The sequence below is a fragment of the Nonomuraea sp. NPDC050404 genome, assembly GCF_040655495.1.
In the GTDB taxonomy this organism is placed as follows: Bacteria; Actinomycetota; Actinomycetes; order Streptosporangiales; family Streptosporangiaceae; genus Nonomuraea.
The window spans coordinates 332904-389479 of the sequence record NZ_JBFAKB010000011.1 but is presented as its reverse complement, the minus strand read 5'-3'; the positions used below and the strand labels follow the sequence as shown (position 1 = coordinate 389479).

The 56576-nt window shown below is 72.3% G+C and carries 50 protein-coding genes and 1 riboswitch (2 of these 51 cut by a window edge); of the genes, 30 read left to right on the top strand and 20 right to left on the bottom strand.

Annotated features, from left to right (window positions below; translation table 11 throughout):
• Both AB0I81_RS30985 and AB0I81_RS30980 read left to right on the top strand, forming a co-directional pair.
• Positions 1-844, top strand: partial view of a LacI family DNA-binding transcriptional regulator gene (locus tag AB0I81_RS30985; RefSeq protein ID WP_360663563.1) — the 3' portion only. 191 nt of this gene lie to the left of the window's left edge; 844 of the gene's 1035 nt are visible here — the last part of the coding sequence; its start codon lies off the left edge, out of view; the stop codon is at positions 842-844.
• A 23-nt stretch (positions 845-867) separates the two neighbouring features.
• Positions 868-1860: a hydroxyacid dehydrogenase gene (locus AB0I81_RS30980; RefSeq protein WP_360663596.1), complete on the top strand. Its 993-nt coding sequence runs from the start codon at positions 868-870 to the stop codon at positions 1858-1860.
• 64 nt (positions 1861-1924) lie between these two features.
• On the opposite strand, the gene AB0I81_RS30975 is transcribed toward AB0I81_RS30980, so the two are convergent.
• Positions 1925-3364 (bottom strand): MFS transporter, encoded by a 1440-nt coding sequence (locus tag AB0I81_RS30975; protein WP_360663561.1) that lies wholly within the window; start codon positions 3362-3364, stop codon positions 1925-1927.
• Between the two features lie 122 nt (positions 3365-3486).
• Between AB0I81_RS30975 and AB0I81_RS30970 the strand changes: the two genes are divergently transcribed.
• Both AB0I81_RS30970 and AB0I81_RS30965 read left to right on the top strand, forming a co-directional pair.
• Positions 3487-3942: a MarR family transcriptional regulator gene (locus AB0I81_RS30970; protein WP_360663559.1), complete on the top strand. Its 456-nt coding sequence runs from the start codon at positions 3487-3489 to the stop codon at positions 3940-3942.
• 54 nt (positions 3943-3996) lie between these two features.
• On the top strand, positions 3997-4416 hold the full coding sequence (locus tag AB0I81_RS30965; RefSeq protein WP_360663557.1) for a hypothetical protein: 420 nt from the start codon (positions 3997-3999) through the stop codon (positions 4414-4416).
• Between the two features lie 95 nt (positions 4417-4511).
• Here AB0I81_RS30965 and AB0I81_RS30960 read toward each other — a convergent pair whose 3' ends face one another.
• The gene (locus tag AB0I81_RS30960; RefSeq protein WP_360663555.1) at positions 4512-5237 is read right to left on the bottom strand and encodes a hypothetical protein; all 726 of its coding nucleotides are present in this window, start codon (positions 5235-5237) and stop codon (positions 4512-4514) included.
• A 138-nt stretch (positions 5238-5375) separates the two neighbouring features.
• Here AB0I81_RS30960 and bla point away from each other — a divergent pair, with 138 nt between their 5' ends.
• Positions 5376-6359, top strand: a complete 984-nt coding sequence (gene bla, locus AB0I81_RS30955; RefSeq protein WP_360663553.1) for a class A beta-lactamase — start codon at positions 5376-5378, stop codon at positions 6357-6359.
• 107 nt (positions 6360-6466) lie between these two features.
• Here bla and AB0I81_RS30950 read toward each other — a convergent pair whose 3' ends face one another.
• Positions 6467-7183 carry a VOC family protein gene (locus AB0I81_RS30950; RefSeq protein ID WP_360663551.1) on the bottom strand — a complete coding sequence of 239 codons (717 nt, stop codon included), beginning with the start codon at positions 7181-7183 and terminating at the stop codon, positions 6467-6469.
• 48 nt (positions 7184-7231) lie between these two features.
• Here AB0I81_RS30950 and AB0I81_RS30945 point away from each other — a divergent pair, with 48 nt between their 5' ends.
• The 3 genes from AB0I81_RS30945 (at position 7232) to AB0I81_RS30935 (ending at position 9574) form a co-directional block, all read left to right on the top strand.
• On the top strand, positions 7232-7996 hold the full coding sequence (locus AB0I81_RS30945; RefSeq protein WP_360663549.1) for a TetR/AcrR family transcriptional regulator: 765 nt from the start codon (positions 7232-7234) through the stop codon (positions 7994-7996).
• Between the two features lie 67 nt (positions 7997-8063).
• Positions 8064-9335, top strand: coding sequence for a cytochrome P450 (locus AB0I81_RS30940; RefSeq protein WP_360663547.1), 1272 nt, complete (start codon positions 8064-8066; stop codon positions 9333-9335).
• 47 nt (positions 9336-9382) lie between these two features.
• Positions 9383-9574, top strand: coding sequence for a ferredoxin (locus AB0I81_RS30935; RefSeq protein WP_360663545.1), 192 nt, complete (start codon positions 9383-9385; stop codon positions 9572-9574).
• A 5-nt stretch (positions 9575-9579) separates the two neighbouring features.
• Here AB0I81_RS30935 and AB0I81_RS30930 read toward each other — a convergent pair whose 3' ends face one another.
• Positions 9580-11319 carry a peroxidase family protein gene (locus tag AB0I81_RS30930; protein ID WP_360663543.1) on the bottom strand — a complete coding sequence of 580 codons (1740 nt, stop codon included), beginning with the start codon at positions 11317-11319 and terminating at the stop codon, positions 9580-9582.
• Between the two features lie 94 nt (positions 11320-11413).
• Between AB0I81_RS30930 and AB0I81_RS30925 the strand changes: the two genes are divergently transcribed.
• Together AB0I81_RS30925 and AB0I81_RS30920 are read left to right on the top strand one after the other, a co-directional pair.
• Positions 11414-11596, top strand: a complete 183-nt coding sequence (locus AB0I81_RS30925; RefSeq protein ID WP_360663594.1) for an FAD-linked oxidase C-terminal domain-containing protein — start codon at positions 11414-11416, stop codon at positions 11594-11596.
• Positions 11597-11616: 20 nt separating this feature from the next.
• Positions 11617-12969 (top strand): cytochrome P450, encoded by a 1353-nt coding sequence (locus AB0I81_RS30920; protein WP_360663541.1) that lies wholly within the window; start codon positions 11617-11619, stop codon positions 12967-12969.
• Here AB0I81_RS30920 and AB0I81_RS30915 read toward each other — a convergent pair whose 3' ends face one another.
• Positions 12970-13890: an aminoglycoside phosphotransferase family protein gene (locus AB0I81_RS30915; protein WP_360663539.1), complete on the bottom strand. Its 921-nt coding sequence runs from the start codon at positions 13888-13890 to the stop codon at positions 12970-12972.
• A 112-nt stretch (positions 13891-14002) separates the two neighbouring features.
• On the opposite strand from AB0I81_RS30915, the gene AB0I81_RS30910 reads away from it, so the two are divergent.
• Genes AB0I81_RS30910 through AB0I81_RS30900 form a run of 3 tightly spaced genes read left to right on the top strand, consistent with a single transcriptional unit; the run spans position 14003 to position 15940 of the window.
• Positions 14003-14683: a hypothetical protein gene (locus AB0I81_RS30910; RefSeq protein ID WP_360663537.1), complete on the top strand. Its 681-nt coding sequence runs from the start codon at positions 14003-14005 to the stop codon at positions 14681-14683.
• Between the two features lie 31 nt (positions 14684-14714).
• Complete coding sequence (locus AB0I81_RS30905; RefSeq protein WP_360663535.1) at positions 14715-15506, top strand: alpha/beta hydrolase; 792 nt, start codon at positions 14715-14717, stop codon at positions 15504-15506.
• Positions 15503-15940 (top strand): MarR family transcriptional regulator, encoded by a 438-nt coding sequence (locus AB0I81_RS30900; RefSeq protein ID WP_360663533.1) that lies wholly within the window; start codon positions 15503-15505, stop codon positions 15938-15940. The genes AB0I81_RS30905 and AB0I81_RS30900 overlap by 4 nt, the downstream gene beginning before the upstream one ends.
• An 89-nt stretch (positions 15941-16029) precedes the next feature.
• Here the strand turns inward: AB0I81_RS30900 and AB0I81_RS30895 are convergent, their stop codons facing one another.
• The 10 genes from AB0I81_RS30895 to AB0I81_RS30850 all read right to left on the bottom strand — a co-directional run bounded on the left by AB0I81_RS30895 (position 16030) and on the right by AB0I81_RS30850 (position 28623).
• Positions 16030-16476, bottom strand: coding sequence for a MarR family transcriptional regulator (locus AB0I81_RS30895; RefSeq protein ID WP_360663531.1), 447 nt, complete (start codon positions 16474-16476; stop codon positions 16030-16032).
• Positions 16473-17945: an MFS transporter gene (locus AB0I81_RS30890; protein ID WP_360663529.1), complete on the bottom strand. Its 1473-nt coding sequence runs from the start codon at positions 17943-17945 to the stop codon at positions 16473-16475. The genes AB0I81_RS30895 and AB0I81_RS30890 overlap by 4 nt, the downstream gene beginning before the upstream one ends.
• Positions 17946-17978: 33 nt before the next feature.
• Positions 17979-19151 carry an acetamidase/formamidase family protein gene (locus AB0I81_RS30885; protein ID WP_360663527.1) on the bottom strand — a complete coding sequence of 391 codons (1173 nt, stop codon included), beginning with the start codon at positions 19149-19151 and terminating at the stop codon, positions 17979-17981.
• A 122-nt stretch (positions 19152-19273) separates the two neighbouring features.
• Entirely contained in the window at positions 19274-20542 is a 1269-nt protein-coding gene (locus tag AB0I81_RS30880) for an amidohydrolase (protein WP_360663525.1), read from the bottom strand.
• Positions 20539-22536 carry a hydantoinase B/oxoprolinase family protein gene (locus AB0I81_RS30875; protein ID WP_360663523.1) on the bottom strand — a complete coding sequence of 666 codons (1998 nt, stop codon included), beginning with the start codon at positions 22534-22536 and terminating at the stop codon, positions 20539-20541. The genes AB0I81_RS30880 and AB0I81_RS30875 overlap by 4 nt, the downstream gene beginning before the upstream one ends.
• 2 nt (positions 22537-22538) lie before the next feature.
• On the bottom strand, positions 22539-24698 hold the full coding sequence (locus tag AB0I81_RS30870; protein WP_360663521.1) for a hydantoinase/oxoprolinase family protein: 2160 nt from the start codon (positions 24696-24698) through the stop codon (positions 22539-22541).
• Positions 24695-25495 (bottom strand): ABC transporter permease, encoded by an 801-nt coding sequence (locus AB0I81_RS30865; protein WP_360663519.1) that lies wholly within the window; start codon positions 25493-25495, stop codon positions 24695-24697. The genes AB0I81_RS30870 and AB0I81_RS30865 overlap by 4 nt, the downstream gene beginning before the upstream one ends.
• Entirely contained in the window at positions 25488-26381 is an 894-nt protein-coding gene (locus tag AB0I81_RS30860; RefSeq protein WP_360663517.1) for an ABC transporter permease, read from the bottom strand. The genes AB0I81_RS30865 and AB0I81_RS30860 overlap by 8 nt, the downstream gene beginning before the upstream one ends.
• Positions 26378-27535 (bottom strand): ABC transporter ATP-binding protein, encoded by a 1158-nt coding sequence (locus AB0I81_RS30855; RefSeq protein WP_360663516.1) that lies wholly within the window; start codon positions 27533-27535, stop codon positions 26378-26380. Before AB0I81_RS30855 ends, AB0I81_RS30860 begins: the two co-directional genes overlap by 4 nt.
• Positions 27514-28623, bottom strand: coding sequence for an ABC transporter substrate-binding protein (locus AB0I81_RS30850; protein WP_360663514.1), 1110 nt, complete (start codon positions 28621-28623; stop codon positions 27514-27516). The genes AB0I81_RS30855 and AB0I81_RS30850 overlap by 22 nt, the downstream gene beginning before the upstream one ends.
• 48 nt (positions 28624-28671) lie before the next feature.
• Positions 28672-28793: riboswitch (SAM riboswitch) on the bottom strand.
• A gap of 135 nt (positions 28794-28928) precedes the next feature.
• On the opposite strand from AB0I81_RS30850, the gene AB0I81_RS30845 reads away from it, so the two are divergent.
• Positions 28929-29840 carry an aminoglycoside phosphotransferase family protein gene (locus tag AB0I81_RS30845; protein WP_360663512.1) on the top strand — a complete coding sequence of 304 codons (912 nt, stop codon included), beginning with the start codon at positions 28929-28931 and terminating at the stop codon, positions 29838-29840.
• A 35-nt stretch (positions 29841-29875) separates the two neighbouring features.
• On the opposite strand, the gene AB0I81_RS30840 is transcribed toward AB0I81_RS30845, so the two are convergent.
• Together AB0I81_RS30840 and AB0I81_RS30835 are read right to left on the bottom strand one after the other, a co-directional pair.
• Entirely contained in the window at positions 29876-31303 is a 1428-nt protein-coding gene (locus AB0I81_RS30840; RefSeq protein ID WP_360663511.1) for an RICIN domain-containing protein, read from the bottom strand.
• 12 nt (positions 31304-31315) lie between these two features.
• Positions 31316-32713, bottom strand: a complete 1398-nt coding sequence (locus AB0I81_RS30835; protein WP_360663510.1) for a pectinesterase family protein — start codon at positions 32711-32713, stop codon at positions 31316-31318.
• Between the two features lie 778 nt (positions 32714-33491).
• Between AB0I81_RS30835 and AB0I81_RS30830 the strand changes: the two genes are divergently transcribed.
• Positions 33492-36200 carry an AAA family ATPase gene (locus tag AB0I81_RS30830; RefSeq protein ID WP_360663508.1) on the top strand — a complete coding sequence of 903 codons (2709 nt, stop codon included), beginning with the start codon at positions 33492-33494 and terminating at the stop codon, positions 36198-36200.
• 81 nt (positions 36201-36281) lie between these two features.
• Positions 36282-39557: a hypothetical protein gene (locus AB0I81_RS30825; RefSeq protein ID WP_360663506.1), complete on the top strand. Its 3276-nt coding sequence runs from the start codon at positions 36282-36284 to the stop codon at positions 39555-39557.
• On the opposite strand, the gene AB0I81_RS30820 is transcribed toward AB0I81_RS30825, so the two are convergent.
• Positions 39539-40471 (bottom strand): hypothetical protein, encoded by a 933-nt coding sequence (locus AB0I81_RS30820; RefSeq protein ID WP_360663504.1) that lies wholly within the window; start codon positions 40469-40471, stop codon positions 39539-39541. The genes AB0I81_RS30825 and AB0I81_RS30820 overlap by 19 nt on opposite strands.
• Before the next feature lie 306 nt (positions 40472-40777).
• Here AB0I81_RS30820 and AB0I81_RS30815 point away from each other — a divergent pair, with 306 nt between their 5' ends.
• The 5 genes from AB0I81_RS30815 to AB0I81_RS30795 all read left to right on the top strand — a co-directional run bounded on the left by AB0I81_RS30815 (position 40778) and on the right by AB0I81_RS30795 (position 45571).
• Entirely contained in the window at positions 40778-40984 is a 207-nt protein-coding gene (locus AB0I81_RS30815) for a ferredoxin (protein WP_360663502.1), read from the top strand.
• The gene (locus AB0I81_RS30810) at positions 40981-42252 is read left to right on the top strand and encodes a cytochrome P450 (RefSeq protein ID WP_360663500.1); all 1272 of its coding nucleotides are present in this window, start codon (positions 40981-40983) and stop codon (positions 42250-42252) included. The genes AB0I81_RS30815 and AB0I81_RS30810 overlap by 4 nt, the downstream gene beginning before the upstream one ends.
• 132 nt (positions 42253-42384) lie before the next feature.
• Complete coding sequence (locus tag AB0I81_RS30805) at positions 42385-43806, top strand: aldehyde dehydrogenase family protein (protein ID WP_360663498.1); 1422 nt, start codon at positions 42385-42387, stop codon at positions 43804-43806.
• A gap of 15 nt (positions 43807-43821) precedes the next feature.
• A complete protein-coding gene (locus AB0I81_RS30800; protein ID WP_360663496.1) occupies positions 43822-44895 on the top strand; it encodes a Zn-dependent alcohol dehydrogenase in 1074 nt (357 codons plus the stop codon).
• 4 nt (positions 44896-44899) lie between these two features.
• The gene (locus AB0I81_RS30795; RefSeq protein ID WP_360663494.1) at positions 44900-45571 is read left to right on the top strand and encodes a PHP domain-containing protein; all 672 of its coding nucleotides are present in this window, start codon (positions 44900-44902) and stop codon (positions 45569-45571) included.
• Here AB0I81_RS30795 and AB0I81_RS30790 read toward each other — a convergent pair.
• Complete coding sequence (locus AB0I81_RS30790) at positions 45558-45737, bottom strand: hypothetical protein (RefSeq protein WP_360663492.1); 180 nt, start codon at positions 45735-45737, stop codon at positions 45558-45560. The genes AB0I81_RS30795 and AB0I81_RS30790 overlap by 14 nt on opposite strands.
• 124 nt (positions 45738-45861) lie before the next feature.
• On the opposite strand from AB0I81_RS30790, the gene AB0I81_RS30785 reads away from it, so the two are divergent.
• From AB0I81_RS30785 to AB0I81_RS30770, 4 genes are read left to right on the top strand one after another with little or no spacing between them, the layout of a single operon-like run.
• Positions 45862-47619 (top strand): ATP-binding protein, encoded by a 1758-nt coding sequence (locus AB0I81_RS30785; RefSeq protein WP_360663490.1) that lies wholly within the window; start codon positions 45862-45864, stop codon positions 47617-47619.
• A gap of 9 nt (positions 47620-47628) precedes the next feature.
• Positions 47629-48780, top strand: coding sequence for an exonuclease SbcCD subunit D (locus AB0I81_RS30780; protein ID WP_360663488.1), 1152 nt, complete (start codon positions 47629-47631; stop codon positions 48778-48780).
• Positions 48780-51374, top strand: coding sequence for an SMC family ATPase (locus tag AB0I81_RS30775; protein WP_360663486.1), 2595 nt, complete (start codon positions 48780-48782; stop codon positions 51372-51374). Before AB0I81_RS30780 ends, AB0I81_RS30775 begins: the two co-directional genes overlap by 1 nt.
• On the top strand, positions 51356-52369 hold the full coding sequence (locus AB0I81_RS30770) for a hypothetical protein (protein ID WP_360663484.1): 1014 nt from the start codon (positions 51356-51358) through the stop codon (positions 52367-52369). The genes AB0I81_RS30775 and AB0I81_RS30770 overlap by 19 nt, the downstream gene beginning before the upstream one ends.
• Here AB0I81_RS30770 and AB0I81_RS30765 read toward each other — a convergent pair.
• The gene (locus AB0I81_RS30765) at positions 52355-52759 is read right to left on the bottom strand and encodes an STAS domain-containing protein (protein ID WP_360663482.1); all 405 of its coding nucleotides are present in this window, start codon (positions 52757-52759) and stop codon (positions 52355-52357) included. The genes AB0I81_RS30770 and AB0I81_RS30765 overlap by 15 nt on opposite strands.
• 88 nt (positions 52760-52847) lie before the next feature.
• On the opposite strand from AB0I81_RS30765, the gene AB0I81_RS30760 reads away from it, so the two are divergent.
• The 5 genes from AB0I81_RS30760 to AB0I81_RS30740 all read left to right on the top strand — a co-directional run.
• Positions 52848-53732 carry an SseB family protein gene (locus AB0I81_RS30760; protein WP_360663480.1) on the top strand — a complete coding sequence of 295 codons (885 nt, stop codon included), beginning with the start codon at positions 52848-52850 and terminating at the stop codon, positions 53730-53732.
• A complete protein-coding gene (locus AB0I81_RS30755) occupies positions 53729-54118 on the top strand; it encodes a hypothetical protein (protein ID WP_360663479.1) in 390 nt (129 codons plus the stop codon). Before AB0I81_RS30760 ends, AB0I81_RS30755 begins: the two co-directional genes overlap by 4 nt.
• Before the next feature lie 108 nt (positions 54119-54226).
• Entirely contained in the window at positions 54227-54631 is a 405-nt protein-coding gene (locus tag AB0I81_RS30750) for a YbaB/EbfC family nucleoid-associated protein (RefSeq protein WP_360663477.1), read from the top strand.
• Complete coding sequence (locus AB0I81_RS30745; RefSeq protein WP_360663475.1) at positions 54628-54978, top strand: hypothetical protein; 351 nt, start codon at positions 54628-54630, stop codon at positions 54976-54978. The genes AB0I81_RS30750 and AB0I81_RS30745 overlap by 4 nt, the downstream gene beginning before the upstream one ends.
• Positions 54979-54988: 10 nt before the next feature.
• Positions 54989-56576, top strand: partial view of a hypothetical protein gene (locus AB0I81_RS30740; RefSeq protein ID WP_360663474.1) — the beginning only. The gene runs 8882 nt beyond the window's last position; only the first 1588 of its 10470 coding nucleotides appear in the window; its start codon is at positions 54989-54991; its stop codon lies off the right edge, out of view.

The following is a 56576-nucleotide window of genomic DNA, read 5'->3' as shown; positions in this document are numbered from 1 at the left end:
CGGCGCGATCGCGATCGTGGTCAACAGCGTCGCCGTCCCGTACTACGCGCTGATCGCCCAGGGCGTGGAGGAGCAGGCCGCCCAGGAGGGCAGGCTGTCGCTGATCTGCACCACCGGCGGCGACACCGGCCGCGAACTGTCGATCGTGCAACTCCTGCGCGAGCAGCGGGCCGAGGCCGTCATCCTGGTCGGCAGCGTGATCGTGGACGAGGAGTACCGCAAGCGGATGACCGAGTACGCGCACGCCCTGGCCGCCGCCGGCTCCCGCCTGGTCCTGTGCGGGCGGCCACCGCTGGGGGAGGGGGTGCCCGCCCTGGTGGTCGGCTTCGACAACACCGGCGGCGCGCACGCCGTGACCGCGCACCTGCTGTCGGCGGGCCACCGCAGGATCCTCTACCTGGGCCTGCGCCCCGGCCACACCACCTCCGACAGCCGCGTGGCCGGCTACCGCAGCGCGCTGGCCGAGCACGGCGTGCCCGCGGACGCGTCGCTGGAGGTCGAGGCCGAGTTCGACCGGCAGTCCGGCTACGACGCGATGAACCGCCGCCTGGCCGCGGGGCCGCCCGACTTCACCGCGATCTTCGCCGGCAACGACCTGCTCGCCTCGGGGGCGATCCAGGCGCTGGGCGAGCACGGGCTGCGCGTGCCCGCCGAGATGTCGATCGTCGGCTACGACGACGTGCCGCCCGCCCAGGACCTGCGCCTGACCACCGTGCACCTGCCGCACGACGAGCTCGGCAGGACCGCCGTGCGCCTGGCGCTCGGCCGGCTCACCACCAGCCCCATGACGCTGGGCACCCACATCGTGGTGCGCGATTCGGTACGGTCCCTCGGCCCCCGCTGATGTGCCCGGTGATGTGCCCGGTGATGCCACTTGTGGCGTTCGCCATGCGGCCGCCGCTGCTGCCCGAGTTGTTCCCCCTCGATCTGCGCGCCCGCCTGTCCCTGGTCACGCGGGTGCACGAGCGGGTGATCGACGCCTTCGACGGGCCCCTCGACGCGGAGATCCTGATCACCGGATGGGGCTGCCCGCGCATCGACGCCGGCGTGCTGGCGGCCGCGCCCCGGCTGCGGGCCGTCGTGCACGCGGCCGGCAGCGTCAAGGGGCACCTGACGGAGGCGGTGTTCGACCGGGGCATCGCGGTGTCGTCGGCGGCGCGGGCCAACGCGGTGCCGGTGGCCGAGTTCACGCTGGCCATGCTGGTGCTGGCGGCCAAGCAGGCCTATCCCAGGGCGCGCGCGTACGCGGCGGGCTCCTGGTCGGGCGACGCGCTGCCCGGCGTGGCCACCCCCGGCGACCGGGGCGGGCTGGCGGGCACGGCCGTCGGGGTCATCGGCGCCTCGCGGGTGGGCCGGCTGGTGATCGGCGGCCTGCGCGGGCACGGGGCGGAGATCCTGCTCAGCGACCCGTACGCGACGCCGGCGCAGGCGGCGCGGCTGGGCGCGCGGGTGGTCCCGCTGGACGCGCTGTGCCGGGAGGCGGAGCTGGTCACGGTGCACGCGCCGGAACTGCCCGAGACGCGCGGCCTGCTGGACGAGCGCCGCCTGTCGCTGCTGCGCGACGGCGCCGTGGTGATCAACACCGCGCGTGGCGCGCTGATCGACACCGACGCCCTCGTACGGCACTGCTCCGGCGGCCGGATCGGCGCCGTGCTCGACGTGACGGATCCCGAGCCGCTGCCGCCCGGTCATCCGCTGCTCGGCCTGCCGAACGTGCTCATCACCCCGCACATCAGCGGGGCCAGGGGGCGGGAGCTGCGGCGGCTGGGGGAGTTCGCGGTGGGGGAGGTGGAACGGCTGGCCCGCGGCCGCCCGCTGCGCGGCGCGGTACGCGTCGCGGACCTGCACAGGATCGCCTGAAGTTTGTGGCGGCCCGTTCGGCAGATCGCCTGAAGGTTGGCGGCGGACCTGCTCGGCGGATCGCCTATAGCTTGGCGGCGGGCTGCGCCGGCTCGGCATGGGTGGCCGCGTGCCGGGCCTCGCGGCGGTGGCCCGGCAGGGTGAGCGTGATCGCCGCCGCCACCAGCGCGGCGCCGCAGCCGATGAGCATGCCGGTACGGAACCCGCCCTCCGACGGCACCGGATGCCCGCCGAAGTCGATGGTGAGCTGCGACAGGACGAGCCCGACCACCGCGGCCGACACGGTGGTGCCGATGGAGCGCATCAGCGTGTTGAAGCTGTTGGCGGCGCCGGTCTCCGAGCGCGGCACGGCGCCCATGATGAGGGCGGGCATCGCGCCGTAGGCGAACCCGACGCCGATGCTGCAGACGCAGGTGACGATCAGCAGGCCACAGGCGGAGCCGAGCAGCAACATGGAGGAGCCGTACCCGAACGCCATGACGAGGCTGCCGACGATCAGCGTGACCTTGGGGCCGCGGGCGGCCGACAGGCGCGCGCCGATGGGAGAGACGATCATCATCATCAGTCCGGCGGGCGCCATCCACAGGCCGGCGGCCAGCATCGACTGGCCCAGTCCGTAACCGGTGGCCGTGGGGAGCTGCAGGATCTGCATGACGATCAGCGACTGGGCGTACATGGAGAAGCCGACCACGATCGAGGCCAGGTTGGTCAGCAGCACCTGCGGGCGGGCGGTGACGCGCAGGTCCACCAGCGGGTCGCGGACGCGCAGCTCCCACCAGCCCCACACGAGCAGCAGCACGACCGCGGCGGCCAGCAGGCCGAGCGTGATGCCGCTGCCCCAGCCCCAGTCGGCGCCCTTGGAGACGCCCAGCAGCAGGCACACCAGGCCCGCGCCCAGGCCGAGCGCGCCGAGCAGGTCGATGCGCCCCTTCGCGGCCGCCGGCGTGACCGGCACCAGCAGCCAGATGAGCGCGGCCACCCCCAGGCTCAGCGCGGCCGTGGCCCAGAACAGCACCCGCCAGCTCGCGTACTCGGCCACTGCGGCGGCGATCGGCAGGCCCAGCGCGCCGCCGATGCCCATGGAGGAGCTCATCAGCGCGATGGAGGGGCCGAGCCGGTGGGGCGGCAGCACGTCGCGCAGGGCGCTGATGCCCAGCGGGATCATGCCCATGCCCATGCCCTGCAGGCCCCGCCCGATCAGCATCGGGGTCAGTGAACCGGCCAGCGCGCAGATGACACAGCCCGCGATCAGGGGGATCGAGCAGATGAGCATCATGCGGCGCTTGCCGTACAGGTCGCCCAGCCGGCCCATCACCGGGGTCGTGACCGCGCCGGCCAGCAGGGTCGCCGTGATCACCCAGGAGGCGTTCGACGCGCTGGTGCCCAGCAGCTTCGGCAGCTCGCCGATCAGCGGCACGACCAGGGTCTGGGTGAGCGAGGCGACGATGCCGGCCACGGCCATCACGGTGACGATGCCGTTGGATCTGGAACTGGGCTCTTCCACGCGAATCCCCCTGTTTGCGTACGAAGTTGGAAGCGATGTGCACTCTACACATAGTGTGTTACATGCACACGTTGTGGGGGTTACGCGTTAGGGTGGCCCGCACCGGATGAAGAAGGATCGGCATGGACAAGCCCACGCACCTGATCGAGTACGAGACCATGCTGCTCGGGCAGCATCGCCACCTCGACCGCAGCGCGTACATCCTGCTCAGCCGCATCCGGATGGAGGGCATGATGTCCATCGGCCAGCTCAGCGAGGCGTTCGGGCTGGACGTCTCCACTCTCAACCGGCACACCTCGGCGCTGCTGCGCGACGGGCTGGCCGAGCGCATCGCCGATCCCGGGGGCGGGATCGCCCGCAAGTTCCGCCTCACCGAGGAGGGGGAGCGCTTCCTGGAGGCCGAGCGCGCCAGGAACCTCTACGGGCTGGACAAGGTGCTCGCCGGGTGGACGGCCGACGAGGTCGCCGCCTTCGCCGCCTACCTCAAGCGCTTCAACACCGACATCGAACGCCTCGGCGGCCGGCCCTGGCCCCGCCACGGGCGCGGCTCCCCGCAGGACAGCGCCGCCGGAGTGTAGCGCTGACCAGGCGTGTCGTGGTGTGCGGGGCGGGTTGCGGGGTAGCCGGACGGCGTGAGTCAAGACGGGGAACTCGAATTCGGCTTCGCCTTCGAGCAGCGGTACCGGCCGTTGCTCGCCCTGCTCGGCATCAACCCCGGCACCTGCCGGCTGACGCTGACCGATGAACTGCTGCGGGTGCGGTTCGGGCCGTGGCTGGTGTTGTCGCCCCGGGCCAACGTGGCCGGGGCCGAGCTGTCCGGCCCCTTCTCGCCGGTCAAGGCGCTGGGGGTGCGCATGTCGCTGAAGGACGGCGGGCTCACCTTCGGCAGCAGCACGCGGCGCGGGGTCTGTATCCGGTTCCACCGCTCGGTGTCCGGCAGCGAACCGCTCGGCGTGCTGCGCCATCCCGCGCTGACCGTCACCGTCGAGGACCCCGACCGGCTGGCCGGCCTGCTCGCCGAACGGATGCCGTCGCGCGTCCCGCCCGCCTGAGCGGGTGAGCGCTCGCTTGAGCGGGCGGGAGCATGCCTGAGCGGGGGTGCATGCCTGAAGCGGGTGGGCGCATGCCTGAAGCGGGCGTCCGCCGTTTATACGTCTGATGGGCGGGCGGTGGCGGGTGGGGGAGTGGTGGACTGGCCGTTCGGGTGGGCTTCCAAGGGCGGCAGGTAGGGGCCGAAGTGGTCGGCCAGGAGGTCGGCGACGGCCTCGGCGTCGTGAGTTCCATCGACCTCGACCACCCGGATGCCGAGGCGGCGCGCGGATCGTACGGCGTCGCCGGCGACGAGACGGTCCCGTTCGAGCCGGTTGCGCTGCGCCCGCTCGGGGTCGCTGACGTTCTGGTCGAGGGCGCCGGCGCGGGGGAGCACCCTGACCTGGTTCTCGCGGAACGCGTCGGTCGGCACCATCACGACCATCTGCCGGAGCGAGCCGACGATCGGGGCGACCAGCTCGGGACGCAGACCCCAGCCCTCGGCCAGTACGGGACGTCCGGAGGTCAGCCCGCGCAGGTCGTCCAGGGCCCACTCGAAACGGGCCGGGAAGCCGGACAGCGTGTCGGCGGCCATCTCGTCAGGAGTGCTGTTCACCCAGACCGCGTCGGGGTCGGGACCGGTCAGGGGTTCGCCGAGCGAGACCCGCCGGGCGATGCGGCGGGCGTCGTGGCCCCGGGAGTCGTGGTAGTCGTAGTGGTAGGCGGTCAGTCCGTACCGGTGGGCCAGCAGCCGGGCCACGGTGGACTTGCCGGCCCACTGCCCGCCGCCGATCCACAGAGCCCGGCCGAGCGTGCCGAACGGATCCCACACCTCGTTGCTCATGAACACCTTTCCATTGACCTGCGGTCATATCTGGATGGGTATCGACCAAAGCCCAATATCACTATTAGACGCCGCGTGATCATATCTGCTTTGCTCGTGAGCTCCGCCATGAACCGTAATGACGAGCAAGGAACTGACATGCGACACCCCCGCGCCGCCGCCGCGCTGCCCGCGACCGCCCTGGCGATCTCCCTCCTGACGGGCGGCGCCCTCGGCGCAGGCACGGCCTCTGCCGAGACCCCGGCCGCCGTCACGATCCCGGCCGTCGCGACCTCTGCCGTCGCGACCCCTGCCATCGTGACCCCGGCCGCCGTCGAGGCGCAGGTCGGCAAGGAGTTGCGCGCCCTGGAGAAGTCCTTCAAGGGCCGCATCGGCGCGTACGCCCTCGACACGGCCACCGGCAAGACGGTGTCCTACCGCTCCGGCGAGCGTTTCCCCATGTTGTCGACCTTCAAGGCGCCCCTCTGCGCCGCCGTGCTGAAGAAGGCGCGCACCGGCAGCCCCGGCCTGATGGACCGGCTCATCAAGTGGACGAAGGAGGACATGACGCCCAACTCACCGGTCACCGAGAAGCACATCGAGGACGGCCTGACCGTCTCGCAACTGTGCCACGCGGCCATCACCCAGAGCGACGGCACCGCCTCCAACCTGCTACTCAAGCAGATCGGCGGGCCGGCGGGGCTGACCAAGTACTTCCGCACCCTGGGCGACCGCGTCTCCCGCTGGGACCGCTGGCACCCCGAGCTCAACGACTGGACGCCCAAGGAGAAGCGCGACACCACCACGCCCGCCGCCATCGCCCGGGACCTGCGCCTGCTGGCGACCGGGGACGCGCTGCACGCCGATGACCGCAAGCAGTTGCTCGACTGGATGCGCGAGGCCAAGCTCGGCCCCGACCGCATCCCCGCCGGGCTGCCCAAGACCTGGACGATCGCCCACAAGACCGGCACCAACTCCGACGGCTTCGGTGGCGGGAACGACCTGGCCGTCGTCTGGCCGGGCAAGTCCGGCGCGCCCATCATCATGGCGGTCTACACCAACCGCACCCCGGGCCTTCCCACCGACAACAAGACCATCGCCAAGACCGCGACCATCCTGGCCGAAGGACTCGGCAAGCTCTGAGCCCACCCTTGGGCCGGGGCATGCACGCAGGCCCCGGCCCTCAGAGCCCCTCAGCCTTGAAGGCCCCCCAGCCATCTGGGCTGCGGGCCTGGCGGGTGCCCCGGTGGTCAGGGTTGCTGGCCGGCGGTCAGGTCGGCCTCCAGTTCGGCGGCGGTGGCGAGGTCGCCGGCGGCGGCCTCGCGCTCGTCCGGGGTCAGTTCCAGGTCGCCCAGCTCGGCCAGCGCCGCCGCCGCCCCGTCCCGGTCGCCGGTGCGCAGCCGAAGCTCGGCCAGGTACACCAGCGCCGGCAGCCGCTGGGCCGGCGAGGCGTCGGAGTGGCGGGCCAGGCCGATCTCCAGCACGCGGATGCCCGCCGCCTCGTCACCGTGGGAGTCCCCCTGACGGGCGGCGGTGGCCACCACCCGCGCCAGCCGGCCCTCCGACGGGTCCTCCTCCTCGGCCTTGCGCCGGCTGATCCGCAGCCAGTTCCCGCCGGGGTCCACCACCATGAACCCGCCCGTCGTCCCCTGCATGCGCCGTGGCCGGGTCATCCGCGGGATCCCGGAGACCGGCACCTTCCCGAACGCGGCCCGCAAACCGGCCGCGAACGCCTTGTACAACGGTTCGGTGTCGTCCACCACCACGACGATGCTCCCCATCGACTCGGCCGGATCGAACTCGGGCACGCCGAACAGGCCCACCTGGATCCCGCCCCGGCGGACGTCGGCGTAGGGGTTGGGGCGCTCCTGGCGGTAGGTCACCTCGAACCCGAGCGCCTCGTAGAAGGGCAGGACGTCGTCGAGGTGGCGGCAGGGCAGCAGGGGGATGACGGTTTCCGCTCGCATGCAAAACATCGTACAGTGTTCGGAGTATTGATGCGGGAGAATATTCCGATGGAATATGCGGGAAGCGGCGATCCGGCACGCACGATGGCCCTGCTCTGGGACGGGCTGCCGGCTCCGCGGCGCGGCCCCCGGCAGCGGCTGGAGCTGCCGCGCATCGTGGACGCCGCCATCGCCGAGGCCGACAGCGCCGGTCCGGCCGCGCTGTCGATGCGCACGCTCGCCAGGACGCTCGGCGTCGGCACCGCGTCGCTGTACACGTACGTGCCCGGCAAGGCCGAACTGCTGGAGCTGATGGTCGACCGGGTGGTGGGCAGGCAGCCCCTGCCCGGCGCGGACGCCGGGTGGCGGGCGGGGCTGCGCGAGATCGCCTGCTCCGACCTGGCCGCCTACCGGGCCCATCCGTGGCTGCTGCAGGTGGCCACGTCGCGGACCGTGTTCGGGCCGAACGTCCTGCGCCGGTACGAGGCCACGCTGACCCTGCTCGACGGGCACGGCCTGGCCCCCGGCGACCTGGTGAAGTGCGCGGCGGCCGTGGAGTCGTACACCCGGGGCGCGGCCTCGGCCGTCGTGGAGGCGGAGCAGGCGCCCGCGCAGACCGGCACCAGCGACGACGAGTGGTGGGAGCGGCGGGTCCCGTTCCTGGAGGAGCGCATGGACGGGCGGTTCCCGCTGCTTGGGGCCCTGGGCGGCGCGGGGGCGTTCGCGGTGTCGGACATGGCGGCGCCGTACCTTCCGCGGCGGGCCCTCGATCGTTTCCTCTTCGGCCTTGACCTGTTGCTGGACTCCATCGGCCAGCGCATCGCCGGCACGTAATCCGGCGGCGGTCCTCCGGCGAATCACCTGAACGGCGACAGAGCCGGCCGGGGGATGGAGTGCGACGATGACCGTGGACGACCGCTTCGGGCACGATCTCGGGGAGGAACGCAGGAATCGGGTGGCCGGCACCTTCAGCGAGGCCGTGACCGATCCGGTCTCGGACTGGGCGACCGATTTCTCCCACGTCGATCCGGCGTGGGCGGCGGATCCGTACCCGATCCAGGATGATCTGCGGCGGCGCTGCCCGATCGCGCACACCGAGCGGTTCGGCGGCGTGTGGTTGCCGACGCGGTACGAGGACGTGGCGGCGGTCGCCTACGACACCGAGCGTTTCTCCTCCCGGGCGATCATCGTCAGCAACAACAAGCCGCCGCTCGACCTGGCCCCGGCGGGCGACGCCCCGCCCATCACCTCCGACCCGCCGTTCCACCACGACGCCCGCAGGCTGCTGCTGCCGGCGTTCACCAAGAGCGCGGTGGCCAAACGGGAGGAGGCGACGCGGGCGTTCTGTCATGAGCTGATCGACTCTTTCGAGGGGCGGGACGTCGTGGACGCGGCGTCCGAGTACGCCCAGCACATTCCGACGCGGGTGATCGCCGATATGCTCGGCCTGCCGCCCGGCGACGGCCCCCGCTTCCGGGTGTTCGTGGAGAACGTCCTCGAAAGCGCCGGACGGCCGCCCGAGGAACGCATCGCACACTTCGACGAACTGTCCGACTACCTCGTCGCGCAGATCCACGACCACCTCGCCAGGCCGCGCGACGACCTGACCACGTACCTCATCAACGCCGAACTCCACGGCGCGAAGCTGGACCCCGTGCACCTGGTGGGCACGATGATGTTGCTGCTCATCGCGGGCATCGACACCTCGTGGAGCGCGATCGGGGCGTCGTTGTGGCATCTGGCCAGGACTCCGGCCGACCGGGAGCGGCTGGTGGCCGAGCCGGAGCTGCTGCCGACCGCGATGGAGGAACTCCTGCGCGCCTACGCGCCGGTCACCATGGCCCGGCTGGTCAAGGAGGACATGCGCTGGAACGGCGTGGACATGAGGGCCGACGACTGGATCCTGCTGTCCTTCCCCGCCGCCAACCGCGACCCGGCCCAGTTCGACCGCGCGGACGAGGTGATCATCGACCGCGAGGTCAACCGGCACGCCGCCTTCGGTCTCGGCGTCCACCGCTGCGTCGGCTCGCACCTGGCCCGCATGGAGCTCCGGGTCGCCCTGGAGGTCTGGCTGGCCCGCGTCCCCGCCTTCGCCCTGGCGGACCCGGCGGCGGTGACGTGGGCCGCCGGCCAGGTACGCGGCCCCCGTACCCTCCCCTTGCGGATCCTCTGAGCGATCCGCGGGTATGGCAGTCCCCAACCGACCGGAGGGAGTCTCCGATGAAGTTGCGCATCGACCCGGAACGCTGCCAGGGCCACGGCCGCTGCTACGACCTGGCCCCCGGCGTCTTCACCGCCGACGACGAAGGCTACGGGCAGGTGATCGGCGACGGCACGGTGCCCCAGGACCAGGAACACCCCGCCCGCCTGGCGGTGTCCAACTGCCCGGAACGCGCCATCGACCCCCTCTAAATCCCTCATGCCGGCGGCCACGGCGCGAAGGCGTTGGTCACGCCGCCGAGCGCCGGCGCCAGCTCGGGATGGTGGCGCACCAGCACCTCGACCATGCCGGTCCGGTCGATCCAGTCCAGCCCTTCCGGACTGTAGATCTCCGGCGTGTACAGATCGGTGAAGAACGGGTCGCTCTTGAGCCGGCGGGAGGCCATCAGCACGAAGAGGCGGAAGGCGCTGTCGGACATCCCGAAACCCCGCGGCTTGGGCTCGGCCAGCAGCCCGACGGTGACGTCCACCCGTTCGGGATCGCCGTCGTAGACCTCCTCCAGCTCGCGCGCCGTCCCGGAATCGCCGGCCATCCCCGTGAACCCGGTCACCGGCCGCATGCCGAGCGCGCGGCGGAAGTCGTTGTAGCGGGGGACGCCGCGCTCGCGGTCGCGCAGGATGTCCAGGGTGCCGACGTCGATGCGCTCGCCGTTGACGCGGACCAGGTCACGCATGGCGTTGGGGTGGTTGTGCAGGGTCAGCGCCCCGGGATTCATGACGCCGAAGGAGTAGAGCCAGTCGGGCATGGCGTGCCGCCGGGTGGCGTCACGGGTGTGCCGCCCCTGGATGGTCATCAGCTCCTCGGTGGCGATCAGCGACCCGTCCCGGTACGAGCGGACCGGGTAGTCGTCGCGGATCAGCGGATGCATCCGGTAGGAGGTGACGAACTCCTCCGTCATCGAGAACTGGGCGCCGTGGTGGTCCATCGGCGAGCCCAGGATGCCCGACAACACCTCGCCGTCCCCGATCCGGCCACGCCGGCGGCGGAATCCGGGGCCGAGCAGCCCGGCCCAGTTGACGTTCATGCCCACGCGCACGGCCGTGTTGTCCAGGATGCCCGGGGTCCACTCCACGGTGTGGATCTTGGCCATGACGGCGGCGTTGACCAGGCGGGCGGTCTGGAAGAGCCGCTCGTCGTCCCAGGAGGGGTAGGCCGCGCGCAACATGTCGCAGATCGCGTTGTGCTCCTTGACGAACAGGGTGTGCATGAGCGCCAGGCCCACCCAGTAGTTGTCGTTGAACCCGGTCAGGTCGATCCCGGCCAGGCTCGGGTCGTTCTCCTGCGGCAGCAGCCCGTCCCGGAGGATCATCCGGCCGTCCTCGCCGGTCCGCAACGACCGGCAGCGCCGCTCGGAGCTGCCGTAGAGCTGCGAGCCGTCCCACCAGTGCGTGACGATGTTCTCGTACGTCGGCGGGGCGCCCGGCGCGGTCGCGGGCGTGGGGTCGAGCCGGCTGCGGCGCACCCGCATCATCGGCTCGTGCCACGGGTCGCCGTCGGCGATCGGCACCTTGATGGGCCCGGCCCGGTGGTTGTCGCCGTGGCTGAACCAGTCGTGGTTCTGGAACTGCACCCACGCGGCGGCCAGCATGTTGAGCGACTCCGCCGGCACGAACTCGCGCCTGACCAGCAGCCGGTTGGCCACCTCGCGGGGGTTGGGCGACAGCAGGCCCTCCGGGTCGGGGTGGGCCATCTCCAGCGGGGCGTTGCGGTCGAAGCGCGTGCCCGCCCGGCCCATGGCGACGTCGCCCGGGTCGTAGCCGGACCCGTCGTAGCTGCGGTGACACGGCCTGCCGGGTGACGGGGTGCGTCCCGGCTCGCCGCCCGCCGCGTAGGTGTCGTGGAGGTTGCGCCGGCGCATCCGCCGGCGGATCCCGGCCAGCGCCAGCATCTGGAGCAGGGTCGGGAGCTCGTACCATTCCCTCTTCGCCCAGGTCATGACCTTCCGTTCTTCACAACGAGTAATCTGTTGACTACTCTTGGTCGTACCCTTGAACGGAGATGGGCATGCCGGGAGGCACTTCTTGACCCTCGTGCGCGAAGCCGTCCGGGACGTGGCCCGCTCCCACGGCGTGACCTCGGTCTTCGGCAATCCGGGCTCGGCCGAGTTGCCGATGCTCGACCGGTTCCCGGCGGACCTGCGCGTCCACCAGGGCATCAAGAAGCTGCTGGACCCGCTGGGCATCCTCAATCCCGGCAAGGTCCTGCCGGGATGACACCGAATCCGAGGGAATCCATGTCACCCCAGATCCCGCATGCGACCCCGATCCCGCACGCGACCCTGCCGGAGAGCCTGCGCTTCTCCCTGCTCTACTCACTTCCCATGATCGTCCGCGGCGCCTTCATCAGCCGGCCCGCGATGGCGCGATGGCTGGCCGCCCTCGACACGCAGGCCAGGGCGCAGCGCTTCTGCATGCGGCTGCGGGTCCGCTACGGCGGCCGGTCCGTCTACTTGCGGGGCCCGACGGGCAAGGCGCTCCTGGTCCTGGCCCAGGACGATGTCAAGCGGGTGCTGACCGCGCCGGAAGCGGAGTTCATGGTCGCCACGAAGGAGAAGCGCAAGGGTCTGGCGACCGTCCAGCCCGACAGCCTGCTGCTCTCGCGCGGAGAGCTGCGCGAGGACCGGCGCCGCTTCAACGAGGCAATCCTCCAGCCGGGAAAGGTGCCGCACGACCTGGGGGCGCGCGTGCGGCAGGTGGTGACGGAGGAACTGCGGGACGTCCTCGGGAACGGCCCCGACATCGTGAACTGGGAACGGCTGAGCGTCCCCTACGACCGGGCGGTCCTGCGGCTGCTGTTCGGTGACGCGGCCCGCGACGACCTGCGGATCCTGGCCACCATCCGCGCGCTGCTCGGCGAGGCCAACTGGCTGGGGCTGCGCCCGTGGCGCAACGGGATCGTCCGCTCGCGCCGCCGCGTCCTGACGGCCGAGATCGATCGGTACGTGGCGGCGGCGGCCGAGGGCAGCCTGATGGGGCTGTTCGCCGGGGCGTACCAGAGCGAGCGGACCTGCCCGGCGGGGCAGGTCCCGCACTGGCTGCTGGCCCTGGGCGGGATCGGCGCCGTGCTGGTCACGCCCGCCCTGGCGCTGCTCGCCGGGCATCCGGAACACGCGGCCAGGGCACGCGCGGAGGCGGACGCCGACGGGGACGGCCTGGAGTTCCTGAGCGCCTGCGTGAGCGAGACCGCGCGGTTGTGGCCGCTCGTCCCCACCCTGCTCCGGCACGTGCCCTCAGACACCCCCTGGCACGGGACCCGGCTCCCCGCCGGGACCAGCGTCATGATCCCGCTGTCCCTGCACCAGCGCAATCCGCAGATCGACCACGCCGACGCCTTCACCCCCGACGCGTGGCTGGACGGGCGGGCGGCGGCGGACTGGTGGATCGCCCCGTTCTCGCTGGGTCCCGGCCGCTGCCCCGGAGCCGAGCTGGGCACCCAGGTCCTGGCCACGGTCCTGGCCACGCTGCTGCGCCAGTACGACTTCACGCCGGCCAGCCCGAAACTCCACCCGGGTGCCCCGCTGCCCAAGACCCTGGACTCCTTCTCCCTGCGGCTGCGCGTCCGGCCCCGCGCGGAGCCGGCGACGTGATCAGGCCGCCAGCTCGTTCCATGGGTACGGCGGGGCCGAGGCGAAGAAGCGCAGCAGCCCCAGCAGCCGGCCGGCCGGCGGGGCGCTCCAGTGGCGTTCACCCGGTCGCGGGGCCGGGTCCGGCAGACGTCCGAGTGCCCAGATGAGATGGAACCACAACACGCGGGCCTCCCACGCCGGCGCGTCCGCGGCGATGCCTTCCCGGCGGTAGCCGTCGAGCATGGCGGGGACGCCGGTCAGGGGTATCTTGGCGAAGTCGGCGGCAGGATCGGCCCACGCGGCGTCGCCCCAGTCCACAATCCCGCCGAGCCGGGACGCCCGCGGGGAGACGAGCAGGTTCTGCGGCGCGACGTCGCCGTGGATCAGCACCCGGGGCGCATCCTCCGGCAGGTGCGCCGAGAGCCGGTCGAAGCAGCGGATGAGCCAGCGGGCCGCCTCGCGGTCGATCCAGCCGTCCCCGGCCAGGCGTTCGGTGAACGCCCACGGGTCCGCCTCGCCGTCGTCCACCGGGACCTCGGGAAGGGCGGGCGCCGGCAGCCGGTGCAGCTTGGCCAGCTCCCGCCCCACCTGGCGCAGGACGCGGTCGGTGCCGGTGGCGGGCAGGTCGAGACGGGCGAGATCCACCCCTTCCGCCCGGGTGAGGACCATGTAGGGCACCTCCACCACCGAACAGCCGGCGTCGAAGGCGACGATCTCCGGCGTGCGCACGCCCGCGCGCAGCGCCACGGGGATGACCGCGGCCTCCTTGACCAGGTCGGCGAGGAACTCCTGCGTCCGGGGGATGCGCAGGACCAGGTCGTCGCCGAGCAGGAAGGAACGGTTGGCGACCCCGTGGGGAAGGGGCCGCAGCCGCGCGGCGGTGCTGCCGTGCCGTTCGGCGATGGCGGCCAGCGTTTCGTCGCTCGTCACGTATTCCGGCATGATCGAGCATGCTGACACGGCCGGCCGGGACCTGTCTCGTCCTTTTCCGCTCTCGCCCTTCTCCGGATATCGGCCGTTGACACCCCGGGCGGCCGCTGTTTGACTCGGCCCGGTGTCAGCGAGATCATCGGCCGCCCTGCTCCCGCGCGAGCCGGGCGTCTACCGGTTCCGCGACCGGCACGGCCGGATCCTCTACCTGGGGCGCGCCACGGACTTACGCAGCCGGGTGCGCTCCTACTGGGGCGACCTGCGCGACCGCCGGCACCTGGCCGGCATGGTCGCCAGGATCGCGCGGGTCGAGGCGGTGGCGTGCGGCTCGGTTCACGAGGCCGCGTGGCTGGAGCGCAACCTGCTCGAAGCCCGTCTGCCCGCCTGGAACCGCAGCGTCGGCGGCGCGGAGACGTGCAATTACCTCGTGGTCGACACGCGGCCACGCACCGCCGGGGTGCGCACGAGTCACACCGCACGGTTCGACGGGGTCACCTGCTTCGGCCCCTACCTCGGTGGTGCGAGGGCACGGCAGGCGGTCTCGGGGCTGCACCGGGCCTTTCCGCTGGCGTACACGCGGGACGGGCTCAGCGCCGCCGAACGCGACATCGCGACCAGGCGCGGCATCGGCCCGCCGGACAGGCCCCGGCTGGCCGCGGCCGTCGTCTCGGCCCTCGACGGGACGGGCACCGGGGCGGCGCGCGAGGCGCTGACCCAGGCGCGCGACCGTGCCGCGGCGGCGCTGGGCTTCGAGCTGGCCGCCCGGATCCAGGAGGAGCTGGCCGCGGCGCTGAGCCGCGTCTGAGCGCGCGGCTTGGATTCGCTATATTTAGTAAATGCTGAATCTGAGTGTGGACGGGTGCGAGCTGCGGTACGACGACAGTGGTGGTGACGGCGTCCCGGTGGTGTTCTCGCACGGAGCCGGGGCCGACCACGTGATGTTCGACGCCCAGCGGGACCACCTGCGCGTGCTCGGACACCGGGTCGTCACCTGGGACCTGCGCGGCCACGGGCTCTCCCGCCCGGCCGGCGCGCCGTTCACCGCCGAGCGGGCGATCGCCGACCTGCGCGCCGTCATCGGGAGCCTGGGGCTCGACCGGCCGGTACTGGTGGGACAGTCGCTGGGCGGCAATCTGAGCCAGGCCCTGGTCCGGCGGTCGCCCGGACTGTGCAGGGCGCTGGTGGTCATCGGCTCGACCTGGAACACCGCGCCCCTGTCCGTCAGGGAACGCCTGCTGCTGAAGGCCGCGGCCCCCTCCCTGTCGATGCTCCCTTCCGGGCGGCTGCCGGGGCTGATGGCCGGCGCCTCGGCGGTGACCCCGGCGGCCCGGGAGGACGCGCGCCGGGCGTTCTCGCAGCTCAGCAAGGCGGAATTCGTGCAGGTGTGGCGGGCTACCGTGGAGTTCCTCGACCCTGATCCCGGTTATCGCACGCCGGTGCCGCTCTGCCTGATCCGGGGAGAGCGGGACCGTACCGGCAACATCGCCACGGCCATGCCGAGGTGGGCCGCCGCCGAAGGCGTCGAGGAGGTCGTCGTGCCCGGGGCCGGGCACATCGCCAATCAGGACGCGCCCGAGGCGGTCAACGCCGCGATCGAGACGTTCCTCCGTACAAGGGGGGCGCTGTGAACGCGGAGCGGCGGCGCGCGTTCGTCACCTCGGTGGGTGATCTGCTCGCCTCGTGGCACCTGCCGCACGCCACCGGCCGCGTCTACGGGCTGCTGCTGATCACCGAACGGCCGTGCACCCTCGACGACATCGCCGCCGAACTGGGGCTGAGCAAGGGGGCGGTGAGCACGGCGGTGCGGCAACTCGACTCCTGGGGGCTGGCCGGGGTGATCCCGCAGCCCGGCAGCCGCCGGCTGCTGGTGGAGGCGGCGGGCGGGCTGGAGACCCTGCTGGAGGCGAGCCACGCCCGTGCCAGGAAGCTCATCGCCGCACTGCGTTCCGGTGAGAACCTGGTCGATCCCGGTCCGGCCCGGGAGCGCCTGGACGACGTGATCGGCCTGTTCGAGGGGTACGTGGACGTGGGCGAGGACCTCCTGCGCCGACGCCGGGGCTGACCTCCGGCCGACTGCTCCCGGCAAGGAAGGCCCGCCTCCGTGCCGCCCGCATGCCGCCTGGATACCGCCTGCGTGCCGCCCCGGGCGGTTCAGGACCGGCTCGCGGTCTCCTCAGGAGTGCGGAGCCTGGCCATGACGCGGTCGAGGGCGGCCAGGTCGCCGGGGTCCAGGGCGAGCAGGGAGCGCGGCGGGCGGGCCAGGATGCGCTCGGCCTCCTCGGCGGCGGCCGCGCCCGCCGGGGTGAGGGCGACGATCTTGCTGCGGCGGTCGCCGGGGGAGACGCTGCGGGTCACGTAGCCGCGCTGCTCCAGGTCGTCGACCATCAGCGTGGTGTACGGCTTGTCGGTGGACAGGTCGGCGGTCAGCTCCCGCATGGTCATCGGCCCCGCGAGCAGCCGGCGCAGCGCCTTGACCCGGAAGAAGCTCATGCCGAGCGTCTCGGCCACCTCCTTGCGGCGGTCCTCCTGCCGCAGGACGAGGTCGTACATGGCGGCCCAGACACGGGCCACCGCCTCCCGGTCGGGGGTGTCGCTCATGTAGTGGCCTCCGCCATTCTGTCGGGAGCGTGGGCGAGCCGTTCGGCGGTACGGGCGGCGCTGCGCCGGGCCCGGCCGGTCGTGGTCAGGATACCGAGCAGCAGAATCGCCAGCCCGCAACCGGCGATGATCCACCAGCCGATGTGGCTGGCCGCGGGGAACCCGGTGGCGAACGGGCCGGCCACCGCCGAGGTGACCAGCGCGCCGATGACCGCGACGCCGAGCGACTGGCCGATCTGGCGGCTGGTGGAGGCCACCGCCGCGGCCACGCCGGCCTGGCTGCGCGGCATGCCGGACACGGCGGTGTTGGTGATCGGCGCGTTCACCATGCCGAAGCCCAGCCCGAACAGCACGTACGCGGCCATCAGCCGCCAGAGCGGCGTGTCCGCCGACAGCCCCGTCATGATCAGGCCGCTGACCGCCATGGCGGACCCGGCCACGAGCAGCGGCACCCGGGTTCCCGCGTTCCCGACGATCCGGCCGGACAGCGGCCCGCAGAGCACGGTCAGCGCGGCCATGGGCAGCGTGTAGAGGCCGGCGTGCAGGGCGGACAGGCCCAGCACGTCCTGCAGATACAGGGTGTTGACGAACAGGAAGCCGCCCAGCGCGGCGAAGGCGCACACGGCGATGACGGTGGCCCCCGCGAACGGCGTGCTGCGGAAGAAACGCAGCTCGATCAGGGGTTCGGCGCGGCGCAGCTCGTACGGCACCAGGCAGGCCAGCGCCAGCGCCGCGACCGCGAAGCAGCCCAGCGTCAGCGGCGACCCCCAACCGGCGGCCGGCGCCTCGATGAAGCCGTACGTCAGGGTGGCCAGCAGCACGATGACCAGCACCTGCCCGGCCGGATCCACCCGGCGCGGGCGCGGCGCGCGAGACTCCGGCACGAACAGCGCGCACAACACGAACGCGGCCAGCCCCACCGGCAGGTTGATCCAGAAGATCGCCTGCCAGCCGGCCGAGTCCACCAGCGCGCCCCCGACCAGCGGGCCCAGCGCCATGCTGATGCCGACGACGCCGCCCCACACGCCGATGGCCCGCGCCCGCTCGCGCGGCTCGGTGAAGGTGTTCGTGATGATCGACATGGCGACGGGGTTGAGCATGGAGCCGCCCACGGCCTGCAGCGCCCGTGCCGCGATCAGCCAGCCCAGGCTGGGTGCGAGCGAGCACATGAGCGAGCCGAGCGTGAACAGCGCCAGCCCCGTCTGGAACGTGCGGCGGCGGCCGACCCGGTCGCCGGTCGAGCCGGCCAGCATGAGCAGGCTCGCCAGCACCACCGTGTAGGCGTCGATGATCCACTGCAAGCCGGAGACGGAGGCGTTCAGGTCGCGGCGGATGGCGGGCAGCGCGACGTTCACGATCGTGTTGTCCAGGCCGACGATGAACAGGCTCATGCAGCAGATGGCCAGGATGAGCATCCGCCGGCGGCGACTCGGCGCGGGGGCGACGGGCAGGGGGCCGGTTGTAGACATATAACTATTATATTCGCATAACTAAATACTCCGTCATAGGGGCGGCAGAATGTCCCGGTCGAAGATGTCGATCGGCAGGTAGAGCGTCACCGTCGGGTTGGGGATAGTCACGATGCAGCTCACCCGGATCTCCACCGGGGCCACGCTCAGGATGACGTACGCCTGCTCGCCGCTGTAGCCCAGCCCCATCAGGTAGTCCACGGCCCGGCGCGCCGCCTCGCGGGCGGCGAAGCTCGCGTCCTGGTGGCCCTGCTCGTCGCCGTCGAAGCAGAAGCCGTTGAACCCCAGGTACCGGTCCGCGCCGAACTGGGCGACGATCGGCGCCGGCCGGACGACGGGGGTGGTGATCCGGTGGCGGGCCATGCCGTCCTCGATCACCCGCAGGCGCAGCCATGTCCGGCCGTCCATCTCCATGGCGTTGAAGCTGCACTCGCCGTCGCCGGCCGACAGGTGGTGGTCGCCGAGCGACAGCAGGCCGCCCGCCACGAAGACCGGGAAGTAGACCTTCGCACCCGCGCCCAGCTTGTTGATGTCCAGGTTGCCGCCGTTCTCCCTGGGCGGCTGGGTGCGCGCCGCCACCCGTGCGGCCTCCTCGCCCAGGCCGCGCAGCAGCGCGTTGCGGGGGTCGGGCGGGAAGGCGCGGCCGTCGGCGTACAGCGGGCGCTCCCGCTCGTGCCAGCGCCGCATCAGCTCGAAGGACGGGGCGACGCCGATCGTGCCCACGTGCGGCTGGGCGGGGATCCGGACGCCGGGGATCTGCGGCGACTCGGCCATGCCGCCCCTGGCGTACCAGGTCGAGCGGTAACCGTCGGGGAAGATCTCGCCGAGCAGGCCGGGCGTGCCGGGCAGGATGTTGGAGAAGGCGACGCCGCTGAGCGGCTCGACGCCCAGCACCTCGGCCACCAGGACGTCGCCCGGCCGCGCGCCGTTGACGTGCACCGGGCCGGTCAGGGGGTGCATGCGCGACAGGTCGACGCGGCGCAGTTCGTCCAGGCCGGCGTCGTCGTGGATCTGGTAGTCGTCGTACGCGGCCGATTCCAGGATCACCTCGTCGCCGGGGTCCACCGTGATCGCGGGCGGGATCTCGGGGTGCCAGCGGTTGTGCCCGATCTCCGGCTGGGCCGCGAGGGGCACGCCGACCCGGCAGGCGAGGCGGGGCACGTTCAGGTAGCGGTCGGTGAAGCGGGACAGCGGTTCGACGTTCATGCTGCTCCAGAGGCGTGAGGGATCACCGCCTCCGACGGTAGGCGGCGACCCCCTGATCACGCATCCGATGAGCGACGGGAGTGAACGGCCCCGTTCGCTACATATGTCGTAAGGCCGAGAGCTTACGTGCCGGTCGCGAGCCAGGCCAGGGCCGCCGTGACCAGGGTCTCGACGCCGGTGGGCAGCGTGGGGAAGATCACCGGGGCGAAGGCGGGGGAGTGGTTGCCCGGCACGTCCTCCGTCAGGCGGCCCTCGCGCCCGGCCCGTTCGTGAAGCTCCGCGTCGGTGCAGCCCAGGCCCCAGAAGACCGAGGGCGCCCCGGCGGAGTCGCCGATGAGGCCGAAGTCCTCGCTGCCCATCAGCGGCTCCATGTCCGTCACCCGGCCGTCACCCAGACGGGCGGCGAGGGTCTGACGGACGCGGGCGGTGGCCTCCGGCTCGTTGACGGTCAGCGGGAACGCGTTCAAAGTGCGCAGCTCGGGCGGGCGCGGCGCGCCCGACGCCTCGGCCTCGGCCCGCACCACGCGCTCCACGCCGTCCAGCAGCCTGCGCCGGACCTCGGGCGAGAACGAGCGCAGGTTGACGGTGATGGTCGCCTCGTCGGCGATGACGTTCTCCTTGTGACCCGCGTGGATCTGGGCCACGGTCAGCACGGCGCGCTCGAACGGCGACACCTCGCGCGACACGACGGTCTGCAGCCGCATGACGGTGGCGGCGGCCAGCACCACCGGATCCACCGTGCGCTCGGGCTGGGAGCCGTGGCCGCCCCTGCCGAACAGGCGGATCTCAAGGCTGTCGGCGGCGGCCAGCACCTCGCCGGGGCTGATGAGCACCGTGCCCGCCGGCTGCGGGAAGACGTGCTGGCCGAGCACCACGTCGGGGCGGCCGATCAGGTCGGACAGCCCGTCCTCCACCATGGCCCGAGCGCCGCCCGCGACCTCCTCCGCCGGCTGGAACAGCGCCACCAGCGTGCCCTGCCAGCCCGCGCGCCCGCCGGCCAGCGCCCCGGCCGCGCCCACCAGGCACGTCACGTGCATGTCGTGGCCGCAGGCGTGCATGAGGGGGACGCGCCTGCCCTCGGCGTCCCGCGTGGTGGCGGTGCTCGCGTACGGCAGGCCGGTCGCCTCGGCCACCGGCAGCGCGTCCATGTCGGCGCGCAGCACCACGGTCGGCCCGTCGCCGTTGCGCAGCACGCCCACGACGCCCGTGCCCCCGACCCCGGTGCGCACCTCGAACCCGGCCGCGCGCAGCCGGTCGGCCGCGATGCCCGCCGTGCGTTCCTCCTGGAAGGACAGCTCGGGGTGCCGGTGCAGGTCACGGTAGAGGTCGGCGAGCTCGCCGTAGGCGGCGTCGTCGAGCCCGTTCATGATGGAGTCGGTCAAAGCGGTCATGCGGCTGCCCGTTCCAGTTCGGTGATCTCTGCGGCGAGTGTACGGCGCGCGTCCTCGGCCTGCCCGGACGTGGGCGGCGTCCGGGGGAATCCCTCGGGCAGCCTGGCCAGCACGGCGGAGTAGAGTGCCGTGCGGCGCGGGGTCCTGGCGGCCTGCGGGAGCCGGAACAGGGCCGTCACCAGGCGGTCCACGCTGCCGGTGTCGAAGACCGACTCCCACGCCTGCCGCTCGGGCCCGGTCGCCGTGAGCGGGGCGGGTTCGGCGCGGGCCGCGCGGGTGGCGGCCTCGTCCACGGCCGGCGCCCCGTCCGGCCCGTCGGCCAGCACGACGCCGTACGTGCGCGCCGCCGCCTCCCGCGTGACCACGCCGCGTTCCACGTCGCGCCGCACCGCCTCGGGATCCCGGGTGAAGGGGTCGCCGTAGCCGCCCGCGCCCGAGGTCAGCAGGGTGACGACGTCGCCGGGGGACAGCGGCAGCACGTCGATCTTGTAGTGCCGGCGCTCGTGCGGCGTGCCCCGGTTGACGATCAGCTCGGTGGGCGCGCCGGGACCCCCGCCGCGCACCCCCCAGGGGCGGAAGCACATCCGCTCCAGCCCCCTGGCCAGCAGCTTCGACCCCTCCCCGAGTACACGGAAGGTGAGCTCAAGCCCGCAGCCGCCGCGCCACCGTCCCGCGCCGCCCGAGTCGGGACGCAGCCGGTAGGCCAGGATCTGGGCGCCGATCTCGGTCTCCACGGTCTCGACCGGGTTGTTGGACAGGTTCGAGATGCCGCTGTCGCGGCCGTCCACGCCGTCGGCGCCCTCGCGCGCCCCCGTACCGCCCACCATGGGTTCCAGCACCTGGACGTTCTGCCGCGCGCCGCGCTGCTCGGCCACCACGACCGGCACCACCAGGCCGCTGGAGGCGGCGGGCAGCACGTGCGGGGCGGCCAGCCCGAGCGCGCCGCCGACCGCGTCGTTGACCCGGTTGGCCGAGGCGTGCCGCACCCCCACGGCAGCCGGCGACACCGGGTTGACCAGCGAACCCTCCGGGGTGGTGACGCTGATCGGCGCGATGAGGCCCGCGTTGAGCGCGATGCCCGGGTCGAGCGTGCAGATCAGCGCCAGCACCCGCGTGGTGATCCAGGCGTGCGGACGTCCCAGCGTCGCGATGTTGAACGCCGCCGCCACCTGCGGATCCGTGCCCGTGAAGTCCAGGTGCAGCGAGCCGCCCGACAGGGTCGCGGTGACCGACAGCCGCACCGGGATGCCGGACACCGCGTCGTCGTCCAGGTAGTCCACGAACCGGTGCGTGCCGTCCCCCAGGCTCGCCAGCGCGGCCCTGGCCCGGTCGGCGGTGTAGGCGACCAGGTCGTCCTGGGCCGCCAGCACCGTACGCACGCCGTGCTGGGCGATGACCCCGGCCAGCCGCTCACGCCCGGTGCGCAGGGCGGCGCGCATCGCCCGGATGTCGCCCTCGTTCGCCTCGGGCGTGCGGCTGTTGGCCGCGATCAGCGCCTCCACGTCCCGTACGGGCACGCCGGCGCGCACCAGCTTCACCGGCGGGATCTGCAGGCCCTCCTGGAAGATCTCGTCGTTGACCGGCGACAGGCTGCTCGGCACCCGGCCGCCGATGTCGGAGCAGTGGATGAACGCCCAGCCGTAGCCGATCAGCTCGCCCTCGTGGAAGTACGGCTCGATGAGCTGGATGTCGGTCAGGTGCGTGGCCAGCCCGCCCGACCGGTACGGGTCGTTCGTGATGATCACGTCACCCGGCTCCAGCGGGCCCGCGGCCTCGACGGCGGTCAGCACGTTCAGCCCGACGAACCCGGAGACGCCCATGCCGCCCGGGTAGGCGGCGAAGCCGCCGTCGAGGCCGGCGAAGGCGCAGCAGAAGTCCGCGGTCTCCTTGACGTACAGGGACCGGCTCGTGCGCTGCAGGGTCAGGCACATCTCCTCGGTCATGGCCGTCAGCCGGTTGCCGACGATCTCCAAGGTGACGGGGTCGAGCCGCACGTTCACGCCTTTCTGAGGTGGAGGTTTCCGGCGCGGTCCACGTCGCCGGACCAGCCGGGCGGCACGACCACGGTGGTGTCGTCCTGCTCGACGATCGCCGGGCCGGTGAGCGTGTCGCCCACGCCCAGCGCCGTACGCTCGTGCACGGCGGCGTCGTGCCATGCGCCCGCCAGCAGGACGGGGCGGCGGGCGGCCGGGGCGGGCCGGCCGGTGCCCGGGGGGACGGCGGCGGGCGGCAGTTCGGCCACCGGGCTCACCACGCCCAGCCGGGCGGTGCCCAGTTCGATGGGGGCCCGCCGGTCGCGGAAGCCGTAGAGGCGCTCGTGCTCGGCGTGGAACGCCTCGGCGATCGTCTCCGCGTTGAGGTCCGTGCCGGCGGGCAGGGGGACGCGCAGTTCGTACGCCTGGCCCGCGTAGCGCATGTCGGCCGCCACGGACAACCGGACCGGGTCCGCCGGGTCGTGCGCGCCGCCGTGTTGTCCGGCGAGCCAGTCGTGTGCCTGCTCCGACAGCTCGGCCAGTACCCCGGCGAGGCGGGCGGCACCGGCGTCGTCCAGGGTGCGGCGCAGGCTGCGGGCGAAGTCGCGGCGCAGGTCCGCGCCCGCCGCGCCCAGCGCGCAGAACGTGGCGGCCGTCGGCGGCACCACGATGTGCGCCACGCCGACCTCCTCGGCCAGCATGGCGGCGTGGGTCGGGCCCGCGCCGCCGAACGGGACGAGCGTGAAACGCCGGGGGTCGAGGCCGCGCTGCGCCATGATCTTCTGCAGCTCGGTCGCCATGCCCGCGGTCGCCACCCGCAACGCGCCCGCCGCGACCTCCTCTGCGCCCGCCGCGAGTTCCTCTGCGTCCCCACCCGATGCGGCGCCTCCACCCGATGCGGCGCCTCCACCCGATGCGGCGCTCCTGTCCGGTGTGGCGTCCCCTGCCGGGGTGGCGTGCTCGCCCAGGGCGATTCCGGACAGGGCCTTGGCGGAGGCGGTGGCGTCCAGCCGCATCCGGCCGCCCAGGAACGTCGCCGGGTCGATCAGCCCCGTCACCAGGTAACAGTCGGTGACCGTCGGCCGGTCGCCGCCCCGCCCGTACGCCACGGGCCCGGGATCGGCGCCCGCGCTAGTCGGCCCGACCTTGAGCACCCCGTGCCCGTCCGCCCAGACGACGGAGCCGCCGCCCGCCCCGATCGCGTTCACCGCGACCACGGGCAGGATCAGCGGCAGCCCGCCCACGGTGGTGTGCGTGGCCAGTTCCGGCGTGCCGCCCACCGTCACCGCGATGTCGCTGCTGGTGCCGCCCATGTCGAAGGTGATGATGCCCGCGATGTCCGACTCGCGGGCCAGCCGCGCCGCCGCGGCCACCCCGGCGGCCGGGCCCGACAGCACGGTCTCGATCGGCCGCTCGGCCGCCGAGCGCAGGCTCATCGAGCCGCCGTTGGACGCGCTGATGAAGATGGGCGCCGACACCCCGAGCCCGCGCACGCGCCGCTCCAGCCGGGCGAAGTAGTCGTCCATCAGGGGCTGGATGTAGGCGTTCAAGCAGGCCACCAGGGCGCGCTCGTACTCGCGCACCTCCGGCCAGACCGTCGCCGAGGCGGTCACCGGCAGGCCGGGCAGCCGCTCGCGCAGGCTCGCCGCCACGTTCTCCTCGAAGGCGGGGCGCGTGTAGCCGTGCAGGACGACCACGGCGGCGGCGTCCGCGCCGCTGTCGCGCAGCCGTGCGGCCACCCGGTCGAGGTCCCCCTCGGACGGCTCGGTCACGGGGTCGCCGCCGGGCCCCAGCCGGGCCGGGATCTCGACGATGCGGTTGCGCGGGACGAGGGGCTCCTCCTTGCCCGCGTACAGGTCGAAAGAGGACGGCATGCGGCTGCGGCCGATCTCCAGCAGGTCCCGGTAACCCTCGGTGACGACCAGCGCGATGCGCGCGCCGCGGCGCTGGATGATGGCGTTCAGGCCGATGGTGGTGCCGTGGGTGAGGCCCGCGACCTCCTCGGGCCGCAGCCCGGCCTGCCCGAGGATGGCCGCCAGCCCGTCCGCGACCGCCAGGGACGGGTCGGCGGGCGTGCTCGGCTCCTTGTGGTGGACGATCAGGCCGCGATCGGGCACGGCGGCGACGAGGTCGGTGAACGTGCCGCCCACGTCGATGCCGATCCGCGCGGTTGACGAGCTCACAATGCCTCCGAGATACGGGCGAAACGGTCGGCCGCCACCATCACGACCACACTGGCGGCCATCAGCAGCGTGGACACCGCGGCCATGGACGGGTCGAGCTGGTACTGCACGGCGGAGAAGATGCGCAGCGGCACCGTGGTCGTGTTGGCGCCCGCCACCAGCGCCGTCACCGCCACCTCGCCCAGGGACGTCACCCCGGCCAGGATCGCGCCGGCCAGGATGCCCGGCCGCAGCAGCGGCAGCGTCACGGTGAAGAACACCCGCGCCCGCCCCGCGCCCAGGCTCGTGGCCGCCCGTTCCAGCACCGGGTCGAGCTGGGCGGCGCTCACCGTGACCGCGCGCACCACGAACGGCAGCGCCACCAGCGAGTGCGCCAGCCACAGCCCCGGCAGCGAGTTGATCAGGCCGACGCCGTGGAAGTAGTAGAGCAGCCCGAGCGCGATGATGATCTCCGGCACCATCAGCGGCGACAGCGCCAGCCCCGTCAGCAGTTTGCGGCCGGGGAAGGAGCCCTGCGTCAGGCCGTAGGCGGCCAGCGTGCCGATCACCACGGTCGTCGGCACGACCAGCGCCACCAGCAACCCGCTCAGCCGGAAGGACACCTGCCAGTCCGGCGAGCCGAGCACCTCGGCGTACCAGCGCAAGGACACCCCGGACGGCGGGAACGCCATCGACCCCGAGGGGTTGACCGAGCTGACGACCAGCACCACGAGCGGCGCGATCAGGAACAGGAAGACGATCGTCGCCAGCGTCATGCCGGCCACGCGCACGGTCCTGTCGTAACCCCGCTCACCCATGAAGCCGCCTCTCCCAGATCCGGAACACGCCCGCCAGCAGCGTCGTGGAGACGATGGTCAGGGCGAGCAACGCGAAGCTCAGCGCCGCCGCCACCGGGTAGTCGAACACGGTCGACACCTGGTCGTAGACGCGGATGCCGGTCAGCGGCTGCGTCACCCCGCCGACCAGCAGCGGCGTGATGTAGATGCCCATGGCCAGCGCGAACACGATCAGCGCGCCCGTGACCACGCCCGGCAGGCTGAGCGGCACCGTGACCCGCAGGAACGTCCTGACCGGGCCCGCGCCGAGCGTCTGGGAGGCGCGGTGCAGGTTGTGGTCCTGGCCGCCGAGCGCCGTGGTCAGCGGAATGATCGCGAACGGCAGCAGCACGTGCGTGACCGCGACCACGACCGCCGGGTAACTGGTGAGCAACTGGGCCGGCTGGTCGCGCAGCCCCGTCGCGACGAGCGCCTTGTTGACGACGCCGTTGCCCGACAGCAGCACCACCCAGCCGTAGGTGCGCACGACCACGCTGGTCAGCAGCGGCGAGATGACGATGACGAACAGCAGGGTACGCAGCGTGCCGGGGCGCCGCCGGGCCAGGACGTAGGCGGCCGGGTAGGCCAGCAGCACGCACAACACGGCGACCAGCAGCGCCGTGGCCGCCGTCTGGATGAGCGAGCCGTAGAAGTACGACTCGGTGAAGACCCGCGCGTACTTGTCCAGGGACCAGCCGGGGAGGGCGGCGTTGAAGGAGTCGGTCGGGCTGAAGCTCAGGCGCAGCAGGCGGACGAGGGGAACCAGGAACATCGCCGCCAGGAAGACGACCAGCGGAAGCACGAAGACCCAGCCCCGCGGCCGCCCCGCCCGGACCGTGCCCGCCCCGCCCGGGGATCCGGCCGTCATCCGGCCCCCTGCTCCGAGCCCGCACCCGAGCCCGTCCCCGAGCCCGCATCCGTCCCCGAGCCCGCACCTGATTCCAGGACGATCACGTCGGCCGGGTCCCAGCTCGCCACCACTGACGTGCCCGCGCCCGGCGGGTCCGCCGCGCCCGCGCCCGTGTCCGGAAGCTGCACGCTCAGCATCCGGCCGTCGGCCAGCCGGACCTCCACGTGCCAGGCGTCACCGGCGAAGGCCCGGTAACCCACGGTGCCCGCGGTACCGGCTCCGGCCTCGCTCAGGCGGATGCGTTCGGGGCGGATCGCGACAACCGCGCGCTCACCCTCCACGAGGCCGGGAAGACCGCCCACCACCAGGCCGCCACCGAGATCGAGGCCGCCCGCCGTCACCGTCCCCTCCAGGACGTTGGCGGCGCCGATGAACTGGGCCACGAACCGTGTCGCCGGCCGCCGGTACACCTCATCCGGCGTCCCGAGCTGCTCGATCCGCCCGCCGTTCATCACGGCCACCCGGTCCGACAGCGCCAGCGCCTCCTCCTGATCGTGGGTGACGAACACCATCGTGGTGCCGATGCGCCGCTGGATGGCCCGCAGCTCGACCCGCATCTCCCTCCGCAACTTGGCGTCCAGGTTGGACAGCGGCTCGTCGAGGAGCAGCACGGGGGGCCTGATGGCCAGGGCGCGGGCCAGCGCCACGCGCTGCTGCTGTCCGCCGGACAGCTGCTTGGGCCGCCGCTCGGCGTACCCCTCCAGCCCGACCAGGCGCAGCGCCTCGCGTACCCGCTCCTCCCGCTCGGCCTTGTCCAGCCGCCGCACGCGCAGCCCGTAGGCCACGTTGGCGGCCACGGTCATGTGCGGGAACAGCGCGTAGTTCTGGAACACCACGCCCAGCCCGCGCCGGTACGGCGGCCGTCCCGTCACGTCCGCGCCGTCGATCACGATGCGCCCGGCCGTCGGCTGGACGAAGCCCGCGATGGAGTTGAGCAGCGTGGTCTTGCCGCAGCCGCTGGGACCCAGGATGGACAGGAACTCGCCCTTGCGGATGGACAGCCGGTCGAGGTCCAGCACCCGCGCGCCCTCGTACCCCGCGGCCAGGCCCTCGATCTCGACGTGCCCGGCCCCGTCCGGGGGCATCTCGATCAGCCGAAGATCTGATTCCATCGCTGCTGCCATTCGTTGAGCTTCGGGGTGGCGACCGCGTAGTCGACCCAGATGAACTTCTTGAAGACCTCGGGCCCGTGCTCCACCCGCTCGTCGAACGCCTCGCTGTAGTCGATGGAGTCGTTCCCGGCCGCGTACCAGGTGCCCTCGGCGAACGGCTTCTGGTTCTGCGCCGCCGTCAGGTAGTCGAGGAACTTGGTGGCCAGCTCGCCCTTCTGGGTGCCGCTGGCGACGAAGTACGAGGTCAGCGCGCCCACCGGGCCCGACTTGGGATAGGTGAACCCGATCGGGGAGCCCGCCTCGGCCATGGCGAAGGCGCGACCGTCCCAGAAGGGCATGATCCAGGCGTCGCCGTTCTCGACGACGGTGGCGGCGTTGCCCGCGTTGGCCGGGAAGGAGGACACACAGTCCTTGAGCGTCTCCAGCTTGGCGAACGCCCGGTCCACGGCGGCGGGGTCGGACAACTTGCCGCCGTCGCTGGTGACCAGGGCGGAGAAGAACTCCAGGCCGGGGTTGTAGGTCAGCGGGGGCAGGGCGATGTGCCCGCAGTACTGCTTGTCGAAGATGTCCGACCAGTCCTGCGGCGGGGTTTTGATCTTGTCCGTACGGTAGAGCAGGCCGGTGGACCCGGTGGTCAGCGGCACGCCGTACTGTTTGCTCTGGTAGGCCGACCTGCCGCTGAGCACGGGGTCGAGCTCCTTCCAGTGCGCCAGCTTCGCGGTGTCCAGCGGCTGGAGCAGCCCCGCGGACGCGGCCGGGAGCGAGGCGTCGGGGGTCAGGGCGATGACGTCGAACGGCGGGTTGTTGCCGCCGGCCGCGCGCAGCTTGGTCAGCCATTCGGCGTTGGCGCCGTACACGAGGTTGACCTTGGCGCCGGTGTCGCGCTCGAACGGCTCCACGAACGACTTCTTGAACAGTTCGCCCCAGGCGCCCGCGAACGCGGTGACCGTGAGCGTCTGCTGCCCGCCGGAACCTGATTGCGTGCCGGTGCCGGAAGTGCCGCCCGTGTCGACGCCGCCGCACGCGGAGAGCGTCAGCATCAGCGCCGCGCCCGCTCCCGCCAGGAGAGTGCGTCCGCCCTTCATCATGTCCTTCCCATCGAGGCCGGCCAAGGGCGCGGGGCAGGGCACGGCTGGGCACCGCGCTTGCCGCCGAAAGCACCGTTCAGCTCGACGACCATGTCATCACCCGGGGCACCCCGCCGCGGTCGGGAGGGTTGCCGTCCAGCAAGCCGGGGCTTCGCACTGGACTCGTGACATAAGCGACTATACCAGTCGGGTTTACCCGCAATAACGGTTCATCCCGATTGTCCGGTTCCACTGACAAGTGTAGGCCCTTGGCTTTTCTTCCACCTGTCAGGGTCAGGGTCGGTAGTCTGTCCGGCTGGACGATCATGAGGGGGACGTCGAACGTGGACAGCGTCGAGATCGACGAGGGCCTGGTCCGCTCCTTGCTGCGAGAGCAACATCCGGACCTCGCGGAGCTGGCCATCCGGGAGGTGGCGGGCGGCTGGGGCAACCAGCAGTGGCGCCTCGGGGACGAACTGGTCGTGCGCATGCCGCGCATGGAGAACGCCGCGCAGGACCAGCACAAGGAGCGCCGCTGGCTGCCCGTCCTGGCCCCGCGCCTCCCGCTCCCGATCCCGGCCCCCGTGCGGATCGGCGAGCCGTCCGCGCGTTTCCCGAGGCCCTGGACCATCATGACGTGGGTTCCCGGTGAGCCGCTCGACCTCGTCCCGATCACCCGCGGCGACCACGCGGCCGACACCCTGGCGGCCTTCCTCAGGGCACTCCACGTGCGGGCGCCCGCCGAGGCGCCCGACAGCACGGACCGCGGCGGTCATCCCAAGGAGTGCACGGGCGGATTCGAGCGCTTCCTGCGAGATGTCACCCCTGGCGACGCCGCCGACGTCCGGGCCGTCTGGGACGACGCCGTCGCGGCCCCCGAGTGGGCGGGCCCGCGGCTGTGGCTGCACGGTGACCTGCATCCGGCCAACGTCGTCGTCTCGGACGGAACCCTGTCGGGAGTGATCGATTTCGGGGACCTGTTCGCCGGCGATCCGGCGTGGGACCTCGCCGCCGCATGGGTGCTGCTCCCCGCCGGCGCGGCCGCACGGTTCTTCGAGGCGTACCCGCGTGTGGACGAGGCGACGATCAGGCGCGCCCGCGGCCTGGCCGCACTGAAAAGCCTGTTCCTCATGGCCATGGGCCAGGCCGGCGACCGCGGCCTGCCCGGCGGCAAACCGGCATGGGGGCCTGCCGGCCGGGCAGCGCTCGATCGGGTCCTGACGTTCACCGGGCGGTAGGCGAGAGCGGCCGGCCGCCGTCGATGATCAGGGCGTCACTGGCCGATGGCGGCCTGTGGCCCGGCGTAGGTACGCACCAGGCCGGGCACGTCGGCGGCCGGGTGCGCCGTGTAGGAGTAGAAGGACGACGGGGTGAAGGCCGAGCCGCCGGTCTCCCGCTGGCCCGTGCAGCTCACGCAGACGCTGCCGCTCTGGCGCAGCTGGGCGGCGTCGTCGCGGTAGTACGGGTCCTTGACGTTCTCGAAGTAGCTGTTCTCCAGCACCATCTTGGTCGCGCCACGCGAGTAGTTGCCGTAGCCGGTGATGTTCTGCAGGTAGTTGTTGTACAGGTGGGCGTAGGCCACGTTGTCGGTGGAGGGGTTGCGTGAGGCGTTGTCGCGCAGCCAGTTGTGGTGGATGGTCATGCGGGAGGTGACGTTCGAGGTCCAGCCGATGCCGAACGCCTTGCGGCTCTCGGCGATGACGTTCCAGGACACGGTCAGGTACGAGGTGTCCTCGCGGCTGTCGATCAGGCCGTCGTTCATCCGCGTGATGTGGTTGTGGTCGATCCACACGTGGTGGGCGCCGTCCATCTGGATGCCGTCGTAGTCGTAGGTGTCGTCGCCCGGGTCGTCCTCGGGCATCAGGGTGTCGCGGATTGTCAGGTTGCGGATGATGATGTTCGAGACGCCGTCCAGGAAGAAGCCGCCGCCGACGATGGTGCCGTTCCTGCCGACGCCGACGATGGTCTTGTTGGAGGCGACGCGGATCTCGTTGCCCTTGGGGCTGGCGTTGAGGGTGGCGTTGACCCGGATGACGTAGGGCTGGCTCGCGGTGGCGTACCGGACCAGGTCGGCGTACGTCGTCACCGTGACCGTCTGGCCGGCGGCGCCGCCCGTGGTGGTGCTCAGCCCGCTGCCGCTGGTGGCGGCGAAGCCGTCGGGGGAGTTGGAGTAGGGCCCGCCGGGCGGGGTGCCGGTGGCGGGGTTGAAGCGCCACTGCGTGCGGGCGATGTCGGAGCACGCCTCCTGCACGATCGGGTTGTTGCCCGCCGTGGAGCCGTCCTTGTTGCCCACGCACAGGTTGCTGTGGTTGCTGCGGATCAGGTAGCGGTCGGCGTTGCTCGACGGGGTGAACGTCCAGGTCTGGTTGGTGCTGGCCCCGCAGCTGAACTGCCACAGCTGCACGCCGCTGACGGTGGAGTAGTCGGGCACGTCCACACATCGCCCGCTACCGACGTTCACCAGCCCGTACGCACCGTTCTGCGCCACCACCCTGAACTGCTGCGCGCCCGCGGACGCGTCACACGCCACCTGCGTCAGCACCGCCCGGTTGTCGGTTCCCGCCACGTTCGCACACTTGCCGCTGGAGGCGTTCACCAGCGTGTACACACTGTTCGCCACCGGCGCCGCCGCCTGGGCCGGTGGCACCACCAGCCCGGTGAACAGCGCCGCCACGGCGGCCATGAAAAGGGTTCGTCTCATCGATGGGCCTTTCTAGAAGACGGGGTTCCAGCCGTCGGAGCCGGACAGATAGCGCTGCGGGGTGTAGGTGGCCGCCTGCGAGTCGCTGAGCTGCGGCCGGTTGCTGTTGGTGCCGGCGCCCGAGCCGGTGTTGCGGTACTCCAGGAAGCGGGCGTTCTTCCAGGAGTTGGTGGACATGTCGGTCCACGGCTGCGAGGTGCGGATCGTCCCGCTGAGCGTGGACTCCCGGTAGAGCACCTGCGCGTCCGGCCGCCACGGACGGCCCAGGGTGGTGTTGTTGCTGCCCGAGCCGGTGATCCGGGAGCGGTAGAACAGGAATCCGTAGGTCTTGGCGGCGGCGGTGCTGGCCGCGGTGATCGGCCCGCCGGTGCTGCGCTTCTCGTAGATGTCGCAGTTGTCCAGCACGAACGTGCCGCCGCCGAAGATGAAGTCGACGGTGCCCTCGACGTAGGAGCTCTTCATGTACGCCCGCGCCGAGTCGTCCACCAGCAGCGTGTCCTGGTCGCCGAGCACCCGGACGTTCGTCAGCGTGCTGCGGTCGCCGCCCAGCCGCAGCGCCACGGCCTGGTGACCCTCGGGCGTGGAGCTCTCGTCGAAGTCGTTGGAGACGGTCAGGTTGGTCAGCGTGGCGTCCCTGCCGGTCACGTGGGCGGTGAAGCTGCCGGAGGTGCCGTGCGTGTACGCCGACCGGTTGTTGACGATCACCGTCGCCGACGGCCCCGAGCCGAGACCCTGCAGCGTCACGTACGGCTTGTTCAGCGTGACGACCTCCCGGTAGGTGCCCGCCTTGATCGTGATGACATGCCTGCCGGTGTTGCCGGACGGCACCGCGTCGATCGCGGCCTGGACGGTGCGGTACTGGCCCGTGCCGTCGGCCGCCACGGTCGCCGAGGTCCCGCCGCCGGAGGTGGCGTTGAAGCGCCACTGCATGCGGGCGATGTCGGAACAGGTCTCCTGCACGATGGGGTTGTTGCCGGCGGTGGAGCCGTCCTTGTTGCTCACGCACAGGCCGCTGTGGTTGCTGCGGATCAGGTAGCGGTCGGCGTTGCTCGACGGGGTCAGCGTCCAGGTTTGGTTGGCGCTGGCCCCGCAGCTGAACTGCCAGAGCTGCACGCCGCTGACGGTGGAGTAGTCGGGCACGTCCACGCACCGTCCGCTGCCGGCGTTGGCCAGGCCGTACGCGCCGTTCTGCGCGACCGCCCTGAACTGCTGGGCGCCGGCGGACGCGTTGCAGGCCAGCTGCGTCAGCACGGCCCTGTTGTCGGTGCCCGTCACGTTGACGCACTTGCCGCTGGAGGCGTTCACCAGCGTGTACACACCGTTGGCGACCGGCGCCACGGCCTGCGCGGGCGAGACCGCCAACCCGGACAGCAACGCCGCCAGGGCGATCACGAGGGCAGGCCGTCTCATAGTGGCCTCCCTGGTCGGAGTAGAGGTCCTGGACGCATTCGGGACATGACCGATCTCCTTGTCGGGGAACGATGGAACGGGCGGAACCGGGAAACTCGCGGTGGGGGCTTGATGGATCACCGATCGGTAGGGCGGAGCGAAACACGGTCCGGTCAGGCCGGTCAACGAGTCGATCATGGAGATGGCGGGTGCGCCGCCACGGGCAACACGCGGACCTGCCGGTTCTCGGGCGGATCCGCGTCCTCCCGGCGTGAAACTTTCACTTTTCTCGCGAAACCGGATTTTGATACATCCGATCTATGGGCGAAAACGCCCCGTCCGAATTCCTGCCGCTGCTGCTCGAATCGCCGTGACAAGCCAAAACATCGGATGCAGAATCTTGTTCGGTAGCGCGAATCGTGCCGCGCGAGGCGCCCTGTTCCCTTGGAACGGCCCATCGTGTATGTACCGAAATTTTCGGATTTTCGGCTAGCCGCGCTGGTGGTGGGCTTCCCACTCCGCCGCGGGCATGGCGCCGAGATCGCAAGAGGCGCTCAAAACGGGTCAGAAGGAGGCGCCGGGTATGGCCGCGCCCAGAATGGGGCGGCGAAGGTGCGACGGGCTCACCATGACGCCGGTGACGCGGCCGGCCATCGTGGCCCGCGCCTGGTTCCCAGAGGGCGAGCGGTCTTGCCGCTCGCCTGCCGGCATTCTCCTTCACAACAGAGGCTGGGAAGTAGGGCTTTTCGCGCTACCGATGCAACGGAATCCTTCCTGCGTTTTTGCGACACTGTGATTTGTGCGGGAGCGAAAGGGTGCGGCCGACGCCATTCGTGAGCGGCTGGCGGAGGCCCGCGCGGGGCGTGGCGGGGCGGTGTTTGTCCACGGGGACGCGGGGATGGGGAAGACCTGGCTGCTCCGCGGGATCGCCGACGCCGGTTTCTACGTCGGACGCGCCCACGGCTCGCCCATCGCGTCGGGGGTGCCCTTCGACGTGATGGCCCAGGCCCTGGCGGCTCTCGGCGTCGGCGACCGGCCGGCCGACACCATGGCGGGCCGGTGTCACCGCATGTGGCAGGCCCTGAGATCGTGGTCGGGCGATCCGGTGGTGCTGGTCGTCGACGATCTCCATTGGGCGGACGCCGACTCGCTCACGCTGCTGGCGTTCCTGTGCCGCCGCCTGACCGCCTCCCGGGTGGCGGTCGTGGCGGCCCTGCGGTCGTGGCCGCCCGCCGCTCTGGATCTCGCGCGAGACCTGGAGGAGAGCGGGTGCGCGCGTACGGTCGAGCTCGAACCTTTGAGTGAGCAGTCGTCCGCCGCCTTCCTCGCCCGGCGGACCGGCCACGAGCTGCCGGCCCGGACGGCGCGCGCGGCGTGGGCGATGTGCGCGGGCAACCCGCTGCTGCTCGACCACGCCGCGCGGCTGCTCACCGACGGCGCGGATCTGGGTGCGCTGGAGACGCGACCGACCGATTTCATGGGCCGGGAGCTACTGGTCCGGCGGTTCGTCGGGGCGACGCCCGAGGCGATGCGCTGCGCGCGGGCGGGCAGCGTCCTGGGGCTGTCGTTCGACCCGGGGACGGCGATGGAGCTGGCGGGCCTGGACACCGAGGCGGGCGACGACACCGTCGCGGGCCTCCAGCGAGGCCGTCTCCTCCGGGAGGCTCCCGGAGTGCGGGTCGAGTTCGTCCATCCGCTGTTCCAGCAGATGCTCTACGAGGAGATGCCGACCTCGACCCGCTTACGGTTGCACGCGCGGGCGTTCGGCCTCCTGGTGCGGCGGGGGTCGTGGGCCGAGGCGGCCGAGCACGCGCTGCGCGGGAATCTGGCCGGCGACCCGCAGTCCCTCGCGGTGCTGGAGCGCGTCGGCCGCGACGCGCTGGCCGCCGGCGCGACCGAGACCGCCGCGCGCTACCTGGCGGGCGTCCATCGCCTGGCAGGAGACCACGCCGACCTGGGGCTGGGGCTGGCCGCGGGGCAAGCCCTCACTGCGGTCGGCCGGGCCGCCGAGGCGGTCGCGCTGCTCGGGGCCGTCTCCCGCCATCCCGCCGCCGACGTGGAGACCGCCGCGCAGGCCGCCTGGATGGCCGGCCGCGCCGGTTTCCTCACCGGCGACCATCGACAGGCCGAACGCGACCTCGACCGGGCCGCCGGCTTGGCGGCCGAGCGTGCCCCTTCGATCGCCGTCGAGGCGCTGCTCGACCACGCCAACTTCCGGCACCTGATCCAGGGAAGCCGGGCGCTCCCCTTCGCCGCTCGGGCCCGGGACCACGCCCGGCAACATGCGGCCGGCGTCGGCCCGGCCCTGCGCCGGAAGGTCGCCTCCGCGCACGGCTACATCGCCTTTCTCGGCGCCGACCTCGCCGGACTGGAGGAGGTCACCCGGGCCGCGCGCGAGATCCAGGACGACCCGGAAGCCCAGCTCGACGACGTGCAGGGCACCTGGGGCGTGCTGAGTAACCACGCCTTCGCCACCAAGTGGGTCGAGCGCTTCGACGAGTGCGAGAGGGCGTTCACCCAGGTGATCGCCGCCGCCGAGCGCGCCGGGGCGATCAGCACCCTGAGCATGCTGTACGCCTCCCGCGCCGAGTTGATGGTGCGGGTCGGCCGACTCCGCGAGGCCTTCGCGAGCGTGGAGCAGGCCCGGGCCATCAAGGACCTGGCCCCGATCTCGGAGCGCTACGTGGCCGCCGCCCAGACCTGGCTCCTGCTGCTGTCGGGCGACCTGGAGGAGTGCGAGCGGCGCTGCGCCCAGGTCGAGCGCAGCGCGTCGAGGCTGAGCGACGTCGGCACCCTGATCGTCGTTTGGTACGTCCGGGGCCGCCGCGCCCTCCATGAGGGCGACCTCGCCACGGCGTGCGCGCAGTTCGACCTGCTCGACGAGACGACCCAGCGGGTCGGCATCCTCGAACCGTGTCTGGTCCCCTTCGCGCGGGACGCCGCGGTGGCGTACACGAGAATCGGACGGCGCGAGTCAGCAGAGCGGCTGGTCGCGCGGCTCGAAGCGGTCTCGGCCCCGCTTCCCTGCGCCTGGCCGCGGATCGCGGCCGCGACCGGGCGAGCCCTCCTGTCCGACGACCCCGCCGTGACCGAGGCCGAGTTCGCGACCGCTCTCGCCCTGCACGACACCACCGACCAGCCCTTCGAGAAGGTGGAAACCCAGCTCCTCTACGGTGCTTGGCTGCGCCGGACCGGCCGGCCCGCGCGGGCCAGGCCGATGCTCGCCAACGCAGCGACCACGGCCGCCCAAGCCGGGGCACGCTGGCTCGCCGACCGGGCGCACGAGGAACTCCGCCGCGCCGACGGCCGCCGCCGTATCACCGACCCACAGTCGCTGACCCCCGCCGAGACCCGGACCGCGGCGCTGGCCGCCCGGGGGCTTACCAACGCCGAGATCGCCGAACGGCTGTCGGTCACCGTCAGAACCGTGGAGACCCACCTGAGCAGGGTGTACACAAAGCTGCGGATGTCCCGCCGCGACCTCATCCTGCGCGGCGTGACGCCCTAAACATCCGTGGTTCCCCCGATGCCCGCGTGAGCGGCCCGATCCGATCCTGGATGTGCCGAACTCACCCGCCGGAGGTTGCCCATGTCCCGACTCGCCGCCGCCATGGTGCTGCTGGTCGCCGCCGTTCTCGTGGTACTCCCGGCCCCACCCGCGTGGGCGGCCGAGTTGTGCAGTCTGAGGTTCGTCATCGGGACCGGGGATGACGGGATCCGGGACGACTCCCTGGAGATCATCAGGCTCGGCGAGAAGGTGTTCCTGTTCACCGAGCGCCCGCTCTACGCGCCGCCCCGGCCCTACCATCAGGGCGGCACGGGCAACCGGACCCACATCGAACACCGGTGGACGGGGTCCCTGCGCAGCTGCGCCACCTCTGCCGATCTGGCCAACGGCTTCACCATCGAGCACGTCAACTATGCCGACGACTGTTGCACCGACGAATGGTATCTGAAATACCTGCGCATCGAGGACCCGGTGAGCGGAGCCATCCTGGCCGAACTCACCGCCCCACCTGGCAGGGAGTACGTGCACCACTTCCAGAAGAACGCCGGTCAGATCCTGCGGATCCCGGTCGACGGCGAGCACCCGCCCGACCCTCCGGCCGATCCGGCCCGCACGTTCTGCCGGATGGAGTTCACCATCGGAATCGGCACGCACGGGCTCCGGGAGGACTCCCTGGAGATCATCAGGCTCGGCGACCTCGTGTTCCTCTTCGAGGAGCGCCCCGCGCACGCCCCACCCCGCCCCTACCACCAGGGCAACACCAGTGACCAGCCCGATGTCGAGTACACCTGGCGAACCCACCTGGCCGGCTGCGCCACCGCCGCCGACCTGGCCAACGGCTTCACCATCGAGCACGTCAACTACGCCGACGACTGTTGCACCGACAACTGGAGCCTGCGGTCTCTGCGCGTCCGGGATCTTGATTCGGGCCGCATCCTGCTCGATCACGCCGCGCCTTCGGGCAAGGATCTGCACCTCTTCAAGAAGAACGCCGACCAGTTCTACACCACGATCGACCACGACAGCGACGGCGACGGGCTCAGCGACCGGATTGAGCTGCACGGCATCCGCGACCAGGGCGTCGTCGACACGTGGCTGCCCGACCACGGCTCCGACCCCTGCCGCGAGACCATCGCGGTCGAGATCGACTGGCTCCACGACATCGTCGGCGACGTCAGCGATATGCCCGACCGAGCCGCGATCGACGAGGCGATCGCCATGTTCGCCGACGCCCCGCGCGGCCCGCAGGACTTCTGCCCCTATGGGCACCTTCCCGCGGCGGGCGTGCAACTGCTCGTCGACCTGGACGAGGGCATCCCCGTCAGCCAGGAGGAACGGATGCGGCCGCTGGTCCACGCGCCCTACCAGGTGCTGCCCTACTACAGATTCGCCGATGCTCACTTCTCAGCGGTCCGCAGGGGCCTGTTCCGTTACAACCTGTGGGGCTACCGGGCGGACGACACCAACAAGAGCGGGAGTTGCTGCACGAAATGGGGCTTCGTGGTCACTCTCGGCACCATTCAGAATCCGTCGGTACGGGTGCAGAGCGGGGCCTTCGTCCACGAGCTCGGACATGCCCTGGGACTCGCGCACGGCGGTCACGACCACGTGAACTACAAGCCGAACTATCTGTCGGCGATGAACTACGCCTACTCGTCCATCGGCATCCCCGACTACGTCGCATGGGACCGGCACAGGGAACGGCTCGGCCCGGCCATCGGCCGGGGCAACCGGCTCGAACAGGCCCTCGAGGAGGTCAGCACGATCGACTACTCCAGAAGCACGCTCTGGCCGCTGCGCCGCTGGCGGCTCGACGAAGGCCGCAACGGGCTGGGAACCGGCCGGCACGCCATGGCCACCTGGTGGGACAACAAGGGCGTCCGGCACATCGGCGACGCCTCCGAGCCGATCGACTGGCATCCCGAGGACGACGGAGTCGTGGAAGTCGACGTCAACGGGGAATTCCAGCTCTGCGTCGAGGCCGCCGACGGGAGCCTGGAGAGCCCGCGGGCGGACGACGACAGCGTGCAGGACGGCAAGATCTACGCGGGACTCGACGGAGTCTGCGACAGCCACCCCGCGCTGACCGACCGGGCCGTGGTGCCCCAGGGCTTCGACTACCCCGATGAGCACAAGTACAAAATTGACGACGGCGTGCTGGTCGGCTCCGACGACTGGTCGCGGATCCGGATCGCCCCCGGTTCCGGCGACGACCTCCCCGCTCCCGGCGACGTGCCGGAGATGACCACCGACGAGATCATGGCGTACCGCGCCCGTTTCCTCGACGCCGTCGTGGCGGCCGACAGCCCGAAGCCGGTGACGGCGCCGCGCTGGGGTTACGCCTACATGGACCGGGCCACCCCCGCCGAGGCCCCGCTGGGGGCGGTGACCTCGCTCACGACCTCAGGACAGTGGAGCACCGGGCGCCTCGACCCGGCCACCGCCAACCGGCGCGCCACGGTAGTGCACACCGGCACGGGCACCTACGACGTCCGCCTGCCCGGGGTGGCCTCGCCCGGCGGGATCGCGCACGTCACCCCGTACCGGACCGCCTACCGGGGCCGCACCTGCGGCGTCACCGGGTATGCGCCCGACGGGCCCGACCAGCTGGTCCAGGTGCGCTGCTTCAAGGAGAACGGCGCTCCGGCCGACTGGTGGTTCACGGTCTTCTTCGCCGAGTTCGGCCCCGGCACGACCCCCTATGCCACGATCCGGTACGACGACACGGCCGGCGGCGTCCATACGGTGAATCCCGTCCTCAACACGGGCACGGTGAACTCCGGCGGCGGCGTCAATCGCGTCGTCCGTGCGTCCGCGGGCCGCTACCAGGTCACCCTGGACGGCCGGGCGTTCACCGACGGGACCGGGTACGTCCAGGTCACGCCCTACGGGAACGGCGCCCCCGCCCGGTGCAACCCGGCGGCCACCCAGCCTGGGGACGATCGCCTGGAGATCACCGTCGTCTGTCATGCGATCAGCGGCGGCGCTCCCACCGACTCGCCCTGGCTGCTGTCCTACACCCAAGGCGCGGGACTCCACCGGGACGTCACCACACCGGCCGCGTACGTCACCGTGACCGGCGACGTGGACCCCGCCCGTTCCCACAGCAGCAGCGGCGAGACCCCCGCCCTCACCCGGCTCGGCACCGGCAACTACCGGCTGACCTGGGAGAACCTGGGGAAGGTCGGGGACAGTGTCCAGGTGACCTCCACCGGCACGGGCGGCGGGTACTGCCATCTGGGCAACGTCAACTCCTACGCCGCCGCACCCCGGGTGACGGTCGACGTCTGGTGCCACACCGCCGCGGGAACCCCCGGTGACAGCCCGTTCGCCCTGGCCTATCTCCGCATTCCCTGACCGGCCCATCGGGCGATCCGGCGGAGCAACCCGCCGGGCCGTTCGTTCTCTCGTTCGGCCAGAGCCGCCAGCACTCGCTGCGCGGCCAGGTCGGCGATCTCGCGCCGGTGGGCCTCCTCCTCGGCCCGCCGCTCCTGCTCGCGCCGCCGTTCGGCCCGTCGTGCCAGGGCCAGGTCACCCGCCCACGCCAGCACCGACAGCGCGGTCCCACCGAGCAGGCCGGCCCAGAACAGCGAGCGGCTCGCCGCCTTCTCGGCCGGGACGTCGGTGAAGGTGCCGTAGGGGCCGGGCTCAGGGTTCTGCGCGTTGGCGCGCACCTGCTCGCGTACCCATCGCAGGCCGGGGCCCCCGTAGTCGGGAGAGACCGCCTCGGGTTTGAGCTGGTCTTCAGCGTCCTGGCCGGTCCGGTCGAAGGAGCCCTCGTACACGACCTCGTAGTCCCAGTCCGTCCCGAACCAGGTCGGGCTCACCCGGGGCATTCGCACGACGGTGCTGGACCCGCTCCGGGCTACCATCGGATCGGCCACCGTGAAGCTGGCCCCTCCCGCGGCCCGGTATTTTCCGGTTGGTGGAGTCGAGGGGCAGAGCTCGGTTTCTCGCGGCGGCGACGGGCGGTCGACGGAGTGGTAGACCCGCATCGGAACGCACCCCGATGCCGGGATGGCGGGCCGGGCCCGTTCGCCCGGGTCGAACGTAGCCAGGACCTCGACTGCCAGGCTTGATCCGTCGGACACGCGCAGCGTGATCTCGACGTCGTGGGCCGGTCCGAAGATGATCATTCCCACCGTTCCAGGCTCGGTGACGACGGGGAAGGAGGGGATGGCCGCCTGATACTGCCACCACCCGGCAAGCGCCAGCACGACGGCGCCGGAGATCAGGAACAGCGGGGTCCGCCACGCCCGCGCGACGACCATGATTCGACGATGCCAGGTCCAAGGCGGGGGCGCGCGGATTCCATGCTGAGGTGCCGATCCATCGATAGGCACGGCCGGTGTCTGAGTGGCGTCGGCCGGAACTCGAACTGGGACGAAACGGACTGTCGTCTTCAAGGGCCGCCAGACAACCCCAGGTGGGCGGCGGGGGCCCTTGACGAGTCAAATGAACGCTTTTTTAATTCCCAGGAGGGAAGCGTTTCGCCCGCCAAGCGCTTGTTGGGCATCCCCGATCCCGCAGGACGTCGCCTCCCAGCCGAGAATCCCCAGCACAGACGGGAGTGGCCAATGAAGGTGCAGATCGACTCCGAGCGCTGCCACGGGCACGGTCGCTGCTACGACCTCGCGCCCGCCCTGTTCGGTGAGGACGACGAAGGGTACGGGGCGGTGGTGGGTGGCGGCGCGGTTCCCGCGGGGCAGGAGCCGGGGGCGCGGCTCGCGGCGTCCAACTGCCCGGAACGTGCGATCGGGCTCGTGGACGGGGGCGTCCGATGAGCGGTGAGGACCGGTTCGGCGCGGATCTGGAGAACGCCCGCAGGAACCGCGGGCCCGTGACGATCAGTGAGATCGTCACCGATCCGGTCTCCGACTGGGCGACCGATTTCTCCCATGTCGATCCGGCGTGGGCGGCGGATCCGTACCCGATCCAGGATGATCTGCGGCGGCGTTGCCCGATCGCGCACACCGAGCGGTTCGGCGGGGCGTGGCTGCCGACGCGGTACGAGGACGTGGCCGCCATCGCCTACGACACCGATCGGTTCTCCTCCCGCGCGATCGTCGTGAGCCATGTGCGCCCGCCGCGTGAGGAGGCGCCGGTGGGCGGCGTGCCGCCGATCTCGTCCGACCCGCCGTTCCATCACGACGCCCGCAAGTTGCTGCTGCCGGCGTTCACCAAGAGCGCGGTGGCCAAACGGGAGGAGGCGACGCGGGCGTTCTGCCACGAGCTGATCGACTCCTTCGAGGGGCGGGACGTCGTGGACGCGGCGTCCGAGTACGCCCAGCACATTCCGACGCGGGTGATCGCCGACCTGCTCGGGCTGCCGCCCGGCGACGGCGAGAAGTTCCGCGAGTTCGTCGAGAACGCGCTGGAGAGCGTGAACCGGCCGCCCGAGGAGCGCGCCGAGCGGTTCGGCATGTTGTCGGACTACCTGGTGGCCCAGATCCAGGACCACATCGAGCACCCGCGCGACGACCTGACGAGCTTCCTCATCGACGCCGAGCTGTACGGCAGGAAGCTGGAGCCCTCCCACGTCGTCGGCACGATGATCCTGCTGCTCATCGCGGGCATCGACACGACGTGGAGCGCGATCGGGGCATCGTTGTGGCATCTGGCCAGGACCCCGGCCGACCGGGAGCGGCTGGTGGCCGAGCCTGGGTTGTTGCCGACGGCGATGGAGGAGTTCCTGCGGGCGTACGCGCCGGTCACCATGGCCCGGCTGGTCAAGGAGGACATGCGCTGGAACGGCGTGGACATGAGGGCCGACGACTGGATCCTGCTGTCCTTCCCCGCCGCCAACCGCGACCCGGCCCAGTTCGAGCGGGCCGACGAGGTGGTCATCGACCGGGAGGTCAACCGGCACGCCGCGTTCGGGCTGGGGATCCACCGCTGTGTGGGCTCGCATCTGGCGCGCATGGAGCTGAGGGTGGCGCTGGAGGTGTGGTTGTCGCGGATCCCGGTGTTCGGGCTGGCCGATCCGTCCGCGGTGACGTGGGCGGCCAGCCAGGTACGCGGTCCGCGCACGCTGCCCCTGAGTATCGGCTGAGCCGGCGGGCCCCTGAGCATCGGCCGTGCGGGCGGGGCCGGGGCCCCGCCCGCCTCACCCGGCCTGGACGTCTCCGCCGACTGGCTTCTAGAATCGCGATCTAGAATAAACGTCCAAAACTGAAGGTGGGTCATGCCGCATCGGATCTATGTCGACGGTGAATGGGTGTCGCCGAGCGGCGGCACCGCGATACCGGTGGTCAACCCCGCCACCGAGGAGCCCTTCGACGAGGTGCCCGCAGCCGGGGCCAAGGACGTGGCGCGGGCCGTGGAGGCGGCGTCCGCCGCACTGCCCGCCTGGTCGGCCCGGCCCGCCGCCGAGCGCGCCGAGTTGTGCGCGGCCGTGGCGGTCGCGCTGGGGGAGCGGGCCGGCGAGCTGGCCGAGACGATCGTGAACGAGCTGGGCATGCCGCTGTCGCTGACCCGGGCCATCCAGGTGGGTTCGCCGATCCGCACCTTCGCCTCGATGCCCGAGATCGCGGCGGGCGTCGAGTTCGAGGAGCGGGCCGGGGCGTCGGTGATCTACCGCGACCCGATCGGCGTCGTCGGCGCGATCACCCCGTGGAACTACCCGCTGCACCAGATCGCCGCCAAGGTCGCCCCGGCGCTGACCGCGGGCTGCACGGTGGTGCTCAAGCCCAGCGAGGTCACCCCGCTCAACGCGTTCGTGCTGGCCGAGGTGATGCACGCGGCCGGGTTCCCCCGGGGCGTGTTCAACCTGGTCTCCGGGACCGGGCCGGAGGCGGGGGAGGCGCTGGCGGCGCACCCGCTGGTGGACATGGTCTCCTTCACCGGCTCCACCCGCGCCGGGCGGCGGGTGGCGGAACTGGCCGCCGCCGGCGTCAAACGCACCGCGCTGGAGCTGGGCGGCAAGTCCGCCAACGTGCTGCTCGACGACCTCAACGGCGACGGGTTCGAGGACGCCGTGCGCAAGGGCGTCGCCGCGTGCTACCTGAACTCCGGCCAGACCTGTTCGGCGCTGACCCGGCTGCTGGTCCCGCGTGAACACCTGGCCGAGGCCGAGCGGATCGCCGCGGAGGAGGCGGCCACGTACACGCCCGGCGACCCGCGTGACCGCGTCACCCGGCTCGGGCCGCTGGTCTCCGGGGTGCAGCGCGAGCGCGTACGCGAGCATCTGCGTGCCGCCGCCGGCGACGGCGCGACGATCCTCACCGGCGGACCCGACGCGCCCGACGGGCTGGAACGCGGCTTCTACGTGCGGCCGACCGTGATCACCGGCGTCGCGCCGCAGGACAGGATCGCGCAGGAGGAGATCTTCGGTCCCGTCCTGGTCATCCTGCCCTACGACGGCGAGGACGAGGCGGTCGCCATCGCCAACGGCACACCGTACGGACTGGCGGCGGGGGTGCGCGCCGCGGACCCGGAACGCGCCCGCCGGGTGGCCAGGCGGCTGCGGGCCGGGCAGATCCGGATCAACGACGGGGCGCACAACGGCCTGGCCCCCTTCGGCGGCTACAAGCAGTCCGGCTACGGCCGCGAGTACGGCCGCTTCGGCCTGGAAGAGTTCCTCACCACCACGTCCGTACAGCTCTGAGCCCGGGGAAGACACATGCGAGGCGTTATCCTGCGCGAGGCCGGCAAGCCCGTCGAGGTCAGCGACGAGCTGACGCTGCGGCGGCCCGGACCGGGAGAGGTGCGGGTGCGGCTGCGCGCCGCCGGCGTCTGCCACTCCGACCTGTCCATGTGCGAGGGCAGGCTGCCCGCCCGGCTGCCGATGGTGCCCGGCCACGAAGGGGCGGGCGAGGTGGTCGAGCTCGGCCCCGGCGTGAGCGGGCCGCCGGTCGGCACGCACGTCATCCTGTCGTGGATCCCGCCCTGCGGGACCTGTCACCTCTGCCTGGGCGGCCAGCCGAACCTGTGCACGAGCGTGACCCCGCCGTCGCCGCCCACGCTCAGCATCGCCGGCGAGCCCGCGCACGCCGGGCTCGGCGTGGGCTGCTTCGCCGAGGAGACCGTGGTCGACGCGCGGGCCGCCATCCCGATCCCGGACGACGTGCCGTTCGACGTGGCCGCGGTGGTCGGCTGCGCGGTGCTGACGGGCGTCGGAGCCGTGATCAACACCGCCCGGGTACGCCCGGGATCGTCGGTCCTGGTGATCGGCTGCGGCGGCGTCGGCATCAACGTGATCCAGGGCGCCAGGCTGGCCGCCGCCGCCACCGTCCTGGCCGTGGACCCGTTCCCGGACAAGCTGGTGGCCGCCAGGGCGTTCGGCGCCACCCACGTGAGCACCCCCGACGGGCTGGCCGACGCGGTGAAGGAGCTGACCGCCGAGGGCGGCGGGTTCGACTACGCCTTCGAGGTCGTGGGCCGGTCGGCGACGATCAGGCAGGCGTGGCGGGCCACCCGGCGCGGCGGCACGACCGTCGTGGTGGGCGCGGGCAGCGCCGACGACCTGGTGTCCTTCAGCGCCGCCGAGCTGTTCTTCACCGAACGCCGGCTGGTCGGCTGCCTGTACGGCTCCGGCGACGTGCGCACCGACTTCGGCCGCCTGCTGCGGTTGTGGCGGGCCGGGCGGCTCGACCTGGACGGCCTGATCACCAGGCGCATCGGCCTGGAGGAGGTGGGCGAGGCGTTCACCGCGATGGGGTCGGGCGAGGTGATCCGGTCGCTGGTCACGTTCTGATCCGGTGATCACCCCGCCCGACACGTCCAGGGCCGTCCGGCCCGGATGGGTGCGCGTGGACTGCCACGTGCACACCGTCGCCTCCGGCGATGCCACCACCACGCTCGACGAGCTGGCCGAGCGGGTGGCGGCCTGCCGGATCGACGTCGTCTGCCTGACCGACCACCACCACCTGGCCGGTACGGCGGAGCGGCTGTCGCGCGCGGTCGGCGCCCGGGTCGTGCCCGGCGAGGAGATCCGCACCGGCTCGGGGGAGCTGATCGGCCTGTTCCTCACCGAGCGGGTGCCGTACGTGCTGCCCGCCCCCGAGGTGGTCCGCCGGATCCGCGCGCAGGGCGGCATCGTGTGCGCGCCGCACCCGTACGACCCGCTGCGCTCCGGAGCCGGGGCCGGGCTCGGCGCGATGTGCGAGGCGGGGCTGATCGACGCGGTGGAGGTGTTCAACGCCAAGACCGCCGACCCCCGGCACAACCTGGCCGCCCTCCGCACGGCGCTGGCCCGCGACCTGCCCGGCACGGTGGGCTCGGACGCGCACGACCCGGAGGGGGTGGGCGCGGCCTACCTGGAGATGCCCGACTTCGACGGCCCCGCCGCCTTCCTGGCCGCCCTGCGCGAGGCGGAGCACTACGGCGAGTACCGGCCGCACGCCCGCCGCTACACCCCTAGGCAGGTCTGAGCCGGCGCGAGATGCCCCTGGTCAGGACCGAGCGGCGGCCGTCGGGCCAGCGCACGTACGCGGCCCCCACCTGGCCGCCGGGGCACGGCCCGTCATAGGCGAGGGGCACGGGCAGATCGCGCAGGGATCGCCGCACGTCGAGCTTGGGCACGGGAGGCAAAGTCACAAAGGTCATCATCCCGGACGCGGCAGTGATCAATTGCGGGCGGTCACCGGAAAGGGCAAATGTTGTTTTCGCGATAGTTAAACTTCAGCGGGAGGAGAAACGGCCATTGGGGCGGGAGTGACTGGTGATCGAAAAGGCTGAGGGAACCGCCGCGTCCGGAGACGCGGTCGGCCGGGTCCTCGGCACTCAGGCCGCCTCGCCCCTGTCGTTCTGGATCGGCCTGGAGCCCGGCCGCGTCGTCCAGCTCGACGACGTCGTGGTGACCAGGCGCGAGGTCCCGGAGTTCGGCCAGGTGCTGGTCGCGGGCGTGGTGTCGGCCGTCGAGGCCAGGCACGAGGGGGCCGGGTTCGACTCCGACGTGTTCCTCATCGCCGACGGCGTGCTGCCCGCCGCGGTCGTGGAGATCGCCGAGGTACGCGTCACCAGGGTCGAGCCGGAGGTCTTCGTCCCGCCGCTGCCCGGCGCGCCCGTCTACCGCGCGCGCAGCGGCGATCGTGACCGGGCGCTCTACTTCGACGTCATGGACCGGCGCATCCCCATGGGGCTGGGCCGCGACAACGAGCCCATGTACGTCAATTTCGATTTCCTGGACGGCACCCGCGGCGCGCACGTGTCGATCTCCGGCGTTTCCGGCGTGGCGACGAAGACGTCGTTCGCGACGTTCCTGGTGTATTCGATATTCAACTCCGGCGTGCTCGGCGCGGAGGCCGCGAACACCAAAGCGCTGATCTTCTCCGTCAAAGGCGAGGACCTGCTTTTCCTCGACCACGCCAACACCCGGCTGGACGCCGCCGCGAGCGCCCGCTACGAGCGGCTCGGCCTGCCCGCCGCGCCCTTCGGCAGCGTCCACGTGTTCGCGCCGCCGCGCGCGGGCGACCCCAACGGCGTACCGGACGTCATGGCCAGGACGCAGGGCGTCAGCGCCTACTACTGGACGCTGCGGCGGTTCTGCGCGGAGGAGTTGCTGCGGTTCGTCTTCACCGACGCCGACGACGAGCGGGCCCAGTACTCCCTGCTCGTCGGCCAGGTCGCGGCCCGGCTGCAGTCCTGGGCCGAGCCGGCCGGCGAGGGCGGCGCGGTGCGCGTGCGCCGCCCCGACGGCAGCGCGGGCCCGGTCTGCCGCACCTTCGCCGACCTCGCCGACTTCGTCGCGGACCAGCTCACCGACGAGGGCACCCGCGCCGCCTGGACGGGCGCCCCGACGCCGCTGGGCACCGTCAACGCCTTCCTGCGCAGGCTGCGCAGCGCGGTACGGCCGCTGTCGCCCATCGTCAGGGGCGACCTGCCCGGCGACGGCGGCCACGAGATCGCCACCTCCGGCGCGCAGGTGTCGATCGTGGACCTGCACAACCTGCCCGAGCGGGCCCAGCGGTTCGTGGTCGGCGTGACCCTGCGCGGCGAGTTCGCCCGCAAGGAGAGCTCCGGCACGGCCAGGCCGCTGTTGTTCGTGGTGCTGGACGAGCTGAACAAGTACGCGCCCCGCGAGGGCGACTCCCCGATCAAGGAGATCCTGCTCGACGTGGCCGAACGCGGCCGATCCCTGGGCGTGATCCTCATCGGCGCCCAGCAGACGGCCTCGGAGGTGGAGCGCCGCATCGTGGCCAACTGCGCGGTACGCGTGGCCGGGCGGCTCGACCCGGCCGAGGCCACCCGCCCCGAGTACGGCTGGCTCCCGGCCACCGCCAGGGAACGTGCCACGATCGCCCGGCCCGGGACCATGTTCGTGACCCAGCCGGAGATCCCCGTCCCGCTCGCGGTCACCTTCCCCTTCCCCGCCTGGGCCACCCGCCCCGCCGAGGCCAAGAAGACGGTCACCCGGCGCGGCCCCGACCCCTTCGCCGGGCTGCCCGGCGCCGCCGACGACGACATCCCTCCCTTCTGAGGAGCCGCGATGAAGATCCTGCACACGGCCGACTGGCACGTCGGCAAGGTACTCAAGGGACGCCACCGCATCGACGAGCACCGCGCCGTGCTGCGTGAGCTGGTCGAACTGGCCCGCACGGAGGACGTGGACGCCGTCATCGTGGCGGGTGACCTCTTCGACACCTCCGCCCCCACGCCCGAGGCCCAGTCGCTGGTGCTGAACGCCCTGCTGGCGCTGCGCGAGGACGGCCGCGACATAGTAGTGCTCGCGGGCAACCACGACAACCCGCACCTGCTGGAGGTGTACCGGCCGATCCTGGGCAGGCTGGGACTGCACGTCGTGGGCGCGTTCCGGCGTCCCGACCAGGGCGGCACCCTGGACTTCACGGCCCGCTCCGGCGAGCCGGTGCGGCTGGCCGTGCTGCCGTTCCTGTCGCACCGCTACGTCGTACGCGCCGCCGACGTGCTCGCCGGCACCCCCGCCGAGCACAACCGGGACTACGCCGCCCGCATCGCCGAACTCGTCGAGGCCCTCACCGCGGGCTTCGACCCCGGCACCGTCAACCTCGTCACCACCCACGGCACGCTGCCCAGCGGCAGGTTCGGCGGCGGCGAGCGGCGCGCCCAGTCGATCTTCTCCTACTACTTCGAGCCCACCGTGTTCCCGCCCTCCACCCAGTACGCCGCGCTCGGCCACCTGCACCGCCGCCAGCAGATCCCCGGCCCCTGCCCGATCTGGTACAGCGGCTCGCCGCTGGCCGTCGACTTCGGCGAGGAGGCCAACACGCCGGGCGCGCTGCTGGTCACCGTGGAGCCCGGCCGCCCCGCCGCCGTGCGCGAGGCGACGATCTCCTCGGCCCGCGCCCTGGCCACCGTGACGGGCACGCTGGAGGAACTGGAGGCCATGGCGGCCGGGTACGCCGAGACCTGGTTGCGGGTGATCGTGGCGGAGCGGCCGCGGCCGGGGCTGGCCGACGCCGTACGCGAGATCCTGCCCACGGCGCTGGAAGTCGGCGTGCACGAACGTTTCCAGCCGGTGCGCGACGCCCGCCGCACCGCCGCGCCCGGCGAGGCACGCGGCCCGCGCGAGTTGTTCCGCGACTACCTGGCCGCCTCAGGACGCCAGAACGAGCAGGTCTCGGCCCTGTTCGACCGGCTGCACGAGGAGGTGACCGGCTGATGCGCCCGCTGCGGCTGCGCCTGGACAACTTCGGCAGCTTCCGCGAGCCGGTCACGGCGGACTTCTCCGACGTCGAGTACTTCGTCCTGGTCGGCCCGACCGGCGCGGGCAAGAGCACGCTCATCGACGCCATCTGCTTCGCCCTGTACGGCACCGTCCCCCGCTGGGGCAGCCAGAACGTCATCGCCCACGCGCTGGCCCCGTCCGCGATCGCCGCGAAGGTCGCGCTGGTCTTCGAGACCGCCGGCCGCAGGTACGCCGTGGTCCGCGCGCTCAAACGCGACGCCAAGGGCAAGGTGCACACCGCCGAGGCGCGCCTGGACGAGCTCGACCCGGCCGTGCCCGCGGACGCCGAGCTGGACGACCTGCTCGAAGCCGTCATCGCGCCCGTCGCGGAGGGCGCGGCGGTCACCGCCGAGGTGCAGCGGATCACCGGTCTGGAGTACCGCTTCTTCACCCAGTGCGTGGTGCTCCCGCAGGGCAGGTTCGCCGAGTTCCTGCACGCCCAGCCGCGCGAACGGCAGGACCTGCTGGTCCAGCTCCTCGACGCCGACGTCTACGAGCGGATCAGGCAGCGCGCCGTGCAGGACGGGAACGTCGCCACCCAGGCGGCGGGCTTCGCACGCGAGCGCCTGGCCCGCCTCACCGACGCCGACGAGGCCGCCGAACGGGCCGCCACGGCCGGGCTGGCCGCGCTGCGGACCCTTGACGAGCAGGTCAGAGGCGAGCTGGAGGCGCTGAGAACCTCCGATGAACAGATCGCCCGGCTGTCGGAGGAGCGGGAGGTCACCAAGGGCCGGCTCGCCGCGCTGACCGCGCTCGCCATGCCCCGGCAGGCGCCGACGCTCGCGGAGAACGCGCGGGAGGCGGCCAAGGAGGTCGCCGCCCGTACGGCCGACGCCGAGGCCGCCGACGCCGCGGAGCAGCGGGCCGAGGACGAGCTGGCCGCCCTGGACGATCCCGGGCTGCTGATGGGCGAGCTGAAGGAGCTCGAAGAGCACGAACGCGTCGTCACCGAGCTGCGCGAGGCCGAGACGAGGGCCGCCAAGACGCGGGCCGCGCTCGAACCGCTGGCCGCGGAAGCCCGCGCATGCGAGGCCGCCCTGGCCGGGGCGAAACAGGACAGGGACCGGCTGCGGGACGCGCACGCGGGGGCCGAGCTCGCCCGCCGGCTGGTCGTCGGGCAGGAGTGTCCCGCGTGCCTGCGGCCGGTCGAGCACCTGCCGCATCATCCGGAGGCGGCCGGGCTGCGCGAGGCCGAGCGGCGGGTCAAGGCCCGCGAGACCGAGTCAGAACGGGCCAGGACCCGCCACACCGAGGCGGAGACCCAGACCCGCCACTGGGAACAGACGGCCCGCGAACTGGCCGCCCGCCTTCAGAGCACTGTCGAAGAGAGCACCGCGGCACGTGCCGAAACCACACAAGAGCAGCCGGCCTCCGACGCTGCCGCGGCCGCCTCCGACGATGCGGCAGCGGTCTCCGACGACGCCGCAGCGGGCTTCGGCGGGGCCGGGGTGGCCTTCGACCGCGCCGGGGTCGAGGAGCGGCTGGCCGCTGATCGGGCGGCGGTGGAGGAGCGGCTGGCCGGGGTGCGCGGGGCCGAGCGCCGGGCCGCCAGGCTCAGGCAGGCCGCCCGCGACGCCCGGACCAGGCTCACCGCCGCGAGGAACGACGCCGACGAGCTGACGGGCAGGACCGACCGGCTCTGGCGCGACCTGGAGACCGCCCGCGACACCGTGGTGCCGCTCGGCGCGCCGCCACTGGAGCGCGCCGACCTCCACGACGCCTGGACGGGCCTGCTCGCCTGGCGCGACGAGGCGGCCGTACGGGAACGGTCGGAGCTGACGGCCCAGGACGAACGCGTCACCGAGGCCAAGCGCCGCGCGGGACGTACATGGTCCGACGTGGTCTCCCGGCTGAGCGCGCACGGCGTGGACGTCCCCGACGACGCCCCCGCCGCCCGGCTCGGCGAGCTGCTGGTCGCCGCGATCGCACGCGCCCAGGCACACCTCGCCCGGGTCCGGGAGAATTGCGCCACCGCCAGGGAGCTCGACGAGCGGGCCGCCGCCGAGGAGGAGCGCGCCAGGGTGGCGAAGGAGCTTGCCCAGTGCCTGCGCGCGGACGCTTTTGAACGCTGGCTCTGCACCGAGGCGCTCGACCTGCTCGTCACCGCCGCCTCCGGCATCCTGCGCGAGTTGTCCGACGGCCAGTACGAGCTGGCACTCGGCGGCAGGAACGAGATCGAGGTCATCGACCACGCCGAGGCCGGCATGCGCCGCAACGCCCGCACGTTGTCCGGCGGCGAGACGTTCCAGGCCGCGCTGGCGCTCGCACTGGCCCTGTCCGACCAGGTGGCGGGGCTGTCGGCGACGGCGGCGCGCAGCCTCGACTCGCTCTTCCTCGACGAGGGCTTCGGCAGCCTCGACCCGGCCGCCCTGGACACGGTGGCCACCACGCTCGAACGCCTGGCCGGCGGGCGCGAGCGCATGGTGGGAGTGATCACGCACGTGCCCGCGCTGGCCGATCGTATCCCCGTCCGTTTCGAGGTCTGGCGCGACGCCAAGGGATCGCATCTGTGCAGAACCACGACCTGACAACCGCCTTCACCGTCGATCCGTGGGATCCCGGATACACGGCGGCGCTCAACGCCGAGGCGCTGGCCGAGCTGGACGCCACCAGCGCGCAGCTCGACCTCGACGTGGAGCTGCCCGCCGCCCGCTGGCGGCCGGTCACCCCGGACCCCGGCATCCCGCCTCCCGGAGTGCTGCTGATCGCCGACGGGGTACGCAGGATCGACGCCCGCCTGTGGACCTACGGCGCGAACGGCGAGGAGCCCAGGCCGGGACTCGCCGCCTCCTGCGCCGCCGGAATCGTCCGCTGCACGCCCGGGGACGGAACGCCCGCCGCACTGGCCGCCGTGGAGGTGAGCCGGTCGGTGTTCAGCGCCTCGCCGCACCTGGCCGACATCCTCACCAGGTCCGCCGGCTACCGGGCCCGCCGCGCGGCCGACTCCGGCATGGACGAGCTGGTCCTGGCGCTCCAGCGGCACCTCACCCAGCTGGAGGTGGACCTGGCCATCCGCCACAGGGCCGAGACGGACGAGGACGACCTGCTGCTGGTGGACGGGCCGTTGCGGGGGCGTACGCACCTGCCGCGCACGGCCGGCTACATCAAGACCCACCACACGGCCTACCTGCCGGCCGCGCAGGCCGCCACCGTGTCGGACCTGCGGCCGGGGCAGCGCACCCCGATCTTCCTCATGGGCACGAGCTGGCGCCGCCACGCCTGGTACGTACGGCTGCCCGCCGGCTCCGACATGCCCTGGGCGGGCGTCGTACGCTGCGAGGCGAACGCGGACCTGGCCCTCGACCACCTGCTGCACCTGGCGGACTCGCTCACCCACGCCCTGCCGTCCCTCGCGGGCGTCGCCTACAAGGACCCGCGCGCCCCGCAGAACCTGGTCCCCATCGGCGGGCTGGAACGGCTGCTGCGCCACCGCCTCGGCGACGCCCGCCTCCTCTACCGGGCCCTGCGCGCCGCCGCCGCCCGGCACGGCCGCACGCCCGAACCGGCCTCAGAGGGAATCTGACCCGGACTCCGCGCCGGGGAGGGGATCGGCCGCCCGGATCGCCGCCTCCACCGAGGGCTCGATCAGGAAGAAGTCCAGCAGCCCGCTGATCGACAGGATCTGCGCCACGCGGTCCGGCACGTCCGACAGGACCAGCGAGAAGCCCTGCTCGCGGCTCTCGTTCAGCAGCAGCACCAGCACGCCCACCCCCATCGAGTCGCAGAACGTCAGGCCGCCCAGGTCCAGGATCAGCCCGGCGGAGGTGGCCGTCTCCCGGGCCTCGTGCACCTCCCGGTGCAGCAGGTCCGCCCACTGGTAGTCGAGGTCGCCGCCGGCGCGGACCACGAGGAAGCCTTCGTGCAGGCTGATCGACACGCTCAAGCGCCGGGCGGAATCGCTCTTTCCGCTCATGAATCTCCATCGTTGGCCGGATGAGGAGGGTGAGCAACCCTCAGGAGGTGTTCGTCCGTTCCCGCCGGAGGGACGACAGAATGGGCGGATGACTGCCGATGATCAACCACCGGTCGGCCCGTTCGAGGAACGGCTGTGGGCCGCGCACCGGGACGGGCAGCAGGCGTTGTGCCTGAGCCTACTGCGCGAGGCCGACCTGGCGCTGCCGATCACGGCCGGCGCGGCGGCGGACGGCAGGGCCGCCTGGGCGACGGCCGGCGACGCGGGCCGTACCTGGGTGCTGGCCTACACCTCCGTCGAGGCGATGCGGCTGGCCACCGGCGGCGTCGCCACGCACTGCAGGGTCGCCTCGATGACGGAGCTGGCCGCCGGATGGCCGGACCCGCGCTGGGGGCTGGCGGTCAACGCCGGGCTGCGGGTGGCGTTCATGCTGGATCCCGGTACGGTGGCCCGCCTGGCGGTGCCCACGCTGGTCCAGGACCTCCGGCTCGACCCCGAGTCCGGCGTGCCCGTGATGCAGAAGCCGCTCGCCGCCGAAGATCTCCCGGAGTTGCTGGCGGCGCGGGAGCCGAGGGTGTCCGGCTACTGCCACCACGCGCTGGACGTCTCGCACATCGCCACGCCGGCGGTGCTCGCCGCCGCGCTGGGCCGCCCGGAGCTCCTGACCGGCGGCGGCTCGCTGAACCTCCTGCGCTGGCGCCCCGCCGGCCTCGGCCTCTACCGCACCCCGTACGGAGGCACGGACGAGGAGGGCCGGCAGGCCGTGGCGGGCTGGGTGGTCGAGGAGCCGCCGTTCGTCGGGATGGGGCTGGTGCCCAGCGTCGACACCATCATCCGCGAGTACAAGGTGTACGGCGTGGGCCTGCCCCACGGCGCCGAGATCTGGGAGCTCACCATCGAGGGAACCGAGCACCGCCGGGCCATCTACCACGGCGACCTGCGCCGCTGGCTGCTGGTGGGCAGGACGTCATGACGGCCTGGCACGGCTACCGGGCCCGCTGGCGGGGCGCCGACCACCCGGCCGCCCCCGAGCCGCACGTCCTCGAACTGTGGGTACGCCTGCGCAGCGCCGAACCGCTGGACGGCTTCGAGGAGGTCGAGCCGGGCTGCCACGTGCGCACCGTTCCCGCGTCCGAGTGCGAGTCGGTGCACTTCGTCACCGTCGTGTGCACCTGGCGCGGCCAGCCGTTCCAGGTGCACGACGAGCGGAACGGGTCGTTGCTGCTGGAGTACCTGGGCGGGTCGGTGCTCACCGCGCGGGAGCTGGGGCTGGAGCGGGTCGAGCGGGGCGTGTACCGGTGCTGGGTGCCACGGGGCGAGGTGGGCGAGCTGCGCGAGGAGGCGGTGCTCATTACCTAGAAGAAAAATCGGGATGTTTCTGGGCAAAGACTTGTTTCCTGGTGTTCATGTGACGGAAACTTACCCTTTAGGCAGGTGTGGCGTAACAGGCTATGTCGCGAGGGGGGCATGGAGTCACCGGAACGGCCCGACGTGGCGGGGATGCAGGCGTACGCCGACGAACTGCGTGACATGTTCGGCCGGCTGCAGGACGAGGGCGTTGAGCTGCACGCCAGGGCGAAGGCGGTCCAGGCGACCGAGACCTCGCGCGACGGCCTGGTGTCGGTGACCGTCGGGGCGCGCGGCGACCTCGTACGGATCGACCTCGACCCGCGCATCTACCGGCGCCCCGACGCGCGCGGTCTGGCCGACACGATCGCGGAGACCGCGCGGCGGGCCGCCGCCACGGCGCAGGAACGCGTCACGGAGATCTTCGCGTCCGTGATCCCCCCGGAGGACTTCAAGGCGCACGTCGAGGGAGACGTGGAAGCCGTCCTGGCCCGCCTCGCCGACCAGATGGGAGGCGAAAGGTGAACAACCGGTGGCAGGGCACGTACGCCTCCAAAATCCTCGCGGAGCGGGGCATCTCCGCGTGGTCCACCATGGCCGATGAGTTCGAACGCACGCTGCCGAAGCTGACGGCCGAGGTCGAGGCGTGCCTGTCGGCCGCGCCGTGGGGCAGCGACGCCGAGGGCGAGGCCTTCCGCGCGGCGCACTTCTCGGGCGGCGGCGGGCCCAACGACATGCTCGAACAGTGCGGCCGGCTGGCCAAGGAGATCATCGACGCGGGTGACCGCGTGCGTACCGCCATCGACAACACCCGCCAGACGGACGCCGACATCAGGCACGATCTGGCGACCGGCCTGGTCCGCGAAGTCTGAGGCACGGCGCGTGACGAACACGGGCGGCATCGAGGTCCAGGGCCCCGGCGGGCAGGCCAGCCGGCAGGACATCGTCAGGATCGACACCGACATCCGTCCGGTCTGGGAGACCGAGGCACTGCCCGGCTGGGTGGTCCACTGGCTCATCCCGATGTTGTCCGCCGGCCAGAAGTGGACGAACGCCAGCGAGAGCGGGGTGTCGAAGCTGGCGCAGGCCTACGTTGCGCTGGGCGACGCCACCGCCGGCCCCACCGAGCCCGCCGGCTCGGCCGCCCGCACGATCGTGACCGGCTGGCAGGCCCCCGCCACGGGCGACTTCGTCGTCAGGGCGCGCAAGCTGTTCGGCGAGGAGGCCGGCCTGGCCGGCGTGACGAAGAACGCGCGCGCGTACGCGCAGCAGGCCAGCAACTTCGCCGTCGAGACCCAGTACACCAAGCTGTCCATCAACGTGGCCTTCTGGGTGACGGTCATCGCCATCGGCATCGCCATCGTCGTCTCCTTCTTCAGCGCCGGGACCTCCACCGCGCTGGTGGGCCCGTACGCGGCCGCCGCGCGCGCGGCCATGAGCCGGCTCCTCGCCCGCCTCGCCGCGGTGGCCGGGCGCCAGGCCGGCGCGACCGGCCTGGCCAGGGTGACCACGCTCAGCGGCGCCACCGGGCGCGGCGCGATCAACCAGCTGCTGGCCTCGGCGGCGGGCAGGGAGCTCATGAAAGAGCTCCCTGAGGAGATCGGCGAGGAGTTCTTCATCGACTGGGCGGCCCAGAAGCAGCAGATCGACATGGGCACCAGGAAGGAGTGGGACTGGCAGAAGTCCTCGGCGGCCATCGTCGGCGCGGGCACCGGCGCGGTCGTCGGCACCCGCCTGGCCGGTCCCGTCTCCCGCGTCACCGGACGCGTGCCCGGCTTCGCGGGCCGCGCCCTGACGACCGGCCTGACCAACACGATCGCCTCGCCGGCGGGCAGCTTCATCGCCAACGGGATGGTGTACGGGCAGTGGCAGAACCCGTTCACGGCGGACTCGCTGATGGGCGGGTTCCTCGGAGGCGCGGGGCGTACGGGGAGCATCAGCCCGTTCAACCCCGACGTCGCGGCGGCGCTGATCCACCCGACGAGCACGCTCGCCGCCGCCTACGACGCCGCCGCGCAGACGGACGCGTCCCGCGCGGCCGGCCCCGGCGGTCCCGGCGGCCCGGCCTCTCCCCAGGGCAGTCCGACGGGCCCGGACGGCAACGGCCCCGTCGCACCCGCGACCGCACGCACCCCCGACCCGTCCACGGTCCCCGCCCCGCGCACCTCGGCCACCACCTCGGCCACCGCCCCGGCCTCGGGCCCCGGGCAGGCGACCAGGCCCGGCACGGCCCTGCCGGACCTGGACCCGTCCTCGCCGCGCCGCAGCACCACCAGCCCGGAAACCGTCAGCGCACCGGCCCCCGACGAGGACCGCGACCAACAGCCGAACACCGCGACGCACCCCACCCCCGCGCCCCAGAGCACCGACGCCGCGCCCCAGAGCACCGCCCCAACGCCGCAGAGCACCAACGGCACCCCTCAGGACACCGGCGCGGCACCCCAGCGCGCCGACACCACGCCCCAAGCCA

Excerpts from the sequence above, each read along its gene's own strand:
- AB0I81_RS30980 (WP_360663596.1), top strand. The coding sequence starts at position 868 with ATGCCACTTGTGGCGTTCGCCATGCGGCCGCCGCTGCTGCCCGAGTTG.
- AB0I81_RS30970 (WP_360663559.1), top strand. The coding sequence starts at position 3,487 with ATGGACAAGCCCACGCACCTGATCGAGTACGAGACCATGCTGCTCGGG.
- AB0I81_RS30960 (WP_360663555.1), bottom strand. The coding sequence starts at position 5,237 with ATGAGCAACGAGGTGTGGGATCCGTTCGGCACGCTCGGCCGGGCTCTG.
- bla (WP_360663553.1), top strand. The coding sequence starts at position 5,376 with ATGCGACACCCCCGCGCCGCCGCCGCGCTGCCCGCGACCGCCCTGGCG.
- AB0I81_RS30950 (WP_360663551.1), bottom strand. The coding sequence starts at position 7,183 with ATGCGAGCGGAAACCGTCATCCCCCTGCTGCCCTGCCGCCACCTCGAC.
- AB0I81_RS30945 (WP_360663549.1), top strand. The coding sequence starts at position 7,232 with ATGGAATATGCGGGAAGCGGCGATCCGGCACGCACGATGGCCCTGCTC.
- AB0I81_RS30940 (WP_360663547.1), top strand. The coding sequence starts at position 8,064 with ATGACCGTGGACGACCGCTTCGGGCACGATCTCGGGGAGGAACGCAGG.
- AB0I81_RS30935 (WP_360663545.1), top strand. The coding sequence starts at position 9,383 with ATGAAGTTGCGCATCGACCCGGAACGCTGCCAGGGCCACGGCCGCTGC.
- AB0I81_RS30930 (WP_360663543.1), bottom strand. The coding sequence starts at position 11,319 with ATGACCTGGGCGAAGAGGGAATGGTACGAGCTCCCGACCCTGCTCCAG.
- AB0I81_RS30920 (WP_360663541.1), top strand. The coding sequence starts at position 11,617 with ATGTCACCCCAGATCCCGCATGCGACCCCGATCCCGCACGCGACCCTG.
- AB0I81_RS30915 (WP_360663539.1), bottom strand. The coding sequence starts at position 13,890 with ATGCCGGAATACGTGACGAGCGACGAAACGCTGGCCGCCATCGCCGAA.
- AB0I81_RS30905 (WP_360663535.1), top strand. The coding sequence starts at position 14,715 with ATGCTGAATCTGAGTGTGGACGGGTGCGAGCTGCGGTACGACGACAGT.
- AB0I81_RS30895 (WP_360663531.1), bottom strand. The coding sequence starts at position 16,476 with ATGAGCGACACCCCCGACCGGGAGGCGGTGGCCCGTGTCTGGGCCGCC.
- AB0I81_RS30890 (WP_360663529.1), bottom strand. The coding sequence starts at position 17,945 with ATGTCTACAACCGGCCCCCTGCCCGTCGCCCCCGCGCCGAGTCGCCGC.
- AB0I81_RS30885 (WP_360663527.1), bottom strand. The coding sequence starts at position 19,151 with ATGAACGTCGAACCGCTGTCCCGCTTCACCGACCGCTACCTGAACGTG.
- AB0I81_RS30880 (WP_360663525.1), bottom strand. The coding sequence starts at position 20,542 with ATGACCGCTTTGACCGACTCCATCATGAACGGGCTCGACGACGCCGCC.
- AB0I81_RS30865 (WP_360663519.1), bottom strand. The coding sequence starts at position 25,495 with ATGGGTGAGCGGGGTTACGACAGGACCGTGCGCGTGGCCGGCATGACG.
- AB0I81_RS30860 (WP_360663517.1), bottom strand. The coding sequence starts at position 26,381 with ATGACGGCCGGATCCCCGGGCGGGGCGGGCACGGTCCGGGCGGGGCGG.
- AB0I81_RS30855 (WP_360663516.1), bottom strand. The coding sequence starts at position 27,535 with ATGGAATCAGATCTTCGGCTGATCGAGATGCCCCCGGACGGGGCCGGG.
- AB0I81_RS30850 (WP_360663514.1), bottom strand. The coding sequence starts at position 28,623 with ATGATGAAGGGCGGACGCACTCTCCTGGCGGGAGCGGGCGCGGCGCTG.
- AB0I81_RS30845 (WP_360663512.1), top strand. The coding sequence starts at position 28,929 with ATGAGGGGGACGTCGAACGTGGACAGCGTCGAGATCGACGAGGGCCTG.
- AB0I81_RS30840 (WP_360663511.1), bottom strand. The coding sequence starts at position 31,303 with ATGAGACGAACCCTTTTCATGGCCGCCGTGGCGGCGCTGTTCACCGGG.
- AB0I81_RS30835 (WP_360663510.1), bottom strand. The coding sequence starts at position 32,713 with ATGAGACGGCCTGCCCTCGTGATCGCCCTGGCGGCGTTGCTGTCCGGG.
- AB0I81_RS30825 (WP_360663506.1), top strand. The coding sequence starts at position 36,282 with ATGTCCCGACTCGCCGCCGCCATGGTGCTGCTGGTCGCCGCCGTTCTC.
- AB0I81_RS30820 (WP_360663504.1), bottom strand. The coding sequence starts at position 40,471 with ATGGTCGTCGCGCGGGCGTGGCGGACCCCGCTGTTCCTGATCTCCGGC.
- AB0I81_RS30815 (WP_360663502.1), top strand. The coding sequence starts at position 40,778 with ATGAAGGTGCAGATCGACTCCGAGCGCTGCCACGGGCACGGTCGCTGC.
- AB0I81_RS30810 (WP_360663500.1), top strand. The coding sequence starts at position 40,981 with ATGAGCGGTGAGGACCGGTTCGGCGCGGATCTGGAGAACGCCCGCAGG.
- AB0I81_RS30805 (WP_360663498.1), top strand. The coding sequence starts at position 42,385 with ATGCCGCATCGGATCTATGTCGACGGTGAATGGGTGTCGCCGAGCGGC.
- AB0I81_RS30800 (WP_360663496.1), top strand. The coding sequence starts at position 43,822 with ATGCGAGGCGTTATCCTGCGCGAGGCCGGCAAGCCCGTCGAGGTCAGC.
- AB0I81_RS30780 (WP_360663488.1), top strand. The coding sequence starts at position 47,629 with ATGAAGATCCTGCACACGGCCGACTGGCACGTCGGCAAGGTACTCAAG.
- AB0I81_RS30775 (WP_360663486.1), top strand. The coding sequence starts at position 48,780 with ATGCGCCCGCTGCGGCTGCGCCTGGACAACTTCGGCAGCTTCCGCGAG.
- AB0I81_RS30765 (WP_360663482.1), bottom strand. The coding sequence starts at position 52,759 with ATGAGCGGAAAGAGCGATTCCGCCCGGCGCTTGAGCGTGTCGATCAGC.
- AB0I81_RS30760 (WP_360663480.1), top strand. The coding sequence starts at position 52,848 with ATGACTGCCGATGATCAACCACCGGTCGGCCCGTTCGAGGAACGGCTG.
- AB0I81_RS30755 (WP_360663479.1), top strand. The coding sequence starts at position 53,729 with ATGACGGCCTGGCACGGCTACCGGGCCCGCTGGCGGGGCGCCGACCAC.
- AB0I81_RS30750 (WP_360663477.1), top strand. The coding sequence starts at position 54,227 with ATGGAGTCACCGGAACGGCCCGACGTGGCGGGGATGCAGGCGTACGCC.